Raw genomic sequence first — 57671 nt, forward strand, 5'->3', positions numbered from 1 at the left:
GGTGAACCTAAAATGGGTGAAAAACTAAAATTTTTGATCGTTGAAGATAATAATGGAAAGTTTAAAGCTGCAAATATTATGCGCTTAGATCAAAAACAAGCATATATTGATTATCCAAACTATGCCAACAACTCATCTACTCAAAATAAATCGGTCTCACAGCAAAAACATGCAAATCATAAAGGTATGACTTTTATGATTATTGGCTTGATTGTGATTGCAATTTTAGGAGCATTAGTTTTTAAAAAATATCAGTCGTATGCAGAATCAAAAGAATTAAAAACAGCACAGCTGATTGCAGAGCAGAAGAAAATTGTGCAACAGCAACGAGATGCTTTGGGTGAACTACCAGAAATTAAATTATCTCAAAAGACAGAAAACGCTCTGCAAGCCTCAACATCTGTTCCTGTCATGAATAACCAATCACAACAATTGACAGCGAATCAGACTCAATTTAAATGTGATGGACGCCAACATTGTTCGCAAATGAGATCACGTGAAGAAGCAGAGTTCTTTGTGCGCAATTGTCCTAATACCAAAATGGATGGTGATAATGATGGTGAACCGTGTGAGAATGATTCGAGATGGTAAATTAAAAAGATCAGATTTAAATCTGATCTTCACAAAACTGTAGAAAGGCTTTTAATCCTGGCCCCTGATATTTTTGGCGGTGTACCAGCATATAAAGTGGTCTTGTCAGTTGCCAGAACGGTGTGTCAAGGATGACCAATTGACCTTTTTCAGCTAAAGGCTCAATCGCCAATCTTGATACACAAGACATCCCAAGCCCACCCGCTACAATTTTTAAAATTGCTTCGTTATGACCTAAGGTCAAACGAATATTCGCATCAGGAACATCTTGTAAAATTGCATTGTCAAAAACTTCACGTGTACCAGAGCCTTCTTCACGTAAAATCCATTCAACATTTAGAAAGTCAGCAGGGCTTAATGCACGTTGAATTTGAGCAAGAGGATGTGAAGGTGCACAGCAAACGGCTAATTCATCATCACGCCAGTGAATACACTGTAATTGTGGCAAATGACAAGAACCTTCAATTAAAGCCAAATCCAGTTGGAATTGATTGACTGCTTCAATCATTTGACGAGTATTACCCACTTGTAATTGTAAGTGTGCTTGTGGGTGTTTTTGTAAGAAATCAGCCATTAAATCAGGCATTAAGTAGTCGCTGATTGTAAGCGTTGCTCCCAATCTAAGATCAATACTTTGTAATTCACCTTTGGCTGCTTGCTCAAAAGATTCACAGCGACCTAATATTTCTAATGCTTGTGGCAATAAAAAGCGTCCCAAATCATTAAGCTGTAAACGCTTGCCGAGTCGATCGAACAATGGCGCACCAAGACCATCTTCTAAATCAGCTAAAGCCATACTTGCTGCACTTTGAGTAAGTCTAACAGCATCACTGGCTTTGGTTACGGTTCCTTCCTGAGCGACCGCCACAAAAACAGCCAATTGGCGTAAGGTCATTCGCATGTTATATAGCCTTAATGTTTTGAGTATCCATCAAATATTCGATCATGCTAACATGAGCATACTGTTTCGTGCCACGTTCAAATCATGTCAATTGAAAAATTTACCGTAGAAAAGGTTTTATCTGTACATCGTTGGGCTCATAATCTTTTTAGTTTCACGATGACGAGACCCGCCCATTTTAAATTTACAGCAGGTCAATTTGCTCGTATTGGGTTGATGGTAAATGGTGAATTGGTGGTTCGTGCATATTCAGTCGTTTCTTCACCTTTTGATGAAAATCTGGAATTCTTTTCTATCGTTGTACCTGATGGTGCGTTTACTTCAAACCTTCAACATCTTGAAATCGGTGATGAGTTATATCTCGACAAAACTGCGTATGGGTATTTAACTTTAGCTCGCTATCAATTGCCTTTAGCTCATGATTTATGGTTATTAGCCACAGGTACTGGATTGGCTCCTTTTTTATCTATGCTCCAAGATTTTGAAACGTGGACGAAATATCAGCATATTCATCTTATATATAGTGTGAGATCTACAGCTGAACTGGCTTATGTAGATCGTATACAAGAGATTGCTGAAAGCTTTGGTGAAGGGCATACAGGGTTCAAATTTGTACCTATAATTACCCGTGATCCAAATGCAACCCTACATGATCGTTTACCTGTTTTGATTGAAAATGGTGAGCTAGAAAAAGTGGTTGGCCTATCACTCAATTCTGCTACTAGCCATGTGATGTTATGTGGTAATCCACAAATGGTAGAAGATACTAAGGATGCATTAAAACAACGTGGACTGACGATGAATCGTCGTGGTGAGGGAAATATTGCTGTAGAGAACTATTGGTAATAGGTACGCATGGATATGTTATTAGTGAACAAACATATCCATAAATTCACGGATTTCTTGAATTGCGGTATCAACATCTGTATTCAGCCATGTGGGCTCAAAAAGTCCAGTGTAGTGCGCTAAGCGATCATGGGGAACAACTAGTCGAACTGGGCAATCTTCTTCAAGTAAGCGCCAAGGTAAAATTGGAACTTCATTATCGAGAAATGGTTGTACATTCCGAATATCGATAATCATTGCATTAATACAATCGGGTAAGGGCATAACCGAGAATTCTTCAGTACGTCGACGGAAATATTCTAGATCACCCCATTTTAAAATATAGCTTGGTTTATTGAACTCGATAATACCAATCAAATGTTCATCGCGTGTGTGATGTAAAAAACATTGATGTGTGACATCAGTGTCTAAATCTAGAGAAACACTTTGTTGGCTATAGGACATACAGTAATTAAAAACAGAACAGAAACGTGACAGAGGATTATAGCTTATTTTTATCATTTTCTAAACCGCCTATATTTTATACAAGAATGCAAATAATAAAAAGTAGAGTTATGCAAACAAAAAAACGATAGTGCGAAGCTTTGTCACACAATGCAACACAGTCCATTGCTAATATAAAGATCTAAGCAATAAAAGGATGAGGGCAAACTATGATGCATGATTTTAGTAAGCCACAGCCTCATGTGGCCAGTAAAGAAGAAATAGCAAGGAAAAGGAAATTACCAGTCTATATGCTTATTATCGTAGGGCTGTTCTTGCTAGCATTGTTAATTTTTATGGTTGCAGACCATTCGAATAAACCTACTGCACAAGTGATCATGTCACAGTTGCACTCGGTCCTTTTAAATGCGTAAGCAATCTATCTTAGACCAAACCTAATCGATTTAACGAGCTCATTGGTGTGAACTAATGGGCTTTTTTGCAAAATTATGCGTAATTTTTGTTGTATTAGTGATGCTGTTCGTTGATTGAGAATTAAACAAAAATTATGGTTTAGCTATCCATTCGTGATTTTCTCTTAACAGAATGAGTATGGGTAGCTGTATTTGACTTAAAAAACACATAAAAGGATAACAAGACATGAATGAAATTTTTAGTGATCCATCCCAAAGAGGGGGATTTGATGCAATGTATTATTGGGATCAATTTCAGCCAATATTAGCCGCAATTGTTATTCTACTGGTGGGTTGGATTATTGCCCTAGTGATTGCAGCAGGCGTGAAAAAGTTATTACAAAAATTTGATACCAATCATAAATTGTCATCGGCGACTGGTAGAGCGCCCAATATAGAGAGTCTTATTTCCAAACTTGTATTTTGGTTTGTGATGATTTTGGCCGTTGTTGGTGCATTAAATGTCTTAAATATTAGTGGTGTAAGCGATCCATTTAGCAATATGGTTGGTCGTATACTGGCTTATATCCCAAATCTGTTAGCTGCTGTTGCAGTCGGATTTATTGGTTGGATTGTTGCACGTTTGGTACGTGTAGGCTTGACTAATGTATTATCCAAAACTCAGTTAGACGATAAGTTAAGTAGTGAAGTTGGTGTTAGTTCACTGAGCAGTAATATTGCTGAGATCTTTTATTGGTTAGTTTTATTATTATTCTTGCCGATTGTTTTATCTATTCTCGGTTTAACTGGGCTACTTGTTCCTGTGCAGAATATGGTAAATGAAGCAATTGCATTCTTACCGAATCTATTCATCACAGGCGTAATCATTTTTGTTGGTTACATTTTAGCGAAAATCGTTCGTGGTATTGTTGAGGGCTTAACCAATAGCTTAGGTTTACAGGCTCAAGCAGAAAAGATCGGATTATTTAAAAATTCAAGTGTTTCTAAATTCTTAGGTTCATTTGTATTTGCAATTATTATCATCACAGCATTAATTGTGGCATTTGAAGCATTGGGTGTTGAAGCAATTTCACAACCAGCAACAGCGATGTTGAATGAAATTATGCATGCAATTCCACAAATTATCGCGGCTGGATTGATTTTAATTGTGGCTTATGTGGTGTCGAGATTCGTTGGACGTTTGGTCGCTGAATTAATATCAGGTGCTGGTGTTGACGAAGTTCCAATGAAACTGGATGTACAACGTTTTCTTGGACAAACACGTGTTTCTGATATTGTTGGCTACTTGATCGTGTTCTTTACTATGTTATTTGCTGTTTCTGAAGCAGCGAATCGCTTAGGCTTAGAACAGGTAAGTGGCTTGATTGCCATGTTTATCCAATTCGGTGCAGACATTTTACTCGGTGCTGTGATCTTGGTAATCGGTTTTTGGCTTGCAAATGTGGTTGCGAATGTCGTGCAACGTGGTGAATACAACAGCTCACGTTGGTTAGGTAATCTAGTTCGCATTTTGATCATGGGCTTGGTTATTGCGATGGGTCTAAAAGCAATGGGTATTGCCGATTCGATCGTTAACTTGGCATTTGGTTTGACGTTGGGTTCTGTTGCAGTTGCTTTTGCATTGGCATTTGGTTTAGGTGGTCGTCAACCTGCTGAACGTTTATTGACAGATTTATTGGATAAAGCAAAAACCGAAGCTAAGCAACCAAATCCAATTCATCAAAATCAACCTACAATCAGTACCAATAGCAATCCAACTCCTCCTTCATCTCCATATTCAGATGAATAGAAAAAATAATCTTTGATTTTTTTGATCAATTCGACCACTCTTAACAGGGTGGTCGTTTTGTTTTTTCAATAAATAAAAAGTCTATAGGAGAATTAAATGAAGAAGCCTAACCGCGTATTTGCACCGATTATTATTGCTGGAATCACCGTAGGATTTTTGGCAAGTGCATATAAATTCGTGATCGCAAAGTCTGGCACGAGCAAAGAAAAATCAACATCGAATAGCTCGCAATCCTCTTCTGTTGAAGCAGCGAATTCTCCTGAGCATCACTCTTAGTTCATCAAATGATCTGCTCAATTTGAATTTTCTAGACGAATTGAGCAGCGGCTTGTGCTGATGACCACGCCCATTGGAAGTTATATCCCCCAAGATGACCTGTTACATCGAGAACCTCTCCAATAAAGTACAAGCCTTTTTGTTTTTTACTTTCCATGGTTTTGGAGGATACCTCGCTGGTATCTACGCCACCGAGAGTCACTTCTGCAGTTCGATATCCCTCTGTTCCAGACGGTTTTACAGCAAAGGCATGTAGTTGTGTTGCAATTTGCTCCAGTTGAGCATCACTGATATTGCCAATAGCACTTTCACTGTGATCCGCCCAACTGAGTTGCTGTAACTCAATAACGATACTTTTTGCAGTGAACTCATTCAGTAAAGTTCTGAGTAGAACTTTAGGTTGTGATTTTTTCTTGGCTTTGAAAAAATCCAATAAATCTTGGCTTGGGAAAAAGTCTATTTTAAAACTTTCTCCAACATGCCAATAATTGGATAGTTGCAAGGAGCTTGGACCACTTAAACCGCGATGGGTAAATAAAAGTGCTTCAGTAAATTGATGACGATCGTTGATCAAGGTTGCATCTAATGCATTACCACTTAAGCGAGTGGTTACCTCTTTAAACTGATCTGAAAAAGTAAAGGGAACAAGACCAGCGCGGGTTGGAAATACATGATGTCCGAACTGCTTTGCCAGTTCATAGCCAAAACCTGAACCGCCTAATGTTGGAATCGATAAACCACCAGTGGCAACTACTAACGACTCACAGTGATAAGTGCCTTGATTGGTTTCAATAATAAAACCTGAATCTGCTTTATTTTTTACCTGTTCAACTTCGCAGTGTGTTCGAATTTCAACGTGCTTTGATTTGCTACATTCTGAAAGTAACAATTCAAGAATTTCTTTAGAGCCTTTCAACGTGAAGAGCTGACCATGTTTACGTTCTTCGTATTCAATGCCATATTCACAGACCAAACCAATAAAATCCCAATTGGTATATCTTGTTAAGGCTGAAATCACAAAATGAGGATTTTCTGAAAGATAGTTGGAAGGCTCCACTTCTAAATTGGTGAAGTTGCATTTACCACCACCTGACATCAGAATTTTTTTACCGACTTTATTGGCTTTTTCAAGTACGACGACTGAACGTCCACGTTTGCCTGCTTCAGCAGCTAACATCAAGCCCGATGCACCTGCACCTAAAACAACCACATCAACTTGATGAACCATGAGCATTACTCGATAGAATACGAAAAGCGGGCAATTATAGAAGATTTAAAGCCTTTTGAGTATGTCGATTGTTTGATTAAAAAATATGCCTTTAAAATCAAGGCATGCTATAAAGTTGAATTCTATAGAGGGGTAAAAAATAATGAACGATAAAACATTTTTAAACGATATTCAGCCGAACAACCAAGATCAACTAAGACAATATACTTTAATTGCCTATGGTTTATATGCAGCCAGTATTTTTGTGGGTTTGACCAGTATTGCAGCTGTCATCATGAACTATATGAAACGTAATGAAGTACAAGGTACGTGGTTGGCGAGCCATTTTGAATGGCAAATCAAAACCTTTTGGTTCACGCTCATTGGTGCTGTGATTGGTTTCGTACTGTCATTTGTCCTCATCGGCATTCCAATCTTGTTTGCGGTGTCGATTTGGTTTATTTATCGCATCGTAAAAGGTCTTGTGGTGTTTATGGATAATAAACCAATCGGTGATGGATGGTTTTAAGCCGTTAGAATCAGTAGATCAAAAAGTCACTTCAGGGTGACTTTTATTTTATGCGTCCTTGTAGCCCACCTGTATGAATCGCTAAGATTCTCGTATTCACAGGGAAGTGCCCTTGTTCAATTAAATCAAATAATCCCATCATCATCTTAGCTGTATAGATTTGCTCGAGTGGAACAGCATATTGTTGTTCGAATTGCTGCATAAATTGCAGCAGTTCAGAATTGGTTTTGGCATAACCACCACAACAATATTCATCTGTTAAAGACCAGTTGGTTTTATTGGTCCATTGTTGAATATCGTACTTGAGAAAATCACCTTTAAGTGCCGAAAAGCCTAAAATATGCTGCTGAGCTGAACTACTTTCGATGATCCCTGCAATCGTGCCACCTGTACCGACAGCACAACAAATCACATCATAATTTTCTCGATCATCAGCAGACAGAATTTCTTTCGTGCCTTGTATCGCAAGGTCATTAGTCCCACCTTCTGGAATAATCCAAGTATTTGGATAACGCTGTTTTAATTGTTGTAAATACTCAACTTCATGGCGAAGTCGGTATTCAGCTCGACTGACAAAATGCAGTTGCATACCAAAATCTTGTGCGGTTTGCAGGGTTGGATTGAACGCTTGTTTAGCTAACTCCTCACCACGGATGACGCCAATACTTTGGAAACCAAAATAATGAGCTGCATAAGCTGTTGCAGCGATGTGGTTGGAGTAGGCCCCACCAAAGGTCAGTACTTGATTCAAATTTTGTTGCTTAGCTTCGAGTAGATTGTATTTCAGTTTAAAAAATTTATTCCCTGAAATCTGAGGGTGAATGAGATCAAGACGTTTCACTGTCAATTGCACAGGAAAGGGAAGGTCTAATGTTTGATAAGGAGTTAGAAAAGCAATGTGATCAAACATTGGAATAAACAAAAATTGGATTTGATCACATTGTAAATGTATTTGATTGAGAATGTTAGTGCTGCATTAAGAGTCGGTATCTACAGAGCTAATCACGGACATACCAGGACGTAAATTTTCGATGCCTTTTTGGTTTGGATCTATCGCAATACGCACTGCAATCCGTTGCACCACTTTAGTAAAGTTACCTGTGGCATTATCAGGTTTTAGTACGCTAAATTCGGAACCAGCCGCAGGGGAAATTTGCTCTACATGTCCTGTGAATTTCTGATGATTCATGGCATCCACAGTAAAATACGCTTTTTGCCCAATTTTCATATTGGCAATTTGCGTTTCTTTAAAGTTCGCAATCACCCATGTTTGTTTCGGGATTAAATACAATAATTGTGTTCCTGCCGCCACGTATTGACCTACTCGTGGATTGACCTCACCGAGTTGACCATCTAACGGTGCAACAATCGTGCTGTAATCCTTTGTGGTATTGGCTTGATCTAATTGCGCTTGTGCGCTATTCACTTGTGCTTTTAGTCCAGCTTGCGCGACTTGTGCCGTTTTTAATGCTTCTTGTGCAACGAGGATATTAGCCTGCGCTTGTTTGAGCAAAGCTAGATTATTTTGTGCATCCGCAGCCGCTTTATCCTGTTCAGATTTTGATGCTGCACCGCTATCTCCAAGTTGTTGATAGCGTTTAAGTTGTGCGATGGATAAGTCGTATTGCGCTTTGACTTGATCAAGTTTGGCTTGTGCTGCAACCACATCAGCTTGGCGTTGGGCGATGACTTGAGTTTGATTGGCTAGACTATTTTCTGCTTGTTCTACACCTGAGACAGCCTGTGTGACTTTTTGATCATAGGTGGTTGCATCAATATGCATCAACACCTGACCTTGTTTGACCTGATCAAAGTCCTTGACCAATACATCTTTGATATAGCCATTAATCTGTGAGGAAAGAATGGTGGTTTTGCCTTTCACATAGCTGTTGTCAGTTTGTTCAATCGCCGTATGAAATGGACCAATTCGCCACGCCCATAAAATAATGGTAATCCCCACGATTAATACTAAAAGCATCCACCATAAGGTTGAGCGTTTAGTTTTAATCAATTTACTGGTTGTAGGTGGCGGTGGTGGTGGCATTTTAGGCACGGACTCAACTGCTTTGTCAGACTGAACATGATTATTCTGCTCAGCGTTTTCGATCTTGGAGCTTTCTGGTTTCTCTTGTTCAGACATAATTTTTTCTCAATCAAATACAATAAAAGTTAATTTACTGTTTGCAAGCTTCTACGGGTTTTGTACTTATTCCGAGCATATTTAAATAAGCCCCAAAGCAGCAAAATAACGGCAAAGATGCCATTTAAGGCAATCACATCGTTGTAGGCACGAACCTGAGCTTCACGAGTCACCACCTTATTTAAATTCTGTAGGGCTTGATTGTTTTGTAAAACAGGGTCATTCGTTGTGAGCATTGAACTGTGTTGATAACTTTGCAAACGCTGTGCGACGAGAGGATCGGTAGGATCAAGATTGCTACTAATCTCAACTTTATAATCATAAGTGTGGCGTTGCTGATAGGTATTGAAAAATGATGAACCGACTAAACCACCAAAGTTTTGTGTGGCTGAGAACAGTACAATGAAAGTCACGACATATTGAGGACCACGTTGTAAGGTACGCATAAAACCCATCAATAGCAGTGGACCAATAAATACGCCCCCTGCAAAACTCACCAAGAACTGGCTTCGATAAAAGTTTGCAGGTCGTACATCACTGGTCAGGTGATAATCCAAAGCACAGGCGATCAGAATTAAAACTTCAGCCAGAAATAAATTTAAAATTAAGCGATCACGATGAAATGTCAGCGCACTAAATACTGAACCTGCAATCGTTCCACAGAAAATAACCACATAAAGCGGAACAAATTGATCAGGACCCATACCAACAGTTTTTAGAAAATTGACCGCAGCGTAGCTTTGTTCAGACATTAATAGTCTGAGCGCAAAGGCACTGACGATGAAACTCAAAAGATCGCCTGTCGCCAACCAACGTGTCATGATCAGTGGATTGCGACGATAATGTTCATAAGTCAAACCAAACACAATTAAACAAAAACCGACGATCAAGGTATAGGCTAACCAAGGGCTATCAAACCACCAGTGAATAGGCCCTTGTGTTAATACGATACACAGGCAGGCGAAACCCGGAGCGAGCAGTGCAAAGGTAAAAAAGTCTTGTTTCTCAAAAACCGCGAGACGCATACTTCGAGGCAGCTTTAAAGCTACCACCATTGCAAAACAACAAATTGCCAAACCCAGTTCAAAGGTATAAATCACATCCCATTGATTGGCGCTTAGTAAAAACGGCGAGATAATCCAAGCCAAAGGCAAACCAAGTTGCTGAAAGCCGAAAGCCAAATAAATCCCTTTTGCCATATCTGCTTTACCAAAAGCTTGCATGGTGTAATACATACCCAATGAGCTAAGTGGAGCAGCGGCTAAACCTGCAATAAAGCGGACAAATAAAGCCATTTCATAGGTTTTGACAAAGATGTGTAAGACCAATACACCAATGAATACTAATAATCCAATTTCTGAAAATAGCCTTAAGCCATACTGTTGCCGAGCTTTAAACAGAATTAAATTTGAACTGACATTTGCCATCACATAGGCGGCAGGTAACCAAGCAGCTTGTGATGGTGTAAGACCATATTCACCTTGGAAAATCGGTAAATTAGCGATGATAAAACCATTGCTTAAACTTGCAGCAATACAAATAAATAGCCCAATAAAGAAATATGCAAAACGTTTTGGCTTTGCATGTGCGATAGCCGCAGGAGAGCCGGGAAGCGTAGGGCGTTCATCGGCTGACCAATCGGGTGGAGTTTCAAGATAGCGAGGGCTGTTATCCATATTATTCCTCGAACTAAATTTTGATGCCGTTTAATAATAATTCTATTGCACGTTTTGCCAGTCGCACTTGATCAGAAGCAAGATGCCCTTGAAAAGAAGAGCCTAAGATCGCCGTAATCATTCCAAAGTCTTGTGGGGTCAGATCAGGGCGACATAATTGATGTTCTATGGCTTTATCAATTAAAGGTTGTAATGCTTTATCTCGTCGCTCATAAATGTTTAGCATGATTGGGTCTTGGCGATCAATGATACGCCAGTAATCAATCAGTACGATCAGATGAGGGAGTTGTTCAATATGTCCTTCAATCAAACGAATAAAACCATCATTATATTCGAGTAGAGCAGATGCTCTCTGTTCTAAGCGCATCATCGCTTGATCAAGTAGGGCAAACATGAGTGCTTTGCGATCTGAGAAATTACGATAAAAGGTTGCTCGTCCTACGCCTGCATGATCAATAATTGCTTGTAATGGCACATGTACACCTTGAGCCCGAAATACCTCTTCTGCGGCATGAAGCAATTCTTCGCGGTTATGAGCAGCTTGTTGAACACGTTTATTCATTATTGAACTTGCTAGGTATATAAATTGGATAAGAATTATTTAACGGACAAATTTGTCCGATGTAAATAAACGATCGATATCTGATTTGTTTATATTGAGTAATAGAGGTAAATTGGTTTGTGTAGCAACAAACTTATCGTATTAAAAAATAAAACAATTTGATTTTGAAAATTTTAAGGTAGGTTTTATATGCAAGCCTTCATGCATCGATTTTTTCGTGGTCTAAAACATCGTCCATACTTATCCGCAACTTTTGCTTTGGGCTTCGTTATCTTTTTTGTGCTGCAAGCATTCAGCTCATGGCATTGGGCGACACGGCTACAAATTGGCTGGAATACTGCAATCTGGCTATATTTGTTTATGATTCTAAAGATGATGTGGCGTTTAGATCCAGAACACATCTTAGAACGGGCAAAGCAACAAGATGAAGGGAAGTGGATGATACTTACGGTTGCTTTAATCGCAATCGTTGTTTGTTTTATTTCGATTGCTGTGCAGCTCAGTCATGTTCCCAAAGATCAAGCAATCATTAAAACGATTCTGATCTTGCTAACGATAGGAACTATTTTCTCATCGTGGTTGTTACTGCATACCTTGTTCGCTATTCATTATGCACATGACTATTATCTTGCGAAAAGCCGTCAAGTCGATGGGGGCTTGGATTTTCCAAAAACAGATCAACCTGATTATCTCGATTTTGTCTATTTCAGCTATATCATTGGCACTTCTGCACAAACCGCAGATGTTTCTATTACCAGCTCACAGCTTAGACATCTGAATATTTTTCATTGTGTTTTAGCTTTTATTTTTAATACAGTGATTTTGGCGGTTGCAATCAATGTGGCAGCGAGCCTGATCGGTTTTGGCTAATTAACAATGCTTAATGAATCTATAAGGTGATTTTTGTTATTCAAAATAGTGAAATAGTGAAGTAAATATTTAATCTTTTAGCTGGTTAAATAAGAAATGTAGATGGTTGATTTTTTATTTAATAGCACATCTTGGCTCTGTATTTTTGATGGTTTTTTTATATAAGTTATTTGGTTTTTATTATTGTTTTTAATTAATTTGTTGAATTATAAGATTTTATCTATGCACTGTGGTTTGTAAAAAATAGTATCTTGTATGAGTCTTTTTCGCATAAAATATTTGCTAGAAAATTATTCTAATTTTGAGGTTTATCTTGGAATCAATATTGATTTTAGGCTCGATTACATTGGCATTGATGTTAGGTGCGATTAGCCCTGGTCCTACATTTATTTATGTTGCAAAAAAACTCGATTGCGATTTCACGTAAACATGGTTTATTTACTGCGCTTGGCACAGGTACGGGTGCCGCGTTGTTTGGTTTTCTAGCTGTGATGGGATTACAGGCAATCTTACTTGCAGTGCCTTCAGCATATTTGGCTTTAAAAATCTTTGGTGGTCTGTATTTACTTTGGCTCGCATATAAAATTATTAAACATGCCAAAGAACCAATGGCATCAACGGAGGGTGCAGTTCATAACATGAGCTATGCACAAGCTTTTCGTTTAGGTCTTATCACGCAGTTGAGTAATCCTAAAATTGCAATCGTGCTTGCCAGTATTTTTACTGCTTTATTACCTAAAGAAATTCCAACGTATTTCTATGTGGTGTTGCCAATTTTGTGTTTCTTTATTGATGCAGGTTGGTATTCTCTAGTGGCTGTTGCATTGTCAGCAGAAGGACCACGTAAAGTTTATTTAAAATCTAAAGCTGTTTTTGATCGTATCGCAGGTGGGGTGATGACCTTGCTTGGATTGAAGTTGATCTTTGGAATGAAGTGATAAAAGAAGCGACCAAGAAGGTCGCTTTTTTTATGGACTAATTCTAAATAAAAACATTTAATCTTTGAAATGAGTTGGAATCCATTGATAGCTTTTTCCATCGGCTGAATAAATGTGTCCAATGCCGGGGAAAGGTAAATGTGGTGCAGCAATCGTTTGTCCTTTTTTAGCAAAATCAGCGAATTGCTTTAAACGCGTTTCAACGGCTTTTTTCGGGTCTATATCGTATTCAATTGCCGTTTCAGGCTTATCAAATTGCACAGTATGTGAATGTACGATATCTCCAATAAACACCACGTTTTCATCTTTGGTTTTTAATTCATAACTAAAATGTCCTGGTGTATGTCCCGCCGTGTTAATGACTTTAAAGCCCTGAATTTCATCACCGAGTTTATAAGTTTTAAAACGTTGTTTGGCTTGGTAAGGCGCAATCGCTTGTTTAATTTTCTCAACCGTACCTGAGTAATTGGCTTGTTTTTCTTTCGGTAGTTTTGCTGCTTGTTTTGGATCTAGCCAATATTTTGCTTCATCATTCGATACGTATACGGTTGCATTAGGGAAATTGGCAACGCCATCTTTACTGATACCACAGACATGATCGGGATGTAGATGTGTGAGTAGAATGGTATCAACTTGTTCAGGTTGATAGCCTGATGCTTTTAGGTTGGTTAAAACTGAACCTAAATGTGCACCGAAACAACTGGCTGCACCACTATCCACTAAAACCAATGATTTTCCAGTATTGACGAGGAAGGCATTTACTGAGGTCTGTATACCTTTCTTTTGATCTGCATAGTATTTTTTTAAGATTTCCTGCACTTGTTGTTTAGAAATATCTTTAAATAAGTTTGGCAACATAAAGTTAGTACCATCAAGCAGGGCAGTGATTTGTACGTCACCTGCTTGATATTGGTAGTAGCCTGCAACCTGTGGATTGGTTTTGGTTGGCTCGACAGGAGTGATGGCTTGAGTTAATGGTGCTGTTAATAAGCTTAATGTAACGAAGATTGGTTTTAGGCTTTTCATATGATTCTTATAAATTTAAAATAGTGATTATTTTTAACATGAATAGATCACGTGCAAAAGTATAATTTTTTTTCGGAATTAAATAAAATTTCCTGTATTAAAAATATTTCAATTGGCTCATTGGGAAATAAATCTTGATTTTTCAGAAAAATACTAAGTTCTTTTTCGTTTATTTGCTTTTTAAATTCTGTAGAAAATATAAGTTTATCTTTTGAATCAAGCATAAGCTCTGTTAAAAATTGTTTTCCTTCAAATTTATGTAAATCTAAAGACTCAAAGATTTCAATGGAATTTTCATTACATAATGTCCCAACATAAATATATGAAGTTTTTTTATATTCTTCTTTTAGTATAAAAAAAGTATATGGTTCTTTATCCTCACCTTTTGTTAAATCAAAAAAATGTGAAAATATAATTCCTGATTTTTTTAGTCTATATTTTTTGCTAGTAATATAAAAAACACCCGTAACTAAACCTTGCCAAATTTTTTGATAAATTTCTTTTGATCATTCTAATCTATTTTTTGTATTTTTTAACTTCTCTTCTCTAGTATTTATAAAATCTGTAGAGATATCATTTGGACTTTGATTATTTAAAGATTTAAGTTCGTTAAAAATATTTTCAAAAACTTTGATTTCAGACTCCAAATTTCGGATATTTTCATATAACATTCTGAGGTATTGATAATTGAGTAATTTGTTGTTATACAAAATTTCTGCATTATCTAACTCATTAAATAAATCCCGATCATGATCTCTACAATATCCAAAAAATGAACAAGAAAATTTGGTTGATTTCTGCTTAAAAGTATATTTATATGGGTTTTCTTTTAAATCTAGATCTAAAACATCTATAATAATTTTATCGTTAATTTTATTTCCTAAAAAATTATCTAATTTATTTTTTGAAATTACATGAGAATTAATACTCTTTGCATTACAACCATTATGCTGGCATTTTTTATCATTATTTTTTTGATTATTAATGATTTTACTTATGACTTCTCTTGCATGAGTGTTCATTTTCTTTGTCGGTGAATCATAAATTATTTTACGTATAAGATTAGCTAAGTTTGGATTTTCAGCGCCAACTTCATTTAATAATAATTCGACATCTAAGAAGCTTAAATTGTTTTCTTGATTGTCCATGATCTGCTCCTAATCAGGGTTTTATTTATAATTTAAGCTCTTTAAATAATAATAGAACATTAAATTCGATTACTTATATCTAATGTTAATTCAATTTACACCCAATAAAAAGCCCCTACAAAGTAGAGGCTTTTTCTCATCTCAGATCTAAATCTTAAGACACTTTATCACCAGCTTTAGCACCAGATTCAGGTGAAATTACCCAAACACCTTCACCATTACCTGCGGCAAGTACCATACCGTTAGAAATACCAAAACGCATCTTACGTGGTGCAAGGTTCGCGACCATCACTACTAATTTGCCTTTTAAATCTTCTGGCTGATAAAACTCACGAATACCACTAAACACATTACGTGGTTCAGCTTCACCTACATTTAACGTGAGTTGAAGTAATTTATCAGAACCTTCTACCGTTGCAGCTTCTAAAACTTCAGCTACACGGAGGTCAACTTTCATAAAGTCTTCAATACCAATAATTTCAGCTTCACCCACTTTAGGCTCAGACTTCTTCTCGGCTTTCTTCTCTTTTTTCTTTTCCACTTTTGGTGCTTCTGCCGCAGCAGCTAAAGAGTCTTTAGATGCATCCACCATGGCTGCAACTGCTTTAGGATCAACACGCTGCATAAGTGGTTGAAATTGAGCAATTTCGTGTGCAACGAGGATTTGCTGACGTGATGCAAAGTCAAAGCTTTCAAGTTGTAAGAAAGACTGAACTTGAGCCGCAAGTGTTGGAAGCACTGGAGCTAAGTAAATCGCAAGCTGACGGAATAAGTTGATACCAACTGAGCAAACATCATGAACTTGTTGTTCTTGACCTTCTTGCTTCGCAAGCGCCCACGGTTTTTTCTCATCAATATATTGATTCGCTTTGTCAGCAAGAGCCATGATTTCACGAATAGCAGCAGAGAATTCACGTGCTTCATAGGCTTGAGCAATTGAATCGCCCGCATCAATAAAGCTTTGAACCAATTCAGGTTCAGCGCATGTGTTTGAAAGCGTATTATTGAAATTGCTGTTAATGAATTTTGCACAACGGCTGGCAATATTTACCACTTTACCTACAAGGTCAGAATTCACTTTCTGTACGAAGTCATCCAAATTCAAATCCGAATCTTCAACTTTGTCAGAAAGCTTAGAAGCAAAGTAATAACGTAAATATTCTGGGTTCAAGTGCTGTAAATAAGTTTCAGCTTTGATGAATGTGCCGCGAGATTTTGACATCTTCTGACCATTCACTGTCAAGAAACCATTTACAAATAAACCAGATGGCGTGCGGTAGTTCGCACCTTCAAGCATTGCAGGCCAGAACAGTGCATGGAAGTAAACAATGTCTTTACCAATGAAGTGATAAACTTCTTTGTCGCTGTCTTTTTTCCAGAAATCATCAAAGCTTAGATCAGGACGTTTAGTTTTGATGTAGTTTTCAAAACTCGACATATAACCAATCGGAGCGTCTACCCAAACATAGAAATATTTGTTTGGTGCATCTGGAATTTCAAAACCGAAATAAGGCGCATCACGTGAAATATCCCAATCTGATAAACCCGATTCAAACCATTCATCTAGTTTGTTGGCAATAGACAATGGTAAACGACCTTGATCACGTGTCCATTTCTGTAAGTATTCTGAGAAATTCGGTAGTTTAAAGAAATAGTGATCTGATGATTTCTCAACTGGCGTTGCACCACTCAATGTTGAGCGTGGGTTTAATAACTCAGTCGCGTTATAAGTTGTACCGCAGACTTCACATGAGTCGCCGTATTGATCTTCCGCTTTACATTTCGGGCACGTGCCTTTAATGAAACGATCAGACAAGAACATGCCTTTTTCAGGATCAAATAATTGTGTGACAGAGCGAACAGCGATATTGCCTGCTTCACGGTTTTTGATGTAAATCTCAGATGCACGTGCTTTGTTTGCATCGCAATGAGTTGAATCATAATGATCGAAATGCACACCAAAACCATCAAAATCACGAATGTGTTCTTTCTGAACATTGGCAATTTGCGCTTCAGGGCTGATGCCATTCGCTTCAGCACGTAACATGATCGCTGTACCATGAGCATCATCCGCACATACGTAAGTCACGTCATGACCCATTGCACGCATCGCACGAACCCAAATATCTGCTTGGATATAACCGAGTAAGTGACCCATATGGATAGGACCATTGGCATAAGGAAGGGCATTGGTGACTAAAATTTTACGCACGGATATTGTTCTCTCATTCGTATTTACAAGGTGGATGATTTTACATGACTTAAGAGCGACTTGCACAAGGGAATCGGTGAAATCTTTTTAGCCTGAAGGGAATCTTATTTTGAAACTTCATACAAGCTTCACTTTGGCTTCAATCAAAGTACATCTGTTTGATCGAGAATAATCACAATATCAAAGAGAGGAAAATAAAAATGAGGTCTTGGTCATTAGTTTTTTCATCAGTCTCAGCCAGTTTAGTTTCTGTTTTTAGTTTTGTGATTCCATTTTGTTTGTTCTTAAATTATCGACAGAATCATCTGCTTCATGTAGTCAGTGATGGCATGGAAGTTATGATGTATTTGACCCCAATCCTCATCGTTTTGGCTTTTATCTTTTATCTGATTGTTTTTGCAGTATTGAAACTGCCCACTCAGATTTTTGATTCATACCAGTTTTTAAAAATAAGTTTTGTGATCTTAGTTGCTTGGGCTTTACTTGTCTTAACGATTCTGTTCGAAGATCAAGTGAACCACATTGATTTTTCAACTTTAAAAATTGGTGTTGTGATGTATTTCATGATGCTGCCGATTTTAGCTTTGAGTTGTATGGGGGCGAACAGTTGTTATTTTGTGATGAATAAAGTAAATCAAAAGAAGAATATGATCTTATTTTGATTAAAAAAAGTATGTATCCCAAAGGATCACATACTTTGCATCTGCTTAACGGTCACACTTTGCTTAGAGTTCTTTCTTAAAGAGATGATTTTCCCTTTAGATAAGAAATGGATGTGATAGCTTTTTAAACTATTGGTTTTTGGATCAACTGTAATTTCGGCAAAGAGTGGCGTTTGCCAAAGTTCATCACTTCCTAAAGTTCCCAACCAAGCTTGAGCTTTAATTTCAGCGGTAAATTCATCTTTAACTTGTAGATCGCTAATACTTAATTCACTACACCAATGAACGGTCTTTGGGAATTCAACTTTTGAAAATTTCCAACAAATTGAAAGTGCCAAACTTGTTGCGATTCCCGCATAATCGTTGCTTTCATTATGAATGACAGGAAGTAATTGTTCTGACAAATCACCTTCAAAAGAATCAATCATGCTTTGGATTCTTCTTTTACTTGAAAGAATATAGTTCAGGCGTTTTTGTTGAGCTTGCAGTTCATTTTGAATTTCTAGAAGTTCATTTTCATTCATATATAAAGCTTTATAAGTCAGGTTAATTTCACGATAGCGCAAAAGTATATCTGATCTAATTCTCTATATTGTGAATAGTTTTTAATACAAATTTAATGGTTCTAAAAATGATCGAAACACCAAGACTGATTTTACGCCAATGGCGAGACACGGATTATTTACCTTTTGCAGAGATGAGTGCTAATCCAGAGGTTATGCGGTATTTTCCAAAAGTTTTAACTCGTGCTGAAAGCGATGCATATATAGATAAATTAAAGACAATTATTGAAAAACAGGGTTGGGGCTTTTGGGCAGTAGAATTAAAACAGACTCAACAATTGATAGGCTTGGTAGGATTACATGATCAACCCACACAGTTTTCATTTTCGCCTTGTGTTGAAATTGGCTGGCGCTTAGATCAACCATTTTGGGGCAAAGGTTATGCAAAAGAAGCAGCAAATGCAGCCTTAGATTTTGCTTTTAATCATTTGCAGCTTGAAACTGTTGTGTCTTTTACCACTTTAGAAAATCTGCGATCACAAGCGCTTATGCAAAGCTTAGGGATGAGGAAATTAGTAGAATTTCAACATCCTGCTCTAGCTAAAGATCATCCATTAAGTTGGCATGTATTGTATGAGATTCAGCAGTCTGCTCGTATCAAGTAATTTAGTTGTGTTATGCATTTATATGATTTTTATATATGAAAATTCAAATGGTTATTAATCAGCAATAAATTTGAATCATCCTGTATCCCATTTGTTTCAATTTGCAGCAAACACGATAAGTGTAGGCAGAATCTTGTATAACTGTAATAGAAATCAACGACAGCTTTTACGAAATAACAAGAGGAACAAGACATGAGTAATGACAAAATTGATCAGTTAAAACAGTTCGCAGCAAAAGATTTAGAGCAAACCAAAGCAGACTTTCAGCAGGCTAAAGATAAAGTCAGCGAGCTTGGAAGTGATATCAAACAAAAAGGTCAGGAAACTGTGGAGGATGTAAAAAACTTCGCAGCGAAAGATATTGATCAAACTAAAGCTGATTTACAGCAAGCTAAAGATAAAGCCAATGAGTTGAAGCAAAAAGGCGAGCAAGCTTTAGATGATTTAAAGACCAATGCAAGCGATCAATACGGTGAAAGTAAAGCTGCATTATCAGCTAAAGCAGATGAGTTAAAAGAAAAACTGGCGGATACTCAACATGCTGCCAAAGAGAAATTAGATCACTTTAAAGAAGAGGCAACGCATAAATTAGAAGATGCAAAAGCCAAAGCAACTGAGTTGAAAGATGAGGCAGCTGCAAAATTTGATGATCTGAAAGCTCAAGCTAGCAGCAAGTTAGATGATTTAAAGAAAGCTGCCACTGATACGATCAATAAATTCAAAGGTTAATCACTATAAAGCTTTAACAATCGACGCTGATAGGCAAAGATAAATTGCGACATAAAATTGAGCAATTACGGTCTTTGATATGAGCGTCGAATCTTCAATACTGCTAAACTAACCACATTCAGTGAGTATGATCAGTTTTTGGAGTACAAAATGTCGTGGCTTTCTTCCTTAAAATCCGTTTTTTCGCCTGCGCAAGAAGTGAAGGAAGATGAAATCCAAACAGTCCTTCAAAATTATATTCTTCCAAACTCTGAAAATGCCTTGAAAGATCGTATCAGCCAAGTCAATGTTCAAGGTCGCATCCTACAGCTCACGATCAATACATTTCCTGAAGAAAAAGATCATTTACAACAAATCCATGATGAACTTGCAGATGCCTTAGAAAAGTGTGGTATCCAAGAACTCAATCTGCATATTATTCAGCAGAAACACGCTGCTCATGGCGAAGCGGGACATAGTTGTTCATCTAAACCAAAAGCACAAAACACCAACCTTCCTCCAGTCATGGATGCATCTCCGAAAGCTGAAGCAGACCCAAATAATCCTCCGATTGAAAAAGCTGCGCCACAACAACGAGATGTTGCTCCACATCCACGTATTCAAAACGTAATCTTGGTTTCGTCGGGTAAAGGTGGTGTAGGTAAATCAACCACAACTGTGAATCTTGCGCTCGCATTGCAAAAACTCGGTTTAAAAGTTGGGGTGTTGGATGCAGATATCTATGGTCCGAGTATTCCAACTATGTTGGGCAATGCTGGTCGCACACCTCAGATTGAAAATGAACATTTTGTTCCTTTAGATGCTTATGGTATGGCTGTGATTTCAATCGGACATCTGATTGGTGCGCATAACACTCCTGTAGCATGGCGTGGTCCTAAAGCCACTGGCGCATTGATGCAGTTATTTAATCAAACTTTGTGGCCAGATTTAGATGTATTGGTTATCGACATGCCACCAGGTACTGGCGATATTCAATTAACGCTTGCACAGCGTATCCCAGTGACTGGTGCGGTAATTGTTACTACACCGCAAAATGTTGCCTTAATGGATGCGGTAAAAGGGATTGAATTATTTAATAAAGTGAATATTCCTGTACTCGGTGTGATTGAGAATATGTCAACACATGTTTGTTCTAACTGTGGACATGAAGAGCAAATATTTGGTACGGGTGGTGGTGATCAGCTTTCTGAACAATATGACATACCTTTACTAGGTCGTTTACCTTTAGATGCAAAAATCCGAGAGAATGCCGATAATGGTAAACCAAGTGTCATTGCACAAGATGTCGCTTCTGAAAGCTATATCAATATTGCGGAAAGTGTCTTAAAACAGATGGAAAAACTTCCAAAACGTCAGAGAGATGACAAGCGCATTTTCTAATTGATGGTTTTTTTTAAGTTCGGCCCAACATTTCGTTGGGCTTTTCTTTGTTTAATGTTTTAAATATATCGTTTGGTAAAATATGGCATGGGAGTTGCTTCATCACTATTTTATTTTCGAGTGATGATATGAAGTCCGTCAAAAGAGCTGTAAGTATTCTGGGATTGTGTAGTGCATTTTTACTGAGTGCTTGTAATGGTGAAGATTCTCCAAAAGAGACTGAGCAATTAGAAACTAAATTACAACCCATCGTGATCCAAGGTGCTTTACCTGTCGAATCTGAACGTATGGCATCAAAATTAGAGAATGTCAGTGTTGAAACAGTGGGTGGATGGAAGTTTTGGAAAGGAACTTATAAAGGTTATCCAGTGATCGTATCCAAAACACGTATGGGCATGAGTAATTCTGCCGCAGCTACAGCACTTGCAATTGAGCGATATCAACCCATTGCAATTATTAATCAAGGTACATCAGGCGGGCTTGATCCTGCTTTAAAGGTGTTTGATATTGTATTAGGCAAATACACCACAAATATCGGTGCGTTTAGAACACCAAGATTACCGATAGGGGGCGGCTCAAACTCATTGGCATGGACAGAGGCATTTGATGTATTACCAGAAGATGAGTCTGATCCTGAACCGATTGCGATACGCAAATTTGAAGGTGATCAACAGTTACTGATTGCTGCACATACAGCAAAAGCTTCTTATAGCAAAGGGAATGTGGTTGAGGGAACGATTGGTTCAGCAGATGTTTGGAATAATGAGCTAGATCGAATCCAGTTTTTCCATAATAATTATCAAACTTCTGTAGAGGAGATGGAGGCAGCTTCCGTTGCACAGATTGCACATCAGTTTGATGTTCCATTTTTAGGTATAAGAATTTTATCTAATAATATTACTAATAATGGTGCATATAACCCTGCTACGGGTGAGGCATGTCAGGACTATGTACTTGATGTGGTTGAACAATACATGAAACAACAATTGGATAAAAACTAAAGATTTAGAAGAAATCAGCTACATGATTTCTTCTTGATTATTTTGAATTCTATTTTTCCAACTTTTTATAACAAACCAGCGCCATAAGAGGTGAGTTGCACAATAAAACAATAAAGCAAACAGAATGGCTTCTATGACTAAACCTGAAATTAAGATTTTTGCCAGACTCAAGTCTATATGCCCATGCCCAAAGTTTTTTAACCAATTGATGATTTGATGTAGCACACCCAATAACATCTCTTGATCAATCATATTGACATTATAAATCTTAGTTCCAAACCAAAAGCCTAAATAAAGTATAGGAACTACAGTGAGAGGATTGGTCAGCCATGCCATACACAGTCCGATCGGCAAATTAACCTCAAACCATAGGATTGTCAGAATAATAAATAAACTATGGAAAGGTACAGGTAATATGCCCCAAAAGGTACCAATAAACATCGCTTTGGCGATAGAGTGACGATTCACATACCAAAGTAAAGGATTTAAGGTACTTTGCCCAAAAATGCGCATAAACTTGAGTTGAGCAACTTTCTCTGATGAAGGAAGCCACTTATGAAAAAATTGCTTAGGCATAAAATATTGGTGAGTAGAAGAATGGAAATAGTGTGATCAACTGATTATAAAATAGCACTTTTTGCTTAGGCTTAGCTTAAATTTCATGCTACATCTTAATCTAATCAGTAAAATGTTATTCAAAAATTCACGGTAATCGTACTTTAAATATACATAGATATCTAGGTGACTGTTCAGTAGTGAGCTACTTGAAATTTATAAAGATGAAATAAAATAAATAGTTAAATAATTGTAGTGAAATTAACGTTATAAGTGCTTACAGTTATTTTTTTGCTATAAAATTGTAATTGGATTAATCTCAGAGAATCCTTTAGTGAGGTCATTCAATGATTTCATGGTTTTTCATTGGTTTAGTTATAACCATATTATTTACTCCTGGCCCAACCAACACATTATTGGCATCATCTGGTGTTCAGGTTGGTGTACGCAAATCACTTTTACTTATCCCAGCTGAAGCATTGGGTTATATCGTTGCTATAACAGCTTGGGGTATGTTGATTGGCAAAGTATCAACAGCTTTACCATTACTTCCTACCTTTTTAAAGTTAATGAGCGCTGGCTATATTTTGTATTTGGCGATTAAGCTTTGGCGTACAGCGAATCAACAAGTGGCATTAAATCAACCAACTATTCGCCCACGTGAATTATTGTTTGCTACGCTTTTAAATCCTAAAGCGTTGTTGTTTGCTTCTGCAATTTTTCCAGCAGTTGCATGGAAGAACCAAGACATTTACTTAGTACATATGAGTGTTTTTGTTGGTTTGATTTTGCCGATTGCTCTGTTTTGGATATCTGTTGGAGCAATGTTGGCGACCAATAAGGTTAAATGGCTTTCACAATCAAAATTACAACGCACAGCATCTGTCGTGCTTATTAGTTTTTCAATCCCGATCAGCTATTCTGCATTAATCAATTTATAAAGTATCTCTGCTATTCTGCCTATCAGGATAGCAGTCTTATTTTCATTAATGATGATTTACGTTAAAGTACCTGCCAATCATTAATTTAGATTTTGGAAAAAAGTCATGGCAATAAAATCTGATCGTTGGATTCGTGAAATGAGCGAAAAACACGGCATGATTGAACCTTATGCAGAGAATCAAGTTCGTTATGGTGAAAATGGCGAAAAGTTGATTTCTTATGGGGTGTCGAGCTATGGCTATGATGTTCGATGCGCACGTGAATTCAAAGTATTTACCAACGTTCATTCAGCGATTGTTGATCCTAAAAACTTTGACGATAAAAGTTTTATTGATATTGAATCAGACGTTTGTATCATCCCACCAAACTCATTTGCCTTAGCGCGTACCATTGAATATTTCCGTATTCCGCGAAATGTACTTACTGTTTGTTTGGGTAAGTCGACTTATGCGCGTTGCGGTATTATTGTAAATGTGACACCGTTAGAGCCTGAGTGGGAAGGTCACGTTACTTTAGAATTTTCCAATACAACAAACCTACCTGCGCGTATCTATGCGGGTGAGGGTGTCGCACAAATGCTTTTCTTTGAAAGCGATGAAGTATGTGAAACATCATATAAAGATCGTGGTGGCAAATACCAAGGTCAGACAGGCGTGACTTTACCTAAGACCTAATAATTAGCCCATCTATAACATGATGGGCTTTTTTCTACATATCATTTCTTACAAAATACTTTATCGTTAAAAATAGTTCAGATGAATGAAGCTAGTATTTTGATAAAAATAGGATAGAATGAACATAATTTGGTTTGTTTTTGTACAGAATCACTATAAGCTCATTTAAAGGCCGAGTTGTGGTTTGGCATAACACCTATAAAAAAAATACGGATGTTTAGAACATGGAGGTCGGTTTCATGCGACGGTTTAAGTCTCTTCATTTGGCATTGTTGGCTTTGAGCGGATTATGCTTAAATACTGCTTATGCTAATACTTCTACTTTAACAAGCTTAACTGATACTGAAATGTCGGCTACGACTGGTCAAGCATTGATGAGTTTGTCATATATTGCTCCGACAGATGGTGCTAATTTAGAAAAATTACGAGACAGTAGTAGTAATGTTGGTTTCTATAAGCTTGGATTGGAAGCTAAGGTGGAACTGAATGCTAATATTCGTAATCTTCAGTTAGGTTGTGGAGGTGCGAATGGTGCAAATGGTTGTGATATTGATATTAAAAATTTAGCTTTAAGTGGTTTAAATGATGGTACCGTGGCAACTGGACCGCAGCAAGGTAGTCCTACATTTAATGGTGAAAGAGCAGCAACAAGTGCAAAAATTACGAATCCCTTTCTAGAGTTTGCGATTAATAATCCTGATTCTGCTTCTAGTAGAGAAGTGGTTGGTTTCCGTCTTAGTGCAGAAGCGATTGAAGGATTATTAAGTGCGGGATTAGAAAATCTTAGTACCATATCAACTACCGATGGTATCCAAAGTTTAAGCGGTTACTTGCAACTAGCGAATCTCAGTGGACAAGTATCCACTGCTCCAACAACCTTCGGTGCTGCAGGTGCAAGTGGTTGTGCTGCAGTAGTTGGTCAAGCAAATGGATCATGCCAAGCAATCGCTGGTAAGATTGATTCAACTGTTGGTGGACAGCGTGGATTTGTAAGTTATACCTCTGCTGCATCATCGGATACATTAGGTATTTCAGTACCCGGTCTAACTGTTCCATTTACTAAAAATAGTGTGTCGGTGATTTCTGGTAACCGAATGACTTCTGCTGTCGTAAATAATATTAATGTTACAGTACCTCATATTGCTTTGGATTGTGCTCGATCAAACCGAGCTAGTGCAGCAGCATGTGGTAATGCACCAACAAGTAACTTTGTAAATCAATTATCAGTAGATTTAATTCAATATGGTAATTATCCAGATGGAACAAGTTTAACTACAAATGGAAATAGTAATGATTGTATTAGTATCATCGTTTGTATTGTTGGCACCGCACAGTTCCAAATGGGTGCTGGTTCAACATTAGATGGTTTAAATTTAAATGTAACATTTAATGAGGCTTTAAACTTATTCCACAATATTCCGTTAAGAGGAACGGGTGGGTATCTAGCTTTACAAAGTAAAGCTTTACAATGGCCAGGTTCAAATAGCGATGATATTGCGCAAAAAGGTTGGTGGTTGTCATTTAAAGATCCAATTGATTTGGGTTATTTAACCTCTACTAATAAAGCGGATATTTCCGCTGTACTACCTCAGGTAGCAGGCTTTGTTACAAAAGCCTTAATGGAAGGGAGTGATATTCCTGTAAGTCTAATTGATGGTTTAGGTGCAGCAACAGGCAATCCATTAGTTAAGACGCTTAATATTGATGTTAGTAGTCAAACAGCAAACCTTTCTTTGAGTAATCTCCAACTGACATCACAGTATGTAAAAAGTAACTGTTATGGTGGTAATCTTTTCTGTTAGGTCTGTTTTTTATTTTAAAAGAAAAGCAGCTTAGGCTGCTTTTATTATTTATTTAAGGATTAAAAATGTTAAATCTAAGAGGGATGGATAGAGTAGTTGTGGTTGGAGGTGGGACAGCAGGTTGGTTTGCAGCATTGCAACTCAGACAGGTTTTTAGTCCGTCTGTAGAGATCATGGTGATTTCAGCTCCAGAGATTCCTATTGTAGGTGTTGGTGAAGGTGGAGTTTTGAACTTGCTTTCGGTATTACATGATTTGAATATCGATTTAAAAGATTTTATAGAACAAACGGGATCTACGCTTAAATTGGGGTTTCGTTATGAACGATGGAGAACAGGCAAGCAAGAAGACTATTACTATCATCTTTTTCCTCTACCAACTCCTGATTTTGCATGGAATGAGTTTGGGTTTAATCCATATTTATCAGGGTTATTTAACCATGGAATAGATGTTAGTCGCTATATGGCATCTTATGAGTTTAGTGAAGAGCGTAAACCTTTCCAAGAGGTTTTAGAGATTCTCTTGAAAGGAAAGAATAATTTTGGTGCATCGCTACATTTTGACACTTTTAGAGTTGGTCAATATCTTAAGAAAATTGCCTTAGCTAGAGGTATTATTCATGTTGAGCAGAAAATAGAGAATTTTGTATTTAACCCTACAACTGAGAATGTTGCTGCAATTCAATGTGCTGATCACGAGATAAGTTGTGATTTTGTGATAGATGCCTCTGGGTTTTCAAGGCTTTTGATTGGAAAAAAATATCAAAGCCAATGGTGTTCTTTTTCTGATACATTGCCTATGAATAGAGCCTTACCTTTTCATTTGCCGCACAAAAATAAAATTGAATTAGTGACACGAGCAACAGCTATGAGTTCAGGTTGGGTATGGCAAATACCATTGCAAGAGCGTATAGGTGCGGGATATGTATATCATGATCAATTCATCACTGATCAGGAGGCACAACTTGAAGTTGAAAATTGGTTAGGGCACTCTATAAATCCTGTTAAGCCAATTGCATTTGAAGCTGGATATTTTCAACAGGTTTGGATAAAAAATGTAGTAGGAATAGGTTTGGCATCGGGATTCATTGAGCCATTAGAAGCAACATCAATTGGGCAAATGCTCAGTCAATTAAAATTGCTGGTTTCTTTTATAAGAGAAAACCATGGGGTAATTTCACAACAAAATATAGACTTCTATAATCAACAAAATGCTCAATATTGGGAGGGTATACGTGATTTTATTCGTATGCATTATGATACTGGGCGTTCAGACACTCCGTTTTGGAAATTTATGTTAACCGTACCTCAATCGGAAAGTTATCAGGAGCTCAAAAAATGCTGGGTGCATCGGACACCGAGAGATATTGATTTTGTAGAGCATAGTATGGGAGGGATGTCCATGTTTAGTGCCGCTAGTTGGTTCGCTGTGGGTGCTGGAGTGGGTGTAATAAAACCTGAAGCTACCGTAGCAGAGCTTTACGCTTTGCCACCAGATAAAAAGCAAAAATTAGCTAAATTTTTGGAGCAGATAAGACAGAAAGTATAATCGTGCTAGCCAAACAAAAATATGTGTAGGTTATATTTATTTTTCATACATCGGAAAAATGTAACTTTTAACGGGTTTTTTTTGCAATTGCGTAAATAGTAGGCATAATAAAAAGTAAGATTGGGTAGGCGGATTCTGCCTACAATTTGAGTGATGCTTGGAAGCATATCCTTGACTGCGCCTTTTTTGTGGTTGGAAGTCACTCAGGAAGATTTAGAAAAATAACGTTGATGCGGAGCATCGTGTAACAGGAAGGTCAAGATGACTACACTTCATACGGTATCTTTTAAACGAACTGTTTTAGCGACACTAATCGGTTTGTTTCTCAGCAGATATTCTTTTGCATTACAGGAAATTTCTGATGATGCGTTAAGTCAAGCAACTGGTGAAGGTATTGCAATCTTACCAACGGATTACTCTTTTGTTCTTCGTGGAGATAAAACTGGTAATGAAGCATCTTTAACTGATAGAAGCAAAGATACTGGTTATATTCATTATATTCCTATTGGTGGATTGACTTCTATTGTCCAAGATACTAACAAGGATGGTTTAGTCAATTCTTCTGATCATTCTGTGGGTAAAGCTGATCTTTACTTATATGGTTTAGCGTTATCTAAAAACGATAATGATCCTAATAATCGTTTTGGTTCTAAAATTTCAAGTTGGGGTACTGCAAATAACCCTTGGATTTTTAAAGCAGCAACTGCAAATAACGTTCCTGACTTTGCTGGGGGGAATGGAACGATTACATATTTAAATTTTGAAGCACCATTATATGAAACTGGTACAAAAACTGGTGTGGATGCTTATAATTTAAAATTAGCATTATGGGCAGATGCTTTTGTTCGTGACCAAAGTAAAGTTGAAGGAGATGTGGATCAATTTAATCTTGGTGAAAATTTTAGTACAACAGCCACTGGACGTGCTAATCGCTTACGCTTACAAGCGATAGCGAATGGTTTTAGTATGAATGGAAGTAATTTACAAGTTTTCCAAACATTAGGTGGTTCTAATAATAATAATGGTATGAGTTCTTTCTATAATAATACGTTGGGTATTGCGGGAGTTATACGTTTAAACAGTGGTGATGCCCAAAATTTAAAAGCTACTTTTACTGATACAGAGCTTGGTAGTGTTGGTACAACATCTGCTTGGACGACTATTCATAATGGACAAGATTCAGTATTAGGTACATCAAAAACGGCATCTACTGGTAACTGTGGTAACGCCGGTACTGGCGCATTTGATAGTACTTCTCCTGGGTGTTTGTTTATTGTTCAAAAACAAACACGTACAGATACGCGTCAAACTAAACGAGTTTGGAATGTACCTACCAATAGTGTGTTGAGATTAAGTACCCGAGAAACAACTAATACGGCAAATTTATCTACCCCAGCACTCAATGGCGGTAATGCTCCATCTTTTGACGCGAATGAGGGAGTGTTTATCTATAACCCAAATATTAACCTTGTATTAGGAAATCTGTACCAACCAGTCATATTAGGTTCCGATGGTCGTAACTTTAGTTTGGAAATCGCACGTATACCTAATAATCCTGCTATCTATAAAAAAATATATACTGACTATACAGGTAGTGATCCAACTTATTTAGGTTCCACTTGTAATATTTATCAATGTGGTACAAGCGAAGTTTCAGGTTATCAAGGTGGCTCACCTCGAACTGATTACTCAACAACAGCCCTTAATAATAAAAAATTAGCAACTCATAGTAGTATTAGTATTGGTTCTGTTTTTAGTAGTGATGGAGGTAAAACTCTTCAAGCTTATAAAGGTACAGCAGGTACTGATGATGCAGTTGGTATATCTTTTGGTAATTTGCAAAATCCTAATGGATTTATAAGTAATATTACAACAAATACAGCAACACAGGTGCGTTATCTTCAACGTGATATGAATACTTCAACATGGATAACCAACAGTAGATGTACCAGTAGTTCATGGGGAAGTTGTAATGGAGTAACAAACACCACAGGATATTTATATCAGTGGCAATATTATAATAGTTCAGGGACTTTGGTGAATTCTGCAAACGGTTGGACCACGACACCAACTAGCGCGACATTGTGTACTAACGGAGGATCAACAACTTGTAATAACAGTGCAACAGTTACTACAACACCTTTGTATGGCACAATTCCTAACCGGACATGGTCTGATACGGCATTAAATGGAGCGGGTTGGAGAACTAATTTTAATTCAACTCTAAATAATTTTATTGGTTCATCAAACGGGACAACAGGTTATGTAATACCTGCAAGCAACACTGCTCCCACTCCTACTGCACCAAATAGCAATATGGGTTCCGCTGTAATTGATGGCTTGTTGATTCAACATTTTAAAGTTACAACAACTGGATTGTAAGGGTGTAAAAATATGAAAAAAATTATTGTTTTACTATTTTTACTCACTGCAAGTTCCTCAAAAGCTGAATTACAAGCTTTGGATAATCAAACACTTCAGTCTATACAAGGACAGGGTGGAGCAGATTTATCATTTAAACTCTCCTTAAACCATAATATCTTAAGTGATAGCGATTTATTAGCAGGAATTACACCAACCTTTAACTGCGATCCAGCACGCTTAGAGTATTGTCGTCTAGCAATTTCTGTAAATAAACGCTTTGTACAACAGGGTTCAGCTGGAGCAAGCGATCCAGTTTGGTCGATGGCAGCTAGTGATCCTGATATAAACAATAAAGGACGTAAGCTTTGGGTGGTCTTCAAAGGATTGCAGGGTACTTTGAATATCCAGAAATTAGGCTTAGATGCAGTTGATTTACAATACCTTCCAAAAACTGGCACTGGTACGGTAATTAAGCCTGCTATGCAATTTACTTTTGATAGTAGTAAGCCAATTCAAATTCGTAATTTTGGCTTTAATGCATTATCAATTGAGCAAGATACGGGCTCTGTCCTTTCATATTATGATACTAATGGTAATCTGATAGAGGGTACAAGCACTAACCCGCAAGATTATGGATTCTTAAAAACAGGAACATTTAGTGCAGTTCCGCAAAGTACAGGTGTAATTGGGACTTCTTCACCTATTACTGTGACAACAGCAAATAATTATGATACTGGTCGAGAAAGAGGCTTTGTTGGTTTACAAATGAATGGCAATCTTGCAATAGATGGTAAGGTACAAATTTTTGCATGTAGTAATCATGCTCGTTGTTAAATTTTATTGAATTCAAAGGATTGAACAATGGAAAAGAAAAATCAGAAGCTACAGACACGATATTTTGTACTTAATACTCTAGCTGTAAGTATTTTATTAGTTAGCAACTCTACTTATGCTTTACAAGCATTAGATGATACATCTATGCGCGACGTTAACGCACAAGATGGGTTAAATGTTAATTTAGATTTTAAAGAGTTGAATGTAGGGACTTTCTTTTGGCAAGATAATGCAGGACGTGGAAGTGTAGGAAAAGCAACTGACACCACCTTACGAGCTGAAGCTGAGAATTTCAAAATTCAATCGCATAGCTCATCACCAACAGTAAGACCTAATATCAATATCCAAATGAATACTGGTAGTGAATCTAATAAGGCAGGATTAGACTTCAATTTAAAAGTTGCGCCTGTTTTAATCAGTATGAATAAGTTTAAGGTTTGTGACTCAACAGCTTGTGGCAGTCCAGTCGGGGACATCGCGATACAAACTAACTCAGATACAAGTATTAGTTTTAAAACTCGAGACGGTCTTTTTAGTAAGACTGGCCAAAGTGAACTAACATTTGCTTCGAAAAATGCAAGTATTTATCTTGGACAAACAACTGGATTATCACCAAGCCAAACACTCAATCAATTAATCCTGAAAAATTTTAATTTTAATTTTTTTGCTAAAGGCGTAATGTACATTGATGGTACAGAAGGATTTATTGTTCGAACTAATGCAGCTGGAGTACCAGATGCAGTTATTAATTACAATGCAGATGGTACTGTAAATACTTCAACAAGTACCACGCCTAATACAACATACGGTTATGTCGATTTTACTCGTGTAACTGATCCTGCAAATTCTGGAACAATTACAGGAAATACATATTCTTCTACGGCGAGTAATTCGGGTTTAAACTTAGAATTTATGCTGAATAAAAATGTAAATCCAAATAACCGTTATTCTGTAGATGGAACTAAAACCCCTTTAAATGGTCAAGCTACATCCGAGAAAGCTCAAGGACTTATACGATTAGGTGCAAGTGGTCGTATGGTCAATGGTTCTATACAGATACGTGGTACAAATGCTAATAGCAACGATGGATTTACCCGAACAGATCCTGTTTATAATGTAGCGTCTAACCAATTTGGGAATCCTGATAATACTAATATTTTAGGTAAAGCGAATAACGGGGTTAGTTCGTCAGGAACACAAAATATTATTGGTAATACCGGTATAGCTTTCCGTATGAAAGCTGACTTTACCAAAAAGAATGATCCAATGTTGCAAGGCGATAATACAAAAGCGACGACATTGGAGCTAGGGGGTGCAGGGTTTAATACCTACGGATTTGAATTCGGAGAATTAACGGGTTTGAATTTGAGAAACAGAGGTTCGTTTGATACAGGAAATGTTTATCTAAATTTAGTAGATACAAAAACTGTTTTATTACCAGCGAATAAAGTATTGCAAACAAGTCGTTATTGGAATGGTTCTAGTTCTACAACATTAACCACTGATGCTGATTACGTTCAAAATATTCATAATGGAACGACTGATCAAAATCCTTATGCGCTTCTGGCTGCTATTCGAGGTGCAGAGTTTCAGGCATTTTCACGCAGCGGACGTTTTACCAATAGTGCAAGAACGATAGGTACAACGATTCCTAAAATCAATGATACTGCAGGTAATACGTGGGGTTTAGCATTACCTTTCTATGATTTAAATGCAAATTTAGCTATGTATGGTACAACTGCTCCAGCAGATGCTTACTATTATGATTTAGGTGGAACACGATATACTGTTGTAGCTGGTGCGGAGCGTTTAGGTTTTTCACTTGCCATGAGTACTACGGGTATGAATGGAAGTACAGATACTACTAAGCAAAAGACTACTTCAATCTTGTTATTAGATAACGCAGATACAAACTCAGTACGTTATATTGGTTTGCGTAATATCGATATGTTATTGCGCGGTACGGGAACAGTTGGGCTTGAAAATGGAAGTTTTAATGCTAGTTTAAAAGACATTTTGATTATCTTATCTGCACAAATTGCAGGAGGATATTTACCAGGAGCATTATATAAAGGGACATCTACACCGGCATCAGCTTCATCAGCGGACTTCTCAAATAATAATGATGTTTTGTTGTCTACTAAATTACGTTTAGACGGTAAGAAAATAGATCTTTCTTTAATACCAAATAGTGAATATACCAGTACTGATGGTAGTCGCTTGAGTGTTGTTGGTGAGTTAGAGCTTAAGGCTGTAAAAGATGGTGGGAAAAGCTCAATTCAGTTAAGCGATCCATTAGATGGTTCTACTGTAGGTTTCGATAATATCGATGGTAAAGTTGCATTTAATAATGCAATTATTATTTCACCAGATACTCGAGAGACATGTCCTACAGCAGGTTGTGATGGTATGGTTTCCTTTAAAGCAGGTCTAACTTTCAACCCAGCTGGAACAACAGGTATTGGAGCAAGTGGTGGAGCAAATAGTGCAACGAATGCTGAAAAGATTTCAGGTGTATTAAGAGTTCGAGATATAAATCTTTATCCTCCAACAGTGGGAGCACAGCCACAACGCTTAGGTGAAATGGTGTTGACGGGTGGACGTATTACTGGCCAATTAGGAATTATTCCTCGAAACTAAGGATAGAATCTGATGAATAAAAATAAGATGCTAGGATGTCTAACTCTATTTTTTAGTCCTCTAGTAATAGCAATGCAACCCATGGATGATCAAAGTCTATCTGTTGCGACTGGTCAAGATGGTTTAAATATTAATGTAACTACCCCAAGCATTGAATTTAAACAAATGGCTGTGATTGATCCTGATGGTTGGGATACAAAGACGGTTGCTGCAACAGAATATCGTGGTAGAGCTGCGTTAGTACTTGCACAAAGTCCTAATTCAACTATGTCGAGTCCAACTATAACCGCAAAAGCTGCTGGTACTTCTACCAACTTAAGTCTAAATGCTGTTATTGATACAGATAAAGGGACAGGTACTAATGGTGCTTTTGCGAATATCGGGATAACTTTCGGAAATTTAGATGAGTTAGTATTTTCTAAATTCTCTATCTATACGGCTGGTGCAAATGCTGTATCAGATATGGGTTTGACAACTCCTGGTATTTATACACAAAGAACCATTTTTGGTGGAACTACAGCAACATTAAATACAGGTGTTAAAGAGTTACTTAGATTAAATGACGGTTTGAATATAAAGTTTTTAGCTACGAATAAACCGAAAATGAATATTCAACTCGGAGCAGCGCCACAGGGTTACATGGTGCGTCTAGGTGGGGCGATTGATTCTATTTGTGGAGCTGGGACAGGGTGTAATATGATGCTAGTCTCTAGCTACGCTAATGAAACTGATCCAACAACAACAGCTATTGGTGCAAATTTTAAGTTTCAAATGAAAGCATCAAATCCTTTAACGGGTTTTCGTTTAGATAATTTTCATGCTGGTATTGAATCCGATGGTTTTGTTTTTGGAAATTTTGTAAACACTTGCTCTACAACACCTAGTACTTGTATCACCTCTGATGCAGTTGATTTATCATTAAATGAAATCAAATTAGGTAATGATATGACAACAATTCCTGCGGTTGGAAGTGCTAATTATCGATTTAATGGTCTACAAAATAGTTCAATTGGAAATGTTGGATTTAAAAATGCTTCAGTTACTGACTTAAAAATGAAAATTAGTGGTCTGTAATTAATCAAGAGCATTAGTAAAAAATAGGGAGTATCGCTCCCTATTTTTTATTTAAATATTCAAGAATATTCTCAAGTTGCTTTTCTCGTTTTACTAGGTTCCACAACTCTTGAGCTTCTGGATAGGCTTTAGTCATCATACCTAACCATTGTTTGTAACGACCAATCATTCCAATTTCAGTTTTGAATTGTCCACTTAAAAAACGTTGTTGTAATACGACCAAATCGTGCCATGTTAAAATCGCTTGATTGCTATTCTCACGGATACAGAGTGTCAAATCTGGAGTTGTAACAGCGCCACGTCCTATCATCAAATCTTGGCAATTTGATTGTTCTAAACATGCTTTGGCATCAGCATTATTCCAGATTTCACCATTGGCAATTACATTGATTTTCAATGCTTCAGTAATCGGCTGGATTTTTTCCCAATAGGCAGGAGGCGTATAGCCATCGGCTTTTGTACGAGCATGAACTGTGAGCCAACTAGCACCAGCATCTTCAATTGCATGTGCATTATCGAGTGTATGATTTTCATCTAAATAACCGAGTCGCATTTTTGCTGAAACTGGAATATGTTTAGGTACCGCATCACGAACAGCTTTGACTAAGAGATGTACCGTTTCAGGTTCATCTAATAAAACTGAACCGCCGCGATGGCGATTGACTGTTTTAGCTGGACATCCAAAATTTAGATCAATTGCAGGAGCACCGAGTTCAACGACTTTAGCAGCATTGGCTGCGAGCATTTCAGGATTATTTCCCAAAAATTGAACATGTACAGGCGTTCCAGCAGCTGTTTTACCATCAGTTTTTAGTTCAGGACAAAAACTGTAATAAATATGGTCAGGTAGAATGCTGTCAGTAATACGAATAAACTCAGTCACACACCAATCAAAACGACCAACATGAGTGAGGACATCACGCATAATTGGATCTGTTAGACCTTCCATAGGGGCGAGTGCGAGTTTCACAATGCATTACCTAGTTAAACAAAAACTGGTTTATACGCATTTTAAGAGAAGCTGTCTAGTTTTTATTGGGACAGTTAAATTAACGCCCTAATATCATTTCTAAAACAAATTTACTGCCAATAAATCCGATTGCTAGTAATACGAATCCTGTAATTGTAAATCGAATCGCTTTACGTCCACGCCAACCAAATTTGTAATGTCCGATTAGTAAAGCTCCATATAAAAACCAAGAAATAATACTAAATGCAGTTTTGTGAGCGAGGTGTTGAGCAAAGAAATTATCAATGGTAAAGAAACCAAAGATTAGTGCAGCGGTGAGTAAACCAAACCCAGTAATAATTAAATCAAAAAGTAAGGATTCCATCACTTGAAAAGGAGGGAGCAGGTTGACCCAAATACGTTTTTTTTGTTTTTTCTTGAGTTCTCTGTCTTGAAACCATAATAGAACTGCTTGAATGGTTGCCATTAACAGAACCGCATAAGCGGACAAAGACAAAATAATATGGGTATCTAAACCGACTCCATGATGTTCAATGGTTTGATTGGATTGGCTCAAAGAAAACCCTAGGATTAGTCCAATCGCAGCAACAGGAATGCCGATTAAATTTAGAGGTAATATTGGGCGAATCAGACTCAAAATTAAACTTAGGCTTAACATCAGTCCAGAGGTAAAGGAAATGAGATTAAATACATCATAATTTACCCCTAACGGTGTGATCATATCCTGTGACAGGACAAGACCATGAAGTATTAATCCTAATACAACAATAAGACCATAACACCAAAGATTTGGAGTACGTTTTGACATTAAATGGATAAACAGATACCAGAATGAACTGGTATATGAGACAAGTGCCAAAATTGTGTAAACCAAGGGGAGACTGATCATGTCAAACCTTTTTTAGGGGGATGAATAATATTCACCATATAAGATATAAATTCGCTTCGAACTACAGTATCCTATAGCATCTTATGCATAAATTTTCTATTTTAAGAAAGATTTTTTTGCAACTAGCCATTTTAAGCGGATTTCGCAATGTTTGATACCTTAACAGAACGACTCACACAGAGTTTAAGAAATGTTACTGGCTCAGGGCAGCTGACCGAAGACAATATTAAAGATACCTTACGTGAAGTACGTATGGCACTTCTTGAAGCCGATGTGGCGTTACCTGTAACTCGTGAATTTATCGCGAAGGTGAAGGAAGAAGCACTTGGTCAAGAAGTAATGACTCAGCTTTCTCCAGGTCAGGCATTTGTAAAAATTGTCTATGATGAACTCACCAAAATGATGGGTGAGGCAAATGAGACTCTTGATTTAAGCGCAAAACCACCTGTTGTGGTCCTTCTTGCTGGTTTGCAAGGTGCTGGTAAAACCACGACGGCTGCAAAATTAGCGCGCTTCCTCAAAGAGCGCCAAAAGAAAAAAGTAATGACTGTTTCTGCCGACGTTTATCGTCCTGCAGCGATTAAGCAGTTAGAAACAGTATCAAATGAAGTTGGTGTTGGTTTTATTCCTTCACAAGCGTCAGAAAAACCAATTGATATTGTCAATCGTGCGATTGAGCAAGCAAAAATTCAATTTGCTGACGTTTTGATTGTCGATACGGCAGGTCGTCTACATGTCGATGAAGACATGATGGATGAGATCAAAGAATTACATGCTGCTGTGAAGCCGACCGAGACTTTGTTCGTCGTTGACGCGATGACAGGTCAAGATGCTGCCAATACAGCAAAAGCTTTTAATGATGCTTTGGCTTTAACTGGTGTGATTCTCACTAAAACTGATGGTGATGCACGCGGTGGTGCTGCACTTTCTGTTCGTGCCATCACGGGTAAGCCGATCAAGTTCTTGGGTATTGGTGAGAAACTAGATGCGCTTGAGCCATTCCACCCAGATCGTGTTGCACAACGTATCTTGGGTATGGGTGATGTCCTTTCTTTAGTCGAAGAAGTTGAACGTAAGATCGACAAAGAAAAAGCCGAAAAAATGGCGAAAAAATTGCAAAAAGGCGGTACCTTCAACTTTGAAGATATGCTGATGCAATTTGAGCAAATGAGTAAAATGGGCGGCATGATGGGCTTCTTGGATAAGTTGCCTGGTATGAGTAATGCGGGCATTCAGGATGCAATTGAAAAAGCTAATCCTGAAAAGCAAGTTAAGCGTATGGAAGCGATTATTCAGTCGATGACGATTAAAGAACGTCGTAATCCTGATTTAATTAATCCAAGCCGTAAAAAACGTATTGCTGCTGGTTGTGGTATGGATGTTGCTGAAGTGAATAAATTGATCAAGCAACAAGCACAAATGGCGAAGATGATGAAGAAATTTGCGAATCCATCAGGCATGAGCAAAATGTTGAAATCCTTGGGCAATATGCAGAAACAATTCGGTGGTGGTGGCGGTATGGGACCATTATTTGGTAACAACGATACCAAAAAATAATAAATAAAAGCCCATACTTTCATTAGAAGGCGCATTAGCGCCTTTTTTATTAACTGATGGTTGGTGTATAAAAATGTTAGTGTATAAAAATAGTACAAAATTAAACACTAAACGTTTAGTAAAAATTAGATAATAAAAATTAAATATATGATTTTATTGATAAATGTAAACTATGTCACAAGATATGAAAAATAAGGTTTTTATTTTGCATTGTGAAAATGCAAATCCAGAACAGCATTGGTATATCTGGTTAGAGCAACAACTAAAAAGCATTGGTATCGCTGCTGAAAGAGTTGTTCTGGCTGATTCAAGTCATCCTGATGCGGAGGTTTGGCAAACTTGCTTAGAGGCTCAATTAAATACTATTAATCAACAAAGTATTTTGGTTGCACATGGATTATCTTGTCTAGCGGCAGCGAGATATCTGGCTGATAAGCTCAAAGGGACATCTATTAAGGCAGCATTATTTTTAGCAGGTTTTAACGAAACAATTCCGCAACATCCAGAATGGAATCAATTTATTCAAGAAAATCGTTTCGATAGCAAATACCTTCGAACGAATATCCTTCGACGTATCGTGTTTTTTTCAAGTAATGATCCTGTCGTGCCTGTGCCATACACATTCAAATTTGCACATCATATTAATGCGCAATTGATTGAAGTAAGCCAAGCAGGACATTTTTGTGAGGATGATGGCTATCGTGAATTTGAACATTTATTTAAGGTAATTCAAACATTAGTAGCAGCAGAGTTGACCTGAACATAATGTTTTAAGCCTTTTAAAAGTAAATCCGATTCGATTTGCGGTTGATAATGCTTTAAAAATTTTTCAAACAAATTGGCATCACCACCTGTGAGTACGAGCTTTCTTGGCGATTGCTGCATGATTTGGTGAATCGTGCTAATCAAGCCCAAGAGAATGCCATGATGAACAGCATCAACGGTGTTATGTCCTGGATCTAGATTATCAAAGGCAGAATCTGGAATTTTGATACCCTTAGTGTTTTGAATCAGAGAGTCACGCTGTAAGTACAGATTAGGTAAAATATATCCACCTAGATGTTGAAAACCATCAATAAGATCAATAGTTAAAGCCGTTCCGCATCCAATGACACAATAGCTCTCATTCGGTTTAGCGGTTGCTAATACTTGCAACCATCGGTCTATTCCTAACTGACTTGGAACATCGTAGCCACATCGTAATCCAGCATATTCAGCATGTACTTTGGCAAAAATGACGGGTATTTCTAAAATATCTAGGATTGTTTTAATACGATGATTATTTTCACTGTCGAGAACAGAAGATACCCCAACGTGAGTAATGTTCTGATAACGAAAATGTTGAATAAGTCCTAACAACAAGTCGGCAGGCGATTGGAGATGTAATTCAGCAGCATGCTCAATAATTTGATCTTGCTGTGTAATCCAATATTTTAAACGTGTATTACCAATATCAAGCCATAAACTTTTCATCGCATTGTGATCCCTTAGTTAGATGCAAGACGTAAACGACCTTGATAGAACTGTTGTGTTTGATCTGATTTGATTATAACGGCACCATCATTCGAAATGCCTTGGAACTGACCATAGGTTTTACCTAGTGCATGTTCAAATTCTACAAATTCATTGATCCAAATCGCATGATGATTAAATCGTTCAGCTAGATTATAGCTACCATGTTCGAACCATTGAGCTGCTTGTTGAATCGCAACATATAATTCAGCAATAAGCTGAAATCGTTCAAGTTGCTGTAGTCCTAAATGATGTAGTGATGTAATGGATTGATCTGCATCTTCCACATTAGGGGTGTTGATATTAATACCTACACCGACAATCGCTTGATTTGCAGAAAGTGGTTCAACTAAGATCCCACCCCATTTCCCTTGTGAACTGTATAAATCATTTGGCCATTTGACGTTTAATGATAAGTTACGTAAGCATGGGATCTGTAAAATATTCAAAGCAACTTCAAGTGCAAGTCGCCCATCAAGTGCTGTATTGGTTTGAATCAGTGTGCTTAAATAAACATTTCCATCAGGGGAAACCCATTCACGTTGGTGTTGACCACGTCCTTTGGTTTGTTGCGCGCTACACACAAGACCTGTTGTTATGCCTTTTTGAGCAAGCTCACGCATATCATCATTAGTAGATGTCGTTGTGGTTTTGAATAACACCACTTCTGGATATTGATTTTTTGCATTTAAGAGTTGCTGTAACTGGCGTGTTGCGAAATCATCCATCATTTTTTACAAGTAGAGTGGTCATGTATTCATGGAGTTAATCATATATTTGCTCATTGGTGCAATTGCTGGATTCACCGCAGGATTGTTTGGTGTTGGTGGTGGATTAATAATTGTTCCAATTTTATTTATTGTATTCACTCAGCTGAATTATGATCCTAATGTCATTGTGCACATAGCTGTAGGTACATCACTTGCAACCATAGTTGTTACCTCAATCAGCTCAGTCATGGCGCATCATAAAAAAGGCGCAGTGCTATGGTCGGTATTTAAGAATCTAGCTCCAGGATTGATATTAGGCTCTTTTTTTGGGGCGGGAATTGCTGATCTCATGTCAGGACAACATTTACAGTTAGTGATTGGCATTTTTGCAGTTTGGATGGCTTATAAAATGTTTAGAGGAGCGCATGCACAGATTGATCCTAATAAGCATTTACCTTCAGCACCTCTACAATGTGCAGCAGGGGGCGGAATTGGTATCGCATCCGCGATTTTTGGTATTGGGGGCGGGAGTTTAACGGTTCCTTATCTCAATCGACATGGTGTAGTGATGCAACAAGCTGTAGCAACATCTGCAGCCTGTGGTTTACCAATCGCTTTAGCAGGTGCGATTGGATTTATGTGGTTTGGTGCAAAAGAACAGATTGATGTTCCCAATACGATTGGCTATGTACATGTATATGCTTTTCTGGGGATTAGTGTGATGAGTTTTATTACTGCCAAAGTTGGCGCTAGGGTAGCGCATCGACTATCAGCAGCGATGCTGAAGAAGTGTTTTGCAGGATTATTGTTTTTTGTTGGAAGCTACTTTATTTACAAAGGTTTAATTTAGTTCTTAATTTAATGCAATCATTACTATTAAGTTGATTTAATAGGCTGTTTTGTTCTAAAAGTGCACGTCATGTTGTTGACGTGTAATGACTGAAAAGAAAGGACTTTATAGCTTAAAGATGGTGATCTTCGTTTGGAAATTAAGTTATGAACAATAAGGTTGTTTGCTTGTAACTACTTTTTTATTGGATAAACGAACGAGGATGCTAGAATTTTAAATGAGACTTATTTTGCATAAATAAAAATTTATGAGAATAAGATTAATAAAAATCAATTAGAAAAAATGTTTCAGATATTCGGTTGATGCTGAGTAGAGTATCTAAATAATTGATCTTTAAATTATAAAAATAGATTATTAAGTCAAATTTAAAGATGAAATAGTGTCTAAAAGTAGTGATTGGCTTAAAAAGCAATGAAATTGTCAGACAATGATATAGAATTTATAAGGTCAGATCAGTTAAAACAAAAAAGCGCAAACAGCATTGGAAAATGCGTATAACAAAGATAGCGAGGGGCTCATGAATCTCGAAGAGGCGGATAGTCTTTCTGAACAGATTGCAAAATATATTAGTGAACAAATAATTAGTGGTGAGCTTGTCGAGGGTGAACGCATTCAAGAATTGCGCATTGCTAAAGAATTAGATGTCAGTCGTGGCTCTGTCCGTGAAGCATTGTTATTACTAGAACGTACATATTTGATCGAAATTTTTCCACGTCGTGGGGCGATTGTTTCTGAAATGTCTGCTCAGCAAGTCAAAGCTTTGTTTGATACCAATGTGATGGTTCTTGGGCATATTGTGCAGCGTATTAGTGAAACTTGGCGAGTAAATGAAGCAGAGCAACTACAAGAGTTATTGGATCAACTTGTCGAGTTTGTTCGTGCTGGTGATATAGAGAAATTCTATGATGCTATTTTTAAATATCTAGCAGAACAACACGAGATGGTGGCTAATCCTTACATGATGCAATTTTATAAGGAATTGTTGCCATCACTACGTCGTAGCTATTTTTTAACCTTAAATACATCGCGTCGAGAACTACAAGAATCATTTACCTTGTTTAAGTTAGTGATTGATGCAATTTTGATCCGAAAATCACAACAAGCTGCTTTATTTATGGAAGATTTTTGTCGACACTTGCGCAACCTTGTGTTGGAATCTCTAACACGAATGAAACAGATTGAATTGGCTTGGGCGAGACGCTCACGCCGTTAGTTAGGGCAGTATGCGTTTAAGCAGTTTAAAACTTTCAGGCTTTAAATCTTTTGCCGATAGTACCACTTTACATTTTAAGGCGAACCGCACTGCGGTAGTTGGACCGAACGGTTGCGGAAAATCGAATGTGATTGATGCGATCCGTTGGGTTATGGGCGAATCAAATGCACGTCAGTTGCGTGGCGGTAGTATGCAGGATGTTATTTTTACAGGGACATCTAAGCGTAAACCTGTCGGTGTTGCCAGTGTAGAGCTTCGTTTCGATAATACATATGGAAAATTAGGCGGCGCATATAATGCATATAATGAGCTTGCTGTTCGTCGTCAGGTCACACGTGAAGGTAAATCAGAATATTTCTTGAATGGCACACGATGCCGCCGTCGTGATATTACCGATATTTTTCTAGGAACGGGTCTAGGACCACGTTCTTATGCAGTCATTGAACAGGGTATGATCAATCGTTTGGTTGATGCTAAACCTGAAGAAATGCGAGTGTTTATTGAAGAAGCTGCTGGCGTATCTCGCTATCAAGCACGTCGTCGTGAGACTTTGCAGCATTTAGAACATACTGAGCAAAACTTAGCGCGTTTAGAAGATATAGCGGCTGAATTAAAATCACAGCTGAGAACGCTAAAACGCCAGTCCGAAGCCGCCATCCAATATAAAACCTTAGAAACTCAGATTCGTACTTTAAAAATCGAAATACTGTCTTTCCAAGCGAATCAAAGTCAGAAGTTACAACAAGAATATACTATTGAAATGAACGAGCTTGGCGAGCGCTTTAAATTAGTTCGGTCAGAGTCGCATACAATTGAGCATGATTTAGAAGCGACAAGTGCTTTATTTCAACGTTTGATTCAGCAATCGTCACCTTTGCAGCATGAATGGCAACAGGCCGAGAAAAAACTGGCTGAATTGAAAATGACTTTGGAGCAAAAGCAAAGCTTATTCCAACAAAATAGTAGTAGTTTGATTCAGCTTGAACAACAAAAACTTCAAACTAAAGAACGACTACAGCTTTCTGAACTTCAGGTAGAAACTTTAACTGCACAATATGATGAGCAGAGTGAAGCCTTAGTCGAATTGGAGCAGCAAACACAATCGACCGAACATCACTTTAGTGATCTTCAGGCGCAACAAAAACAAGCACAACAACAATTTGAACAAATTAAAACCCAAGTTGATCAGCAGCAACAAAAAAAGTTGCAAATGGCGGCACAAATTGAACAGCTTGCTAAAAATGTGCAACGAATCGAACAACAAAAGCAGACTTTGCAGAACCAAAGTAATCAGATTCGTGCTCAGGTTCAGGATGATGAGCAAGCGCAACTAGAACAATTACAGCAGAAATTACAACAAGAAATCATTATTTTAGAAACCGAAATAGAGCAATTTCAACAAAATACAAAGATTTTGCAGGATCAACAACAGCAAGATAAAACCAATCTACAGAGTTTAAAAACAGAAATTCAAGTTCTATTGGCTGAACAGAAAAATTTGAATCAATTGCTGGCGAAGCAGAGTTCAAAACAAAATCAAAATGCTGTTCGATTGATGCAAAGCTTGCGCTTAACAACTCAAGGCAAATCTCATGCTGTGATCATTGAGAAATTTTTAGCTAAATGGTTACAAGCACAGTTGATCGAAAGTGGACAAACATTCCAAGAAGATGTGGCACGTCAGTTAAAATCATCCACGCAGCAAAAGATTCAAATACAACAACTGCGTTGTTTAAATGATTTTATTGAAGCTCCACAATCTTCGCTCTGGGCAAATGTTGCCGTTGCAGATGATTTAACAACAGCATTGAGTTATCAGTCTGACCTTATTCATGCACAATCGATTTTGACGCTTGATGGTTATCATGTCGGGGCTGATTGGGTGATCGCTCTGCACTATGATGAAGATAGCCAAAGTGCACAGGGCATGCTAAGCCATCAAGTGCGTTTAGAGGAAATCGAACAACAACTTGCAGAAATGCAGCAACAATTACTTGAGTTAGAAAACCAATTTTCTGTTCAACAACAAACTTTGCAGCAACAGCAACAACATTTACAGCAACAGCAACAAAGCCAAAAACAAAAGCAAAAAGAATTACAACAACTCGATGTGCAAATTGCTAAATTACAAAGTACTGCACAGGCTTTTGTATTGCAGCAACAACAATTGGCAGATCAACTAAAACAATTGGATTTGCAGCTTGAAGAAGATGCGATGCAGAGAGATGATCTAGAAATTGATCTGCATGCACTAGCAATTAAATTAGAAGCGGTATTACCGAACTATAAAACTTTGCAGTTTCAGGTTGAAAGTTTAAATGAGCAGTTAGATGAGCAACAACAACAGTTGACTCAACAACAACAACAACGTGAAGTATTACGCCAGCAGACTTCACAAGCCAATCAACAGATTGAGTTGTTGGAAAAAGATATTTCTTTTTTAAAGACACAATATCGACAAATTATTGAGCAAATAGAACAGGCAAAGAAATTTGTTGATCCAATTCAACTCGAGTTACCTAACCTCGAATCACAATTCCAAGAACAGTTCCAGCAAACTGAAAAATTGCAAAAAAATTGGAATGAATGGCAGCTTGAATTGAATCAAGTACAAGAAAAGCAGCAACAACTGACAGAGCAACGCCATCAAGCCCAACAAAAAGATGAACAGGTGCGTGAACAGTTGGAACAAAAACGCTTGGCATGGCAGGCGGCTAAGTCAGATCGTGAACATTATTTAGAACAACTCAAAGAACTTAATTCCGAACCTGTATCTGATCTGTCGATTGAAATTAAAGAGCATCAGCAAAAACTGGAAAAAGCACAACAACAGTTTGAGAAAATTGGCGCAGTTAATTTAGCAGCTTCTCAAGAATACGAAGAGGTGTCACAGCGGTTTGATGAGCTTAGCCATCAGATGCAAGATTTGCAAAATACTGTTGACCAACTAAAAGATGCAATGAAAAGCATTGATCAAGAAACACGAAAGCTATTTATGACCACCTTTGATCAGGTCAACCAAGAGCTACAAGTATTGTTCCCTAAAGTTTTTAACGGTGGTGAAGCCACTTTGAGTCTTGAGGATGACTGGCAGTCAGGTGTCAAATTAATGGCTCGACCACCAGGCAAACGTAATAGCTCGCTGGCTTTGCTGTCGGGCGGAGAAAAAGCACTCACTGCTTTAGCTTTGGTGTTTGCGATATTTAGATTGAATCCAGCGCCTTTCTGCGTTCTAGATGAAGTAGATGCGCCATTGGATGATGCGAATGTACAACGGTATTGTAATTTGGTAAAAGAGCTTTCTGAACAGGTACAATTCATTTACATTACACATAATAAATTGGCGATGACAATGGCAACTGATTTATTGGGAGTGACCATGCCAGAGCCAGGTACATCAAAATTAGTGACTGTCGATTTAGAACAGGCAAAAGAATACGGGTTAGTTGCGGAGTCCTAATATGGAAATGAATACAATAATAGGCATTGTTATTGCCGTTGTGATTATGCTCGTTGGTTTGATAATGATTTTAAGAAAACCAAAACCAGTTGAGCCTTCACTAGAAGCAGATTTGCACATTAATCCTGAAAGTAATCAGCCTGTGATTCCACGTCATGTGAGAGATCAGATTCTTAAAGTGGAAACTCCTGAGCTTGCTGTTGAGCGTGTTGAGCCGAGTTTTAAAACTAATCCAATCGAAGCTGCTCCCGTTACTGCTTCTCAACCAGTCACTGTAGTTGAAAAAGTATCTGAACCTGAAAAAGTTCAAGAAATTGCTGAATCAGCTGAAGTTAAAACATCTGTAGCAACTGAAGCTGTACTTTCAACTCCAACTCAGACAGAAGAGAAGGTTTTGGAGGATCAGGTAAATCCTTCCGATAAACTTGATGAAGCGAAAGTTGAGCCTGAACTCACGTTAAACCCAAGTATTGAGACTGTTGAGATTGCTGAGTTTGATGGTGAAAGCAATATTTTAGATGTCCATTTGCATGAGCAACAACGTTACGATGATGAAAGTGCGTTAGCAACTGCTGAAGAAATTATTGCCTTAAATGTCTATCCAAACCCGCGTCGAGCACTTTCTGGTGACAAAGCATTAAAAGTATTACTTAAATACGGTTTGCGTTTTGGCGAAATGTCATGTTTCCATCGCTATGAAAATACTGATGAACCAAGTGCTTTGATGTTTTCAGTATTGCGCATTACAGATAATGGTCCAGCAGGTTTTGACTTGGAGACATTATCGGGTGAGCAAGTACAGGGCTTGGCTTTCTTCCTTGCCTTACCAAACAGCAAAGCGGTTACTGGTTACGATATGATGACCAGTATTGCAGGATTAATTGCGCGTGAAATTGATGGTAAAGTTTATGATGAGAATAACCTCGAGTTTTCTCCGCAGTTGAAAGAGCATTGGCGTCATCATGTGATTGACTATCGACCAAGTCAAACAACTGTTTAAAATCAAATTTTTGTAATAAATGCAATGAAAGACATAGGGCGGTTTTCCGCCCTTTTATATGGTGAAATTTAAATGGAACAAAACTCAGTTATTGAGCAAATGCGTCAATTGATTCAATTGATCGCTAAACATAATCATGCTTACTACGTGATGGATCAACCTACGATCACCGACAGTGAATATGACCATTTATTTCATCAACTTAAAGCATTAGAACAACAGTATCCAGAGTTTATGCAAGCTGATACACCCACGAATAAAGTTGGTGGACAAGCATTATCAAAATTTGAAAGTGTGACTCATGCAGTGCCGATGCTGTCATTAGGTAATGTTTTCAATCAGGATGATTTATTTGCCTTTGCACGTCGTATTGATGAGCGCCTACCGAATCAAAAGGTTCAATATGAGGTTGAACTTAAACTTGATGGTTTAGCGATTTCACTTTGGTATGAAAATGGTGTGTTGATTCGAGGCGTAACTCGTGGTGATGGAGAAACAGGAGAGGATATTACTCAAAATGTCAAAACCATCCGTAATTTGCCTAAGATTTTATCTTCTCAGCACCAAGCTATTCCACAACTCTTAGAGGTGCGTGGAGAAGTATTGATGCCAAAATCAGGTTTTGAAAAGCTCAATGCAGATCAAGAGGCTAAAGGTGAAAAGACCTTTGCTAATCCACGAAATGCTGCTGCGGGGAGTTTAAGACAGCTTGATCCCAATATCGCAGCATCCCGTCCATTGGCTTTTTATGCTTATGGTATTGCTCAATGCGAGCCTCATCATGGCTTAACGACGATGCATGACAGTTTGCACTGGTTGACCAAATTTGGCTTTGAGATCGCAGAGCGCCAATATCTTTGTGAGTCGATTGAAGAAGTCCAACAACGCTATGAGCAAATTCAGCTTGAACGTCCGAATCTCAAAGTTGAAATTGATGGGATGGTGGTCAAAGTCGATGACCTTAAACAGCAGCAACAACTGGGCTTTTTAAGTCGAGAGCCACGTTGGGCGACAGCCTATAAATTCCCAGCGCAAGCGGCTTTGACCAAGGTTGAAAATATTGACTGGCAAGTAGGGCGTACTGGCACGCTAACACCTGTTGCTCGTTTAGCTCCTGTCTTCGTTGGTGGTGTGACTGTCTCGAATGTAACTTTACATAATATTGGTGAAATTCATCGTTTAGATGTACGTGTTGGTGATACCGTCAGCGTGTATCGTACGGGTGATGTGATTCCAAAAGTTGAAAAGGTATGGGCTGAATTTAGACCTGCCGATGCTGAGCTTGTTTATCTACCAACGAATTGTCCAGTATGTGATTCTCCTGTCGTCATGCCAGAAGGTGAGGCTTTAGCTCGTTGTTCTGGTGGTTTATATTGTGCAGCACAGCGTATTGAGGCGATTCGTCACTTTGTTTCACGCAAGGCTATGGATATTGAGGGCTTAGGTGATCGTTGGGTAGAGTCATTATTACATCTAGATCTACTCAGAGATGTAGCCGATATCTATCACTTACATGAACATCGTGAAAAATTACTCAGCATTGAAAAAATGGGTGAAAAGTCAGTTCAAAACCTTATTGATGCAATTGATGCGAGTAAGAAAACCACATTGGCACGCTTCATTTATGCTTTAGGTATTCGTGGTGTAGGTGAAACTACGGCACGTATGCTCGCCAATACTTTCCAGACCTTCGATGCTTTGAAAGCTGCAGATATCGATGCTTTGAAGAAAACACCTGATGTAGGTGATATTACGGCAGAATGGATTGTGGATTTTTTCCAAGCCGAGCATAACTTAGAGGTCTTGGAGCGCTTACTTGCTGCAGGGATTCATTGGGATGCACCAACTGCACCAACTCGCCAACCTTTGAATGGTGAAAGTTGGGTTGTGACTGGCACATTGGGAAGTATGGGGCGTGATGAAGCAACCCAGCGGCTTCAAGCTTTAGGTGCGCGTGTGAGCGGTAGTGTTTCAAGTAAAACCAAATGTGTCGTTGCAGGTGAGAAAGCAGGCAGCAAACTTGATAAGGCACAAAAGTTAGACATTCGTGTAATGAACGAGCAAGAGTTTTTAGAGTTCCTTGCACAGTACGAAGCCTAATAAAGCTATAAAAAAGCCCGTTCAGTGAGTCACATTGAACGGGCTTTTTGCTTATGCACGTTTTTTTACAATGCCATCATCAAGTAATTGTTGGAAATGTTCGCAAACACTTTCTCGAATGTCTCTATATTCGATACCCAATTCATCTACGCTACGTTGAGCATTAAAATAAATTGGATATCCCATATTGAGTTTTACGAATTGACGAGAGTGCCCAAATATTGGTGCGACCAATGAGAATGCTGCTTTAGGTACAGTAAAGTGTGGAAAAGGATATTTATAACCAAACTTCTGCGTTAAAGCTTTGCCCATTTCTAATAAGCTTAGTGTGCCACCACAAATAATATAACGACCTTTTGCTTGAGTATTTAAGGCAGCTGCAACGTGAGCATCCGCAACATCTCGAACATCTACGATTCCATTCCACATTGGTGGAACACCAAATAAGGTTGTGCCATTACCAAACTGTTGTAATACTTCAATACTGCCTGATTGACTCGCATCAGTGAGTGATGGACCCATAACAAGAGCAGGATTGATACAAACAAGGCTCCAGCGATCTTGTTGTTCAGCCATTTCCCATGCTTTACGTTCGGCAGCCACTTTTGAATATGGATATGGTTGGTGAGTTTCACTGCTGCTATTATTCCAGTGGCTCTCATCAAATTCATTATGAGCAGTATTTTGAATCTCAATCGCATCACCGTAGGTTGATGCAATACTTGAGGTCACAACAACTCGTTTTACTGAATCAGTGCGGTTTACACTTTCTAGTACATTCTCTGTTCCTTTCACAGCAGGTTCAATAATGTCTTTTACGGCATCTTTGTAATTGGTGACTACGAAAGGGGACGCAGTGTGAATAACAACCTCACAGCCTTTCATAGCTTCATCAAATGAATGTGCTTCAAGTAAGTCTGCTTTAAAAAAATGAATTTCACCTGATGATTTTTCAGCGAGGTCATAGAGATGTTGAATTTTATCTTTTTTTGAGGGGTCTCGAACGGTTGCGTGAACTTTATAACCTTGGTTGAGTAAGCGTTCTATAATCCAGCCTGCAATATAACCCGTCGCACCCGTGACTAGAATTGCTTTACTTTTATCCATTTTTTTTCCTAATGATTTTTGTGATTGAAGTTATTTAGCGAATTTTGCTCAAACAAACAACAGCTGACCAGTCATTTTTAATGTTTTTTTGATCAATTCCACTTTCAAATAAGAAGTATTGTTAATCGTTACAAAAATCAAATAATACAAAATGATGTAACTTTACCGCTTCGAATGGGGTAATAAATCTGCAAGAGCTTATTTTATCTAAACAAATTATGCGAATTAGAACTGTAAATGCGTATGTTTCTCATTTTAATTTTATAAAAATCATAAACTTACACAATTAATTTTTTGCAAATGTCTTGTAAGTTGCTCATAATACTTGTATTCGAAAGGAGTAAATATTATGCGTGGCAATCCAGAAGTCATCGACTATTTAAATATGCTCATTGGCGGTGAGTTGGCTGCTCGTGATCAATATTTAATTCATTCAAGAATGTATGAAGATTGGGGTTTGAGCAAAATTTATGAACGCATTGATCATGAAATGCAAGAAGAAGCCTCACATGCAGATGCCATTATTCGCCGTGTTCTGTTTTTAGGTGCACAACCAAACATGAACCGTGAAGACATTAATGTGGGTACTGATGTCGTAAGTTGTTTAAAAGCCGATTTAGCACTTGAATATCATGTACGTGAAAAACTGGCGACAGGAATCAAACTCTGCGAAGAAAAAGGCGATTTTATTAGCCGTGATATGTTGCGTCAGCAGCTTTCTGACACAGAAGAAGATCATACTTATTGGTTAGAAAAACAATTACGTTTGATCGAATTGATTGGTTTACAGAATTATATTCAATCGCAAATCTAAGATTTGTGAAATAAAAAAACTCAGCACATGCTGAGTTTTTTTATTTGATATTCTATTTTTTCTGTAAGTTTTTTAAATCTTTCAATACTTGATCGGCATGTGTCTGTGTATTCACACTCGTGTAATGATAAATGACTGCACCTTGTGGATTAATTAAAAAACTCTCTCGCTTAGCAATTTTGGTAATACCTAGATTTCGAACAATGCCAAATTTTCCAGCAAGGTCGCCTTTATCATCAGCCAAAATTGGGAAAGGAAGTCCTAGTTTTTTTGAGAATTTCTGATGTGACGCGACATCGTCCAAGCTCACACCTAGTACCACAGCATTAGATTTTAAAAACTGAGGATAAAGCGATTTAAATTGATTGGCTTCTTGGGTACAACCAGCTGTATCGTCTTTTGGATAGAAATAAAGCACAATCCATTTGCCTTTGTATTGGCTTAACGTATGCCATTTTCCACTTTGATCTTGCAGTTTGAAATCTGGTGCAGACTGTCCAACCCATTCTTTTTGAGCGGTATTTTGTTTAGAGAAAATAGAGGTTTGAGCAAAGCTTGAACTCGCTGATCCGAGCAACATAAGTGTGCTACAAACGATAAGAACTTTGGACTTTATCGTATTCATCATTTTGATCTCAAAGTGTGATAGGTCATATTTTAACAAATCGAATCGACCTCGCTAGGAAAAATAACCAATTTATGCGATGTTTTATACAAAATGATTATGCAATCGACAGGTATCTCATTGTCTAAAAAAATCTTACTCATCACTGGCTGGGGTGGTGGTGCCGAATTATTAAAACCTTTACATGATGCTTTTGAACAAAAGGGGTATCTCGTTGAGCGGATGAATATTTTTAATGCTCTCGATAGTGAAGTTTTGCAGCAGCATGTCGAACTTGCAGTGAAATTTGATGTCATTGTGGGATGGTCGCTGGGTGGTCAACTGGCAACGATATTAGTTAATGAAATTCAACAGCAATATGCTGAACAGAAGCTGTTAATCACTTTGGCATCGAATCCATGTTTTGTTACTCAAGCTGATTGGACGACAGCAATGCCAGTCGAAACTTTTATGCAGTTTAAACAATCATTTGAACAAGATGCGATTACTACGCTAAAACGGTTTGGTTTATTGGTGTGTCAGGGGGCTAGTTCTGCCAAAAAGGACTTCTTAACTATGCAGAAATTGATTCGTCCACAAGCGATTGCATTGCTTAGGGATGGCTTGCAGTTGTTGGAGCAATTAAATTTGGTTGGTTTGTATGAAAATTATCAAGGCAGACAGTTGCATGTGTTTGCTGAGCATGATGCTTTGGTTCCTTACCAAGTTGTTCAAAATATCCAGAATTTAGCTGCAAAAAATCTAACTGTTGTTTCTATTGATGATGCTTCTCATGGTTTTCCATGTTTTATGGTGGAGCATACTGTGCAAGTAATTGAAGATTTTATTTACTCAACGTTCAATCTTGCTTGAAATGAAAGTTCTCGCAATATATTTTAGATTTTGACAAGTTTAAGATAAAACCTATTTTATAGATCTAACGGAATCGTGCCGAGTACTCATCCATTTTCAGGATATGCCTTCGGCGACCTACCTTACGAAACGATGTTTCTCATTTCGGGAAAAGTAGGCAAAACCATTTGTCATCTGCAAAACCTGTTCACTTCTTTCATTTTTTTCTTTTGATCTAGTGTACGAAGCCTTGTATTTTATTTATACCACGCAGGTTGCAGATGACATTTACGAGTATCGAAAAAGTGTGATCAGGCAAATGGAAAATTTTGAAATAGCAGCAAATGAGGTAGAGGATGACCGATTTATTTGATTTAGAACATATATGGCATCCCTATACCTCGATGTTAAATCCACTGCCAACTTGTAAAGTGAAACGTGCTTATGGTGCAACCATCGAACTAGAGGATGGTCGAACTTTGGTTGATGGCATGTCGTCATGGTGGTGTGCGATTCATGGTTATAACCACCCTGAACTTAATAAAGCGATTACTGATCAATTGCAAAACATGGCGCATATCATGTTTGGTGGTTTGACGCATGAACCTGCAATTGAATTGGGTAAACTCTTATTAAAAATTACGCCTCCGAGTTTAGATAAAATTTTCTATGCTGACTCAGGTTCAGTTGCAGTTGAAGTGGCTTTAAAAATGGCTGTGCAATATTGGGCTGCGTTGAATCAACCTGAGAAAACCAATTTTATTACTACACGTTCTGGCTATCATGGTGATACTTGGAATGCGATGTCTGTGTGTGATCCTGTTACGGGAATGCATCAGATTTTTGGCTCAAGTTTACCGAATCGAATCTTTGTACCCGCACCTCAAAGTCGCTTTGATGAAGAGTGGAATCCACAAGATATTCAAGAGCTCAAACACCAGATCGAACAGCATCATCACAGTATTGCTGCACTAATTATTGAGCCAATTGTGCAAGGTGCAGGAGGGATGCGTTTTTATCATCCTGAGTATTTGCGCCAAGCCAAAGAATTATGTCAGCAATACAATTTGTTATTGATCTTTGATGAGATTGCAACAGGTTTTGGGCGTACAGGTAAAATGTTTGCTTGGGAGCATGCACAAGTTGAACCCGATATCATGTGTATCGGTAAAGGTTTGACTGGAGGCTATATGACATTATCTGCAACATTAACGACTAAACAAGTGGCTGAAACCATTAGTCGTGGCGAAGCGGGCGTGTTCATGCATGGTCCAACCTTTATGGCGAATCCTCTGGCTTGTGCTGTTGCTCTAAGAAGTACTCAATTATTAGTTGAACAAGATTGGCAGAGCAATATTCAACGTATTGAAAAGATCCTTGTTCAGCAATTAAGTGATTTAGCAGAACTTGATCATGTTGCAGATGTACGTGTATTAGGTGCGATTGGAGTGGTTGAATTAACCTCTAGTGTTGACATGAAAAGCTTACAGCAGCAGTTTGTTGAACGTGGTATTTGGGTGCGACCATTTGGAAAATTGGTCTACGTGATGCCGCCGTATGTGATCACCGATGATGAGCTAAATTACTTATTAGTGCAGATGAGTGAAGTGGTCAAAAATATGCAAGGAGCACAAGCTAATGTCCTTGCTTGATCATTATGCTGAGCAGCTTGACCAACTCAAACAGCAAGGTAATTTCCGCCAATTTACTGCAAATCAACAGCAGGGACGATGGATCACCATTCAAGATCGAACCATGTTGAATTTGGCATCCAATGATTATTTAGGTTTAGCCGCTGATTTTAGTTTAAGAGAAGAATTTCTCGATACGCTTAAAATAGAACGGGCGTTATTTAGTTCTTCTTCTTCGCGTTTGTTGACTGGTAATTTTGCAGAGTACGAGCAATTTGAAAATAGCCTAAGCAAAGCTTTTGGTCGTGCTTCCTTGCTTTTCAATAGTGGCTATCACATGAATATCGGTATTTTGCCTGCATTAGCTGATAGTAAAACCGTAATTTTGGCGGATAAACTAGTTCATGCCAGTATGATTGATGGTATTCGTCTATCGAATGCTCAATATGTGCGTTATCGTCATAATGATTTGCAGCATTTGGAACAGTTATTGCAAAAGTATCAACAAGATGAGCAAGTTGAACGTATTATTGTGGTGACTGAAAGTATTTTTAGTATGGATGGAGATGAAACGGATTTAGCGGCACTGGCGCAGTTAAAGCAACGTTTTGTCAAAACCATGTTGTATGTTGATGAAGCTCATGCCATCGGTGTGAGAGGTGGGCAAGGACTAGGTTGTGCTGAGCAATATGGTGTATTGCATCAGATTGATTTCCTTGTTGGGACTTTTGGCAAAGCGATTGCTTCGATTGGCGGTTATATTATCTGTGATCCTATCATCCGTGATTATCTTATTAATAAAATGCGTCCTTTGATTTTCAGCACAGCGTTACCACCAATCTCAATGGCATGGTCTGACTTTATCTTTAATAAAGTTTTAAATATGCAGCAGCAGCGTCAGCACTTGGCTGAGATCAGTCATTTTTTACAGCAGGCGGTGATTGCAAAAGGTTTTTCAAGTCCATCGAGTAGCCATATTATTCCAATTATTGTCGGCGAAAGTAACGCAGCGATTGAAAAAGCACGTTATGTTCAGCAACAAGGTTTTTATGCCATGCCTGTGCGACCGCCAACAGTACCGCAAAATAGTTCACGTTTACGTATCTCATTAACGTCTATGGTTCAAAAAGCTGAATTAGAAAAATTGGTGGAATGTTTGTGAGTGTCGATAAAGCTTTAGTCGCTCAACGTTTTGCCAAAGCAGGGCAAAGTTACGTTGAGCATGCTGTAGTGCAAAAGCAGATCAGTGCACAGTTATTTGAATATCTGAAAGCGTACTGTCCAAAGACTTTTGATTCTGTACTTGAGATCGGTTGTGGGTCGGGTAATTTAACGCATTTATTTCAGACTCATTTTCAGTTTGATCAATTATTTTTAAATGATCTTTATGAGGATGTAGGTCAGCATTTTTCAACGGTTCAAAATATAGCTTGGTTGATCGGAGATATTGAGCAGCTTGAATTACCATCAGAATTGGATGCGGTGATTTCGAGTTCAGCTTTGCAATGGATGACTGATCTACCTGCGTTATTACAACGAATTCATGATGCTTTAAAAACGGAAGGCTATTTGGGTTTCTCAACATTTGGTGAAAATAATTTAATCGAAATCAAAAAGCTGACTGGGCAAGGTTTAAATTATTGTTCTAGTGAAGTGTTGAAACAGAAACTTGAAGAAAATGGCTTTGAGATTGTGTTTATACAAGAAGAACAAAAAAATCTATATTTTGATGATCCTAAATTAGTGCTGCATCATCTAAAAGCGACGGGGGTGACTGCAACAGCAAAGTCACATCGTTGGACCAAGCAATCTTTACAGCAGTTTTATTATGATTATCAACAGTTTCATGATGAGCAAGGTTTTCGCCTAACTTATCATCCGATTTACGTGATTGCGCGGAGAAAAGCATGAGTGCAGCAATTTATTTTGTCAGTGGTATTGATACAGAAATTGGGAAAACTTATGCCACAGGTTATCTCGCCAAACTTTGGACTGAACAAGGGCAGCGTGTTATCACCCAGAAGTTGGTGCAAACTGGCAATGTCGATGTGTCTGAAGACATCGAAAAGCACCGTGAAATTATGGGGAGTGGCTGGTTTCAGGAAGATCATGAAAAATTGACCATGCCTGAGATTTTTACTTATCCAGCTTCACCACATTTAGCTACACGTTTAGATGGGCGTGAGTTAGATTTTGCCAAGATCGAAGCTGCAACTAAAGAGCTTGCTCAGCGTTTTGAGGTGGTGCTGTTAGAGGGTGCGGGCGGTTTAATGGTGCCTTTAACCACAGAGTTATTGACCATTGATTATATTGCTCAACATCAATTTCCTGTGATTTTGGTGACTTCTGGACGTTTGGGAAGCATTAACCACACTTTGTTGAGTTTAGAAGCTTTAAAACATCGTGGTTTGAGTTTGCATGCTTTGGTATATAACTTAAAAGATGAATCGAAAGATCCCCTCATTTCTAAAGATACAGCGGATTATTTAAAGGCTTATTTGGCAAAGCATTTTCCTGATGCAGAATGGATTGAGTTGGAAAAGTTTAATTAACTTAAATTTTAATGAGAATCAAAATAGTTGCTCTTAACGGAGTCTCGCCGAGTTCAATCTAAAGTTAGGGATAAACTTGCAGTTCGCCCTACTTTGGTTTCGCCCAAAGTAGGCAAAGGCATTGTCATCCACAAAACCTGTTCTCTTTCTGTTCTTGTTTTTATTATTTCGCAGAAACAATATATTGCAAAATTCACGCAGGTTGTGGATGACATTTCCGAGTATCATATTTCATGTGAGATTTTTGATTGTAAAAAGTAAGGTTTAAAATGAACAAGAAAAATAAATTAGTTCTATCCATTTTATTTGGATTTTTGATTCCAGTCTCAGCATCCTATGCTGCTGTACCAATAGATAAAACCATCATTAATTGGATTACTAATTTACAAGATTCAAATGCGAATCCTCAGCAAGCCATTCAGATTGATCACACGGAAAAAGTAAAATTAATTTCTGGCGAAGAAGCTTATTTGTCTGGTGTTAGTTTTGAAAATGCTGGGCGTAACTTTTGGGCGGGTTATGTATTGACTCGACCAAAGCTCAAACAAGCAAAAATTTTAAAAGAGTTTGGTGGTCAATCGAATACATTTAAAGTTCATCCAACGATGTATAAAGGTAAATCGATCGAACTGGTTGAAATCGAAAGTGCTGGTTCGGGACAAGGAACTGTTGAAGCTACTAAAAGTTTAGTTTATTTGAGCCAATGGAATGCCAAGTTGATTACTGAAGTTCAGGAGTCCTCTAATGCTGGTCGCTATGACGAAAAACTTGATGCAGAAGATTGTCGTACAGGATCAGATAACACGGGTTATTTAAACGTGATGCCGTATTCGCCTTATGTTATAAAAACAACGGTGACAGGAGATGCCTGCAATGACAAACCAAAAGGATATAAAGTAAATAGTTTGGT

The 57671-nt window shown here is 37.9% G+C and carries 52 protein-coding genes and 1 pseudogene (1 of these 53 running past the window's edge); 35 read left to right on the forward strand and 18 right to left on the reverse strand.

Annotated elements, in window-relative coordinates; genetic code table 11:
- Positions 1–591 (forward strand): excalibur calcium-binding domain-containing protein (locus tag IRT38_RS06785; RefSeq protein WP_194597274.1); only part of this gene is annotated, 591 nt, incomplete at its 5' end.
- A 16-nt stretch (positions 592–607) separates the two neighbouring features.
- Here IRT38_RS06785 and gigC read toward each other — a convergent pair.
- A complete protein-coding gene (gigC, locus tag IRT38_RS06790; protein ID WP_004914268.1) occupies positions 608–1492 on the reverse strand; it encodes a LysR family transcriptional regulator GigC in 885 nt (294 codons plus the stop codon).
- A gap of 84 nt (positions 1493–1576) precedes the next feature.
- Here gigC and IRT38_RS06795 point away from each other — a divergent pair, with 84 nt between their 5' ends.
- Complete coding sequence (locus IRT38_RS06795; protein ID WP_194597275.1) at positions 1577–2338, forward strand: ferredoxin--NADP reductase; 762 nt, start codon at positions 1577–1579, stop codon at positions 2336–2338.
- A gap of 21 nt (positions 2339–2359) precedes the next feature.
- Here the strand turns inward: IRT38_RS06795 and IRT38_RS06800 are convergent, their stop codons facing one another.
- On the reverse strand, positions 2360–2782 hold the full coding sequence (locus tag IRT38_RS06800) for a hypothetical protein (protein WP_194597314.1): 423 nt from the start codon (positions 2780–2782) through the stop codon (positions 2360–2362).
- A 212-nt stretch (positions 2783–2994) separates the two neighbouring features.
- Here IRT38_RS06800 and IRT38_RS06805 point away from each other — a divergent pair, with 212 nt between their 5' ends.
- The 3 genes from IRT38_RS06805 to IRT38_RS06815 all read left to right on the forward strand — a co-directional run bounded on the left by IRT38_RS06805 (position 2995) and on the right by IRT38_RS06815 (position 5260).
- A complete protein-coding gene (locus tag IRT38_RS06805) occupies positions 2995–3195 on the forward strand; it encodes a hypothetical protein (RefSeq protein WP_026057418.1) in 201 nt (66 codons plus the stop codon).
- A 226-nt stretch (positions 3196–3421) separates the two neighbouring features.
- The gene (locus tag IRT38_RS06810) at positions 3422–4984 is read left to right on the forward strand and encodes a mechanosensitive ion channel (RefSeq protein WP_130575670.1); all 1563 of its coding nucleotides are present in this window, start codon (positions 3422–3424) and stop codon (positions 4982–4984) included.
- A 96-nt stretch (positions 4985–5080) separates the two neighbouring features.
- Positions 5081–5260, forward strand: coding sequence for a hypothetical protein (locus tag IRT38_RS06815; protein WP_004914255.1), 180 nt, complete (start codon positions 5081–5083; stop codon positions 5258–5260).
- 31 nt (positions 5261–5291) lie between these two features.
- Here IRT38_RS06815 and IRT38_RS06820 read toward each other — a convergent pair whose 3' ends face one another.
- Entirely contained in the window at positions 5292–6488 is a 1197-nt protein-coding gene (locus tag IRT38_RS06820; RefSeq protein ID WP_194597276.1) for an NAD(P)/FAD-dependent oxidoreductase, read from the reverse strand.
- A 142-nt stretch (positions 6489–6630) separates the two neighbouring features.
- On the opposite strand from IRT38_RS06820, the gene IRT38_RS06825 reads away from it, so the two are divergent.
- Complete coding sequence (locus IRT38_RS06825) at positions 6631–6996, forward strand: DUF4870 family protein (RefSeq protein WP_099948165.1); 366 nt, start codon at positions 6631–6633, stop codon at positions 6994–6996.
- A gap of 43 nt (positions 6997–7039) precedes the next feature.
- Here the strand turns inward: IRT38_RS06825 and IRT38_RS06830 are convergent, their stop codons facing one another.
- From IRT38_RS06830 to IRT38_RS06845, 4 genes are all read right to left on the reverse strand, one after another.
- The gene (locus IRT38_RS06830) at positions 7040–7906 is read right to left on the reverse strand and encodes a 1-aminocyclopropane-1-carboxylate deaminase/D-cysteine desulfhydrase (RefSeq protein WP_194597277.1); all 867 of its coding nucleotides are present in this window, start codon (positions 7904–7906) and stop codon (positions 7040–7042) included.
- A 66-nt stretch (positions 7907–7972) separates the two neighbouring features.
- Positions 7973–9040 carry an HlyD family secretion protein gene (locus tag IRT38_RS06835; protein ID WP_227592151.1) on the reverse strand — a complete coding sequence of 356 codons (1068 nt, stop codon included), beginning with the start codon at positions 9038–9040 and terminating at the stop codon, positions 7973–7975.
- Between the two features lie 125 nt (positions 9041–9165).
- Positions 9166–10812 carry an MFS transporter gene (locus IRT38_RS06840; RefSeq protein ID WP_194597279.1) on the reverse strand — a complete coding sequence of 549 codons (1647 nt, stop codon included), beginning with the start codon at positions 10810–10812 and terminating at the stop codon, positions 9166–9168.
- Between the two features lie 13 nt (positions 10813–10825).
- The gene (locus tag IRT38_RS06845; protein ID WP_125297891.1) at positions 10826–11374 is read right to left on the reverse strand and encodes a TetR/AcrR family transcriptional regulator; all 549 of its coding nucleotides are present in this window, start codon (positions 11372–11374) and stop codon (positions 10826–10828) included.
- 189 nt (positions 11375–11563) lie between these two features.
- Here IRT38_RS06845 and IRT38_RS06850 point away from each other — a divergent pair, with 189 nt between their 5' ends.
- On the forward strand, positions 11564–12244 hold the full coding sequence (locus IRT38_RS06850) for a DUF1345 domain-containing protein (RefSeq protein WP_004952490.1): 681 nt from the start codon (positions 11564–11566) through the stop codon (positions 12242–12244).
- A 313-nt stretch (positions 12245–12557) separates the two neighbouring features.
- Positions 12558–13182 (forward strand): annotated as a pseudogene (locus tag IRT38_RS06855) (LysE family translocator).
- 57 nt (positions 13183–13239) lie between these two features.
- Here IRT38_RS06855 and IRT38_RS06860 read toward each other — a convergent pair.
- The 3 genes from IRT38_RS06860 to metG form a co-directional block, all read right to left on the reverse strand.
- Positions 13240–14208 (reverse strand): MBL fold metallo-hydrolase, encoded by a 969-nt coding sequence (locus IRT38_RS06860; RefSeq protein WP_194597280.1) that lies wholly within the window; start codon positions 14206–14208, stop codon positions 13240–13242.
- Between the two features lie 506 nt (positions 14209–14714).
- Entirely contained in the window at positions 14715–15356 is a 642-nt protein-coding gene (locus IRT38_RS06865; RefSeq protein WP_194597281.1) for a hypothetical protein, read from the reverse strand.
- Positions 15357–15510: 154 nt separating this feature from the next.
- Positions 15511–17568, reverse strand: a complete 2058-nt coding sequence (gene metG, locus IRT38_RS06870; protein WP_194597282.1) for a methionine--tRNA ligase — start codon at positions 17566–17568, stop codon at positions 15511–15513.
- A 200-nt stretch (positions 17569–17768) separates the two neighbouring features.
- Here metG and IRT38_RS06875 point away from each other — a divergent pair, with 200 nt between their 5' ends.
- The gene (locus IRT38_RS06875) at positions 17769–18230 is read left to right on the forward strand and encodes a hypothetical protein (protein WP_194597283.1); all 462 of its coding nucleotides are present in this window, start codon (positions 17769–17771) and stop codon (positions 18228–18230) included.
- A 26-nt stretch (positions 18231–18256) separates the two neighbouring features.
- Here the strand turns inward: IRT38_RS06875 and IRT38_RS06880 are convergent, their stop codons facing one another.
- The gene (locus IRT38_RS06880) at positions 18257–18754 is read right to left on the reverse strand and encodes a hypothetical protein (protein WP_194597284.1); all 498 of its coding nucleotides are present in this window, start codon (positions 18752–18754) and stop codon (positions 18257–18259) included.
- Positions 18755–18861: 107 nt separating this feature from the next.
- On the opposite strand from IRT38_RS06880, the gene IRT38_RS06885 reads away from it, so the two are divergent.
- The 4 genes from IRT38_RS06885 (at position 18862) to IRT38_RS06900 (ending at position 22508) form a co-directional block, all read left to right on the forward strand.
- Entirely contained in the window at positions 18862–19398 is a 537-nt protein-coding gene (locus IRT38_RS06885) for a GNAT family N-acetyltransferase (RefSeq protein WP_194597285.1), read from the forward strand.
- A 192-nt stretch (positions 19399–19590) separates the two neighbouring features.
- On the forward strand, positions 19591–20127 hold the full coding sequence (locus IRT38_RS06890) for a hypothetical protein (protein ID WP_194597286.1): 537 nt from the start codon (positions 19591–19593) through the stop codon (positions 20125–20127).
- Positions 20128–20277: 150 nt separating this feature from the next.
- Positions 20278–21507 (forward strand): iron-sulfur cluster carrier protein ApbC, encoded by a 1230-nt coding sequence (gene apbC / locus IRT38_RS06895; protein ID WP_004960251.1) that lies wholly within the window; start codon positions 20278–20280, stop codon positions 21505–21507.
- A gap of 128 nt (positions 21508–21635) precedes the next feature.
- On the forward strand, positions 21636–22508 hold the full coding sequence (locus IRT38_RS06900) for a 5'-methylthioadenosine/S-adenosylhomocysteine nucleosidase (protein ID WP_194597287.1): 873 nt from the start codon (positions 21636–21638) through the stop codon (positions 22506–22508).
- Positions 22509–22526: 18 nt separating this feature from the next.
- On the opposite strand, the gene IRT38_RS06905 is transcribed toward IRT38_RS06900, so the two are convergent.
- Positions 22527–23084 (reverse strand): DUF2062 domain-containing protein, encoded by a 558-nt coding sequence (locus IRT38_RS06905; RefSeq protein ID WP_194597288.1) that lies wholly within the window; start codon positions 23082–23084, stop codon positions 22527–22529.
- A 326-nt stretch (positions 23085–23410) separates the two neighbouring features.
- Here IRT38_RS06905 and IRT38_RS06910 point away from each other — a divergent pair, with 326 nt between their 5' ends.
- From IRT38_RS06910 to IRT38_RS06945, 8 genes are all read left to right on the forward strand, one after another.
- Positions 23411–24004 carry a LysE family translocator gene (locus tag IRT38_RS06910; RefSeq protein WP_112987335.1) on the forward strand — a complete coding sequence of 198 codons (594 nt, stop codon included), beginning with the start codon at positions 23411–23413 and terminating at the stop codon, positions 24002–24004.
- 105 nt (positions 24005–24109) lie between these two features.
- Positions 24110–24679 (forward strand): dCTP deaminase, encoded by a 570-nt coding sequence (gene dcd / locus IRT38_RS06915; RefSeq protein WP_004914176.1) that lies wholly within the window; start codon positions 24110–24112, stop codon positions 24677–24679.
- Positions 24680–24918: 239 nt separating this feature from the next.
- The gene (locus IRT38_RS06920) at positions 24919–26481 is read left to right on the forward strand and encodes a hypothetical protein (RefSeq protein WP_194597289.1); all 1563 of its coding nucleotides are present in this window, start codon (positions 24919–24921) and stop codon (positions 26479–26481) included.
- A 65-nt stretch (positions 26482–26546) separates the two neighbouring features.
- Positions 26547–28028: a tryptophan 7-halogenase gene (locus IRT38_RS06925; RefSeq protein WP_194597290.1), complete on the forward strand. Its 1482-nt coding sequence runs from the start codon at positions 26547–26549 to the stop codon at positions 28026–28028.
- A 261-nt stretch (positions 28029–28289) separates the two neighbouring features.
- Complete coding sequence (locus IRT38_RS06930; protein ID WP_194597291.1) at positions 28290–30410, forward strand: hypothetical protein; 2121 nt, start codon at positions 28290–28292, stop codon at positions 30408–30410.
- Between the two features lie 12 nt (positions 30411–30422).
- On the forward strand, positions 30423–31226 hold the full coding sequence (locus IRT38_RS06935) for a hypothetical protein (protein WP_125298934.1): 804 nt from the start codon (positions 30423–30425) through the stop codon (positions 31224–31226).
- A 27-nt stretch (positions 31227–31253) separates the two neighbouring features.
- Positions 31254–33866 (forward strand): DUF6160 family protein, encoded by a 2613-nt coding sequence (locus IRT38_RS06940; RefSeq protein WP_125298935.1) that lies wholly within the window; start codon positions 31254–31256, stop codon positions 33864–33866.
- A gap of 12 nt (positions 33867–33878) precedes the next feature.
- Positions 33879–34940, forward strand: a complete 1062-nt coding sequence (locus tag IRT38_RS06945) for a hypothetical protein (RefSeq protein ID WP_004960226.1) — start codon at positions 33879–33881, stop codon at positions 34938–34940.
- Between the two features lie 40 nt (positions 34941–34980).
- On the opposite strand, the gene IRT38_RS06950 is transcribed toward IRT38_RS06945, so the two are convergent.
- Both IRT38_RS06950 and IRT38_RS06955 read right to left on the reverse strand, forming a co-directional pair.
- A complete protein-coding gene (locus IRT38_RS06950; RefSeq protein WP_125298936.1) occupies positions 34981–35910 on the reverse strand; it encodes a tRNA dihydrouridine synthase in 930 nt (309 codons plus the stop codon).
- 79 nt (positions 35911–35989) lie between these two features.
- A complete protein-coding gene (locus IRT38_RS06955; protein WP_005403133.1) occupies positions 35990–36799 on the reverse strand; it encodes an inner membrane protein YpjD in 810 nt (269 codons plus the stop codon).
- 147 nt (positions 36800–36946) lie between these two features.
- On the opposite strand from IRT38_RS06955, the gene ffh reads away from it, so the two are divergent.
- Together ffh and IRT38_RS06965 are read left to right on the forward strand one after the other, a co-directional pair.
- Complete coding sequence (ffh, locus tag IRT38_RS06960) at positions 36947–38356, forward strand: signal recognition particle protein (protein ID WP_004914148.1); 1410 nt, start codon at positions 36947–36949, stop codon at positions 38354–38356.
- 172 nt (positions 38357–38528) lie between these two features.
- Positions 38529–39116 (forward strand): RBBP9/YdeN family alpha/beta hydrolase, encoded by a 588-nt coding sequence (locus IRT38_RS06965; protein WP_194597292.1) that lies wholly within the window; start codon positions 38529–38531, stop codon positions 39114–39116.
- Here the strand turns inward: IRT38_RS06965 and IRT38_RS06970 are convergent.
- Positions 39086–39829, reverse strand: a complete 744-nt coding sequence (locus IRT38_RS06970) for a pantothenate kinase (protein WP_005403130.1) — start codon at positions 39827–39829, stop codon at positions 39086–39088. The genes IRT38_RS06965 and IRT38_RS06970 overlap by 31 nt on opposite strands.
- Positions 39830–39843: 14 nt before the next feature.
- Complete coding sequence (locus IRT38_RS06975) at positions 39844–40596, reverse strand: biotin--[acetyl-CoA-carboxylase] ligase (protein ID WP_194597293.1); 753 nt, start codon at positions 40594–40596, stop codon at positions 39844–39846.
- Positions 40597–40627: 31 nt separating this feature from the next.
- Between IRT38_RS06975 and IRT38_RS06980 the strand changes: the two genes are divergently transcribed.
- The 5 genes from IRT38_RS06980 (at position 40628) to ligA (ending at position 49201) form a co-directional block, all read left to right on the forward strand.
- On the forward strand, positions 40628–41428 hold the full coding sequence (locus IRT38_RS06980) for a sulfite exporter TauE/SafE family protein (protein WP_194597294.1): 801 nt from the start codon (positions 40628–40630) through the stop codon (positions 41426–41428).
- A gap of 517 nt (positions 41429–41945) precedes the next feature.
- The gene (locus IRT38_RS06985) at positions 41946–42641 is read left to right on the forward strand and encodes a GntR family transcriptional regulator (protein ID WP_004960197.1); all 696 of its coding nucleotides are present in this window, start codon (positions 41946–41948) and stop codon (positions 42639–42641) included.
- 10 nt (positions 42642–42651) lie between these two features.
- The gene (smc, locus tag IRT38_RS06990; protein ID WP_194597295.1) at positions 42652–46101 is read left to right on the forward strand and encodes a chromosome segregation protein SMC; all 3450 of its coding nucleotides are present in this window, start codon (positions 42652–42654) and stop codon (positions 46099–46101) included.
- Position 46102: 1 nt separating this feature from the next.
- Positions 46103–47101: a cell division protein ZipA C-terminal FtsZ-binding domain-containing protein gene (locus IRT38_RS06995; protein ID WP_194597296.1), complete on the forward strand. Its 999-nt coding sequence runs from the start codon at positions 46103–46105 to the stop codon at positions 47099–47101.
- Between the two features lie 72 nt (positions 47102–47173).
- Positions 47174–49201 (forward strand): NAD-dependent DNA ligase LigA, encoded by a 2028-nt coding sequence (gene ligA, locus IRT38_RS07000; protein WP_004952570.1) that lies wholly within the window; start codon positions 47174–47176, stop codon positions 49199–49201.
- A 51-nt stretch (positions 49202–49252) separates the two neighbouring features.
- Here the strand turns inward: ligA and IRT38_RS07005 are convergent, their stop codons facing one another.
- Complete coding sequence (locus tag IRT38_RS07005) at positions 49253–50308, reverse strand: SDR family oxidoreductase (protein ID WP_194597297.1); 1056 nt, start codon at positions 50306–50308, stop codon at positions 49253–49255.
- A 349-nt stretch (positions 50309–50657) separates the two neighbouring features.
- Between IRT38_RS07005 and bfr the strand changes: the two genes are divergently transcribed.
- Positions 50658–51122 carry a bacterioferritin gene (bfr, locus tag IRT38_RS07010; RefSeq protein ID WP_004952576.1) on the forward strand — a complete coding sequence of 155 codons (465 nt, stop codon included), beginning with the start codon at positions 50658–50660 and terminating at the stop codon, positions 51120–51122.
- A gap of 52 nt (positions 51123–51174) precedes the next feature.
- On the opposite strand, the gene IRT38_RS07015 is transcribed toward bfr, so the two are convergent.
- Positions 51175–51750, reverse strand: coding sequence for a peroxiredoxin (locus IRT38_RS07015; RefSeq protein ID WP_194597298.1), 576 nt, complete (start codon positions 51748–51750; stop codon positions 51175–51177).
- Between the two features lie 90 nt (positions 51751–51840).
- Here IRT38_RS07015 and IRT38_RS07020 point away from each other — a divergent pair, with 90 nt between their 5' ends.
- The 6 genes from IRT38_RS07020 to IRT38_RS07045 form a co-directional block, all read left to right on the forward strand.
- Positions 51841–52599, forward strand: coding sequence for a hydrolase (locus IRT38_RS07020; RefSeq protein WP_194597299.1), 759 nt, complete (start codon positions 51841–51843; stop codon positions 52597–52599).
- 335 nt (positions 52600–52934) lie between these two features.
- Positions 52935–54230 carry an adenosylmethionine--8-amino-7-oxononanoate transaminase gene (gene bioA, locus IRT38_RS07025; RefSeq protein ID WP_194597300.1) on the forward strand — a complete coding sequence of 432 codons (1296 nt, stop codon included), beginning with the start codon at positions 52935–52937 and terminating at the stop codon, positions 54228–54230.
- The gene (locus tag IRT38_RS07030) at positions 54217–55371 is read left to right on the forward strand and encodes an 8-amino-7-oxononanoate synthase (protein WP_194597301.1); all 1155 of its coding nucleotides are present in this window, start codon (positions 54217–54219) and stop codon (positions 55369–55371) included. Before bioA ends, IRT38_RS07030 begins: the two co-directional genes overlap by 14 nt.
- Entirely contained in the window at positions 55362–56120 is a 759-nt protein-coding gene (gene bioC / locus IRT38_RS07035) for a malonyl-ACP O-methyltransferase BioC (protein ID WP_194597302.1), read from the forward strand. Before IRT38_RS07030 ends, bioC begins: the two co-directional genes overlap by 10 nt.
- Positions 56117–56761 carry a dethiobiotin synthase gene (gene bioD / locus IRT38_RS07040; protein ID WP_194597303.1) on the forward strand — a complete coding sequence of 215 codons (645 nt, stop codon included), beginning with the start codon at positions 56117–56119 and terminating at the stop codon, positions 56759–56761. Before bioC ends, bioD begins: the two co-directional genes overlap by 4 nt.
- A 269-nt stretch (positions 56762–57030) precedes the next feature.
- Positions 57031–57671, forward strand: partial view of a hypothetical protein gene (locus tag IRT38_RS07045; RefSeq protein WP_194597304.1) — the 5' portion only. It continues 31 nt past the right edge of the window; only the first 641 of its 672 coding nucleotides appear in the window; the start codon lies at positions 57031–57033; its stop codon lies off the right edge, out of view.

The sequence above is a fragment of the Acinetobacter sp. SK-43 genome, assembly GCF_015351505.1.
Taxonomy (GTDB): domain Bacteria; phylum Pseudomonadota; class Gammaproteobacteria; order Pseudomonadales; family Moraxellaceae; genus Acinetobacter; species Acinetobacter junii.

Excerpts from the sequence above, each read along its gene's own strand:
- IRT38_RS07005 (WP_194597297.1), bottom strand. The coding sequence starts at position 50,308 with ATGGATAAAAGTAAAGCAATTCTAGTCACGGGTGCGACGGGTTATATT.
- IRT38_RS06910 (WP_112987335.1), top strand. The coding sequence starts at position 23,411 with ATGATTTCATGGTTTTTCATTGGTTTAGTTATAACCATATTATTTACT.
- IRT38_RS06980 (WP_194597294.1), top strand. The coding sequence starts at position 40,628 with ATGGAGTTAATCATATATTTGCTCATTGGTGCAATTGCTGGATTCACC.
- IRT38_RS06945 (WP_004960226.1), top strand. The coding sequence starts at position 33,879 with ATGAATAAAAATAAGATGCTAGGATGTCTAACTCTATTTTTTAGTCCT.
- IRT38_RS06975 (WP_194597293.1), bottom strand. The coding sequence starts at position 40,596 with ATGGATGATTTCGCAACACGCCAGTTACAGCAACTCTTAAATGCAAAA.
- IRT38_RS06880 (WP_194597284.1), bottom strand. The coding sequence starts at position 18,754 with ATGAATGAAAATGAACTTCTAGAAATTCAAAATGAACTGCAAGCTCAA.
- IRT38_RS06925 (WP_194597290.1), top strand. The coding sequence starts at position 26,547 with ATGTTAAATCTAAGAGGGATGGATAGAGTAGTTGTGGTTGGAGGTGGG.
- bioA (WP_194597300.1), top strand. The coding sequence starts at position 52,935 with ATGACCGATTTATTTGATTTAGAACATATATGGCATCCCTATACCTCG.
- IRT38_RS06930 (WP_194597291.1), top strand. The coding sequence starts at position 28,290 with ATGACTACACTTCATACGGTATCTTTTAAACGAACTGTTTTAGCGACA.
- IRT38_RS06875 (WP_194597283.1), top strand. The coding sequence starts at position 17,769 with ATGAGGTCTTGGTCATTAGTTTTTTCATCAGTCTCAGCCAGTTTAGTT.
- IRT38_RS06995 (WP_194597296.1), top strand. The coding sequence starts at position 46,103 with ATGGAAATGAATACAATAATAGGCATTGTTATTGCCGTTGTGATTATG.
- bfr (WP_004952576.1), top strand. The coding sequence starts at position 50,658 with ATGCGTGGCAATCCAGAAGTCATCGACTATTTAAATATGCTCATTGGC.
- IRT38_RS06890 (WP_194597286.1), top strand. The coding sequence starts at position 19,591 with ATGAGTAATGACAAAATTGATCAGTTAAAACAGTTCGCAGCAAAAGAT.
- IRT38_RS06815 (WP_004914255.1), top strand. The coding sequence starts at position 5,081 with ATGAAGAAGCCTAACCGCGTATTTGCACCGATTATTATTGCTGGAATC.
- IRT38_RS06935 (WP_125298934.1), top strand. The coding sequence starts at position 30,423 with ATGAAAAAAATTATTGTTTTACTATTTTTACTCACTGCAAGTTCCTCA.
- IRT38_RS07015 (WP_194597298.1), bottom strand. The coding sequence starts at position 51,750 with ATGATGAATACGATAAAGTCCAAAGTTCTTATCGTTTGTAGCACACTT.
- IRT38_RS06845 (WP_125297891.1), bottom strand. The coding sequence starts at position 11,374 with ATGAATAAACGTGTTCAACAAGCTGCTCATAACCGCGAAGAATTGCTT.
- IRT38_RS06985 (WP_004960197.1), top strand. The coding sequence starts at position 41,946 with ATGAATCTCGAAGAGGCGGATAGTCTTTCTGAACAGATTGCAAAATAT.
- gigC (WP_004914268.1), bottom strand. The coding sequence starts at position 1,492 with ATGCGAATGACCTTACGCCAATTGGCTGTTTTTGTGGCGGTCGCTCAG.
- bioD (WP_194597303.1), top strand. The coding sequence starts at position 56,117 with ATGAGTGCAGCAATTTATTTTGTCAGTGGTATTGATACAGAAATTGGG.
- IRT38_RS06830 (WP_194597277.1), bottom strand. The coding sequence starts at position 7,906 with ATGTTTGATCACATTGCTTTTCTAACTCCTTATCAAACATTAGACCTT.
- IRT38_RS06865 (WP_194597281.1), bottom strand. The coding sequence starts at position 15,356 with ATGGACAATCAAGAAAACAATTTAAGCTTCTTAGATGTCGAATTATTA.
- IRT38_RS07020 (WP_194597299.1), top strand. The coding sequence starts at position 51,841 with ATGATTATGCAATCGACAGGTATCTCATTGTCTAAAAAAATCTTACTC.
- IRT38_RS06920 (WP_194597289.1), top strand. The coding sequence starts at position 24,919 with ATGCGACGGTTTAAGTCTCTTCATTTGGCATTGTTGGCTTTGAGCGGA.
- IRT38_RS06810 (WP_130575670.1), top strand. The coding sequence starts at position 3,422 with ATGAATGAAATTTTTAGTGATCCATCCCAAAGAGGGGGATTTGATGCA.
- IRT38_RS06835 (WP_227592151.1), bottom strand. The coding sequence starts at position 9,040 with ATGCCACCACCACCGCCACCTACAACCAGTAAATTGATTAAAACTAAA.
- IRT38_RS06860 (WP_194597280.1), bottom strand. The coding sequence starts at position 14,208 with ATGAAAAGCCTAAAACCAATCTTCGTTACATTAAGCTTATTAACAGCA.
- IRT38_RS06885 (WP_194597285.1), top strand. The coding sequence starts at position 18,862 with ATGATCGAAACACCAAGACTGATTTTACGCCAATGGCGAGACACGGAT.
- IRT38_RS06820 (WP_194597276.1), bottom strand. The coding sequence starts at position 6,488 with ATGGTTCATCAAGTTGATGTGGTTGTTTTAGGTGCAGGTGCATCGGGC.
- IRT38_RS06970 (WP_005403130.1), bottom strand. The coding sequence starts at position 39,829 with ATGAAAAGTTTATGGCTTGATATTGGTAATACACGTTTAAAATATTGG.
- ffh (WP_004914148.1), top strand. The coding sequence starts at position 36,947 with ATGTTTGATACCTTAACAGAACGACTCACACAGAGTTTAAGAAATGTT.
- IRT38_RS06825 (WP_099948165.1), top strand. The coding sequence starts at position 6,631 with ATGAACGATAAAACATTTTTAAACGATATTCAGCCGAACAACCAAGAT.
- bioC (WP_194597302.1), top strand. The coding sequence starts at position 55,362 with ATGTTTGTGAGTGTCGATAAAGCTTTAGTCGCTCAACGTTTTGCCAAA.
- IRT38_RS07030 (WP_194597301.1), top strand. The coding sequence starts at position 54,217 with ATGTCCTTGCTTGATCATTATGCTGAGCAGCTTGACCAACTCAAACAG.
- IRT38_RS06905 (WP_194597288.1), bottom strand. The coding sequence starts at position 23,084 with ATGCCTAAGCAATTTTTTCATAAGTGGCTTCCTTCATCAGAGAAAGTT.
- dcd (WP_004914176.1), top strand. The coding sequence starts at position 24,110 with ATGGCAATAAAATCTGATCGTTGGATTCGTGAAATGAGCGAAAAACAC.
- IRT38_RS06955 (WP_005403133.1), bottom strand. The coding sequence starts at position 36,799 with ATGATCAGTCTCCCCTTGGTTTACACAATTTTGGCACTTGTCTCATAT.
- ligA (WP_004952570.1), top strand. The coding sequence starts at position 47,174 with ATGGAACAAAACTCAGTTATTGAGCAAATGCGTCAATTGATTCAATTG.
- IRT38_RS06805 (WP_026057418.1), top strand. The coding sequence starts at position 2,995 with ATGCATGATTTTAGTAAGCCACAGCCTCATGTGGCCAGTAAAGAAGAA.
- IRT38_RS06850 (WP_004952490.1), top strand. The coding sequence starts at position 11,564 with ATGCAAGCCTTCATGCATCGATTTTTTCGTGGTCTAAAACATCGTCCA.
- IRT38_RS06795 (WP_194597275.1), top strand. The coding sequence starts at position 1,577 with ATGTCAATTGAAAAATTTACCGTAGAAAAGGTTTTATCTGTACATCGT.
- IRT38_RS06940 (WP_125298935.1), top strand. The coding sequence starts at position 31,254 with ATGGAAAAGAAAAATCAGAAGCTACAGACACGATATTTTGTACTTAAT.
- apbC (WP_004960251.1), top strand. The coding sequence starts at position 20,278 with ATGTCGTGGCTTTCTTCCTTAAAATCCGTTTTTTCGCCTGCGCAAGAA.
- IRT38_RS06965 (WP_194597292.1), top strand. The coding sequence starts at position 38,529 with ATGTCACAAGATATGAAAAATAAGGTTTTTATTTTGCATTGTGAAAAT.
- IRT38_RS06800 (WP_194597314.1), bottom strand. The coding sequence starts at position 2,782 with ATGTCCTATAGCCAACAAAGTGTTTCTCTAGATTTAGACACTGATGTC.
- IRT38_RS06900 (WP_194597287.1), top strand. The coding sequence starts at position 21,636 with ATGAAGTCCGTCAAAAGAGCTGTAAGTATTCTGGGATTGTGTAGTGCA.
- smc (WP_194597295.1), top strand. The coding sequence starts at position 42,652 with ATGCGTTTAAGCAGTTTAAAACTTTCAGGCTTTAAATCTTTTGCCGAT.
- IRT38_RS06840 (WP_194597279.1), bottom strand. The coding sequence starts at position 10,812 with ATGGATAACAGCCCTCGCTATCTTGAAACTCCACCCGATTGGTCAGCC.